Source organism: Myroides odoratimimus, from assembly GCF_001485415.1.
Taxonomy (GTDB): Bacteria; Bacteroidota; Bacteroidia; order Flavobacteriales; family Flavobacteriaceae; genus Flavobacterium; species Flavobacterium odoratimimum.
This window is the reverse complement of the sequence record NZ_BCMQ01000023.1, coordinates 1-56,234: the sequence shown is the minus strand read 5'-3', so window position 1 is coordinate 56,234 and position 56,234 is coordinate 1. Positions and strand designations below refer to the sequence as shown.

70 protein-coding genes and 3 tRNA genes are annotated in these 56,234 nt (G+C 33.9%); 47 read left to right on the top strand and 26 right to left on the bottom strand.

The features are described 5' to 3' along the window. Nucleotides 1-38 precede the first annotated feature (38 nt). Both MODO_RS15615 and MODO_RS15610 read right to left on the bottom strand, forming a co-directional pair. Nucleotides 39-749, bottom strand: a complete 711-nt coding sequence (locus MODO_RS15615; protein ID WP_006259233.1) for a HEAT repeat domain-containing protein — start codon at nt 747-749, stop codon at nt 39-41. Between the two features lie 650 nt (nt 750-1,399). Next, complete coding sequence (locus MODO_RS15610; protein WP_059051338.1) at nt 1,400-2,107, bottom strand: S24 family peptidase; 708 nt, start codon at nt 2,105-2,107, stop codon at nt 1,400-1,402. A gap of 98 nt (nt 2,108-2,205) precedes the next feature. Between MODO_RS15610 and MODO_RS15605 the strand changes: the two genes are divergently transcribed. The 20 genes from MODO_RS15605 to MODO_RS15515 all read left to right on the top strand — a co-directional run bounded on the left by MODO_RS15605 (nt 2,206) and on the right by MODO_RS15515 (nt 12,791). Continuing rightward, nucleotides 2,206-2,415 (top strand): hypothetical protein, encoded by a 210-nt coding sequence (locus tag MODO_RS15605; RefSeq protein WP_144964330.1) that lies wholly within the window; start codon nt 2,206-2,208, stop codon nt 2,413-2,415. Between the two features lie 13 nt (nt 2,416-2,428). After that, on the top strand, nt 2,429-4,420 hold the full coding sequence (locus MODO_RS15600; protein ID WP_059051333.1) for a transposase: 1,992 nt from the start codon (nt 2,429-2,431) through the stop codon (nt 4,418-4,420). Between the two features lie 10 nt (nt 4,421-4,430). After that, nucleotides 4,431-5,285, top strand: a complete 855-nt coding sequence (locus MODO_RS15595; RefSeq protein WP_059051328.1) for an ATP-binding protein — start codon at nt 4,431-4,433, stop codon at nt 5,283-5,285. Beyond that, nucleotides 5,260-5,904, top strand: a complete 645-nt coding sequence (locus tag MODO_RS15590) for a P-loop NTPase family protein (RefSeq protein WP_059051326.1) — start codon at nt 5,260-5,262, stop codon at nt 5,902-5,904. The genes MODO_RS15595 and MODO_RS15590 overlap by 26 nt, the downstream gene beginning before the upstream one ends. A gap of 40 nt (nt 5,905-5,944) precedes the next feature. Next, nucleotides 5,945-6,280, top strand: coding sequence for a hypothetical protein (locus MODO_RS15585; protein ID WP_059051324.1), 336 nt, complete (start codon nt 5,945-5,947; stop codon nt 6,278-6,280). Beyond that, nucleotides 6,280-6,420, top strand: coding sequence for a hypothetical protein (locus tag MODO_RS19285; protein ID WP_155601576.1), 141 nt, complete (start codon nt 6,280-6,282; stop codon nt 6,418-6,420). The genes MODO_RS15585 and MODO_RS19285 overlap by 1 nt, the downstream gene beginning before the upstream one ends. Then, nucleotides 6,413-6,760, top strand: a complete 348-nt coding sequence (locus MODO_RS19640) for a hypothetical protein (protein WP_235811669.1) — start codon at nt 6,413-6,415, stop codon at nt 6,758-6,760. Before MODO_RS19285 ends, MODO_RS19640 begins: the two co-directional genes overlap by 8 nt. 55 nt (nt 6,761-6,815) lie before the next feature. Beyond that, a complete protein-coding gene (locus MODO_RS15575; RefSeq protein ID WP_059051323.1) occupies nt 6,816-7,493 on the top strand; it encodes a DUF3164 family protein in 678 nt (225 codons plus the stop codon). Between the two features lie 235 nt (nt 7,494-7,728). Continuing rightward, nucleotides 7,729-7,980 carry a hypothetical protein gene (locus tag MODO_RS15565; protein ID WP_059051319.1) on the top strand — a complete coding sequence of 84 codons (252 nt, stop codon included), beginning with the start codon at nt 7,729-7,731 and terminating at the stop codon, nt 7,978-7,980. Beyond that, entirely contained in the window at nt 7,952-8,395 is a 444-nt protein-coding gene (locus MODO_RS15560) for a hypothetical protein (RefSeq protein ID WP_059051317.1), read from the top strand. The genes MODO_RS15565 and MODO_RS15560 overlap by 29 nt, the downstream gene beginning before the upstream one ends. Before the next feature lie 60 nt (nt 8,396-8,455). Further along, nucleotides 8,456-8,647, top strand: a complete 192-nt coding sequence (locus MODO_RS19280; RefSeq protein WP_144964327.1) for a hypothetical protein — start codon at nt 8,456-8,458, stop codon at nt 8,645-8,647. A gap of 76 nt (nt 8,648-8,723) precedes the next feature. Beyond that, nucleotides 8,724-8,978, top strand: a complete 255-nt coding sequence (locus tag MODO_RS15555; protein ID WP_059051314.1) for a hypothetical protein — start codon at nt 8,724-8,726, stop codon at nt 8,976-8,978. Next, nucleotides 8,971-9,213, top strand: coding sequence for a hypothetical protein (locus MODO_RS15550; protein WP_059051312.1), 243 nt, complete (start codon nt 8,971-8,973; stop codon nt 9,211-9,213). Before MODO_RS15555 ends, MODO_RS15550 begins: the two co-directional genes overlap by 8 nt. Further along, on the top strand, nt 9,191-9,538 hold the full coding sequence (locus tag MODO_RS15545) for a hypothetical protein (RefSeq protein WP_059051310.1): 348 nt from the start codon (nt 9,191-9,193) through the stop codon (nt 9,536-9,538). The genes MODO_RS15550 and MODO_RS15545 overlap by 23 nt, the downstream gene beginning before the upstream one ends. Further along, a complete protein-coding gene (locus MODO_RS15540) occupies nt 9,532-9,969 on the top strand; it encodes an LvrA C-terminal domain-related protein (RefSeq protein WP_059051307.1) in 438 nt (145 codons plus the stop codon). Before MODO_RS15545 ends, MODO_RS15540 begins: the two co-directional genes overlap by 7 nt. Before the next feature lie 64 nt (nt 9,970-10,033). After that, a complete protein-coding gene (locus tag MODO_RS15535) occupies nt 10,034-10,624 on the top strand; it encodes a hypothetical protein (RefSeq protein WP_059051305.1) in 591 nt (196 codons plus the stop codon). Then, nucleotides 10,621-11,475, top strand: coding sequence for a hypothetical protein (locus MODO_RS15530; RefSeq protein ID WP_059051303.1), 855 nt, complete (start codon nt 10,621-10,623; stop codon nt 11,473-11,475). Before MODO_RS15535 ends, MODO_RS15530 begins: the two co-directional genes overlap by 4 nt. A gap of 61 nt (nt 11,476-11,536) precedes the next feature. Continuing rightward, complete coding sequence (locus MODO_RS15525; protein WP_069190347.1) at nt 11,537-11,779, top strand: hypothetical protein; 243 nt, start codon at nt 11,537-11,539, stop codon at nt 11,777-11,779. 89 nt (nt 11,780-11,868) lie between these two features. After that, entirely contained in the window at nt 11,869-12,228 is a 360-nt protein-coding gene (locus MODO_RS15520) for a hypothetical protein (protein ID WP_059051299.1), read from the top strand. An 11-nt stretch (nt 12,229-12,239) separates the two neighbouring features. Then, complete coding sequence (locus MODO_RS15515) at nt 12,240-12,791, top strand: aldo-keto reductase family protein (RefSeq protein ID WP_059051297.1); 552 nt, start codon at nt 12,240-12,242, stop codon at nt 12,789-12,791. A gap of 187 nt (nt 12,792-12,978) precedes the next feature. Here the strand turns inward: MODO_RS15515 and MODO_RS15510 are convergent, their stop codons facing one another. Then, a complete protein-coding gene (locus MODO_RS15510) occupies nt 12,979-13,413 on the bottom strand; it encodes a hypothetical protein (RefSeq protein WP_059051294.1) in 435 nt (144 codons plus the stop codon). A gap of 23 nt (nt 13,414-13,436) precedes the next feature. After that, complete coding sequence (locus MODO_RS15505; protein WP_059051291.1) at nt 13,437-13,964, bottom strand: phage virion morphogenesis family protein; 528 nt, start codon at nt 13,962-13,964, stop codon at nt 13,437-13,439. Between the two features lie 20 nt (nt 13,965-13,984). Between MODO_RS15505 and MODO_RS15500 the strand changes: the two genes are divergently transcribed. Beyond that, nucleotides 13,985-14,224 (top strand): hypothetical protein, encoded by a 240-nt coding sequence (locus tag MODO_RS15500; RefSeq protein ID WP_059051289.1) that lies wholly within the window; start codon nt 13,985-13,987, stop codon nt 14,222-14,224. On the opposite strand, the gene MODO_RS15495 is transcribed toward MODO_RS15500, so the two are convergent. From MODO_RS15495 to MODO_RS15475, 5 genes are all read right to left on the bottom strand, one after another. Further along, complete coding sequence (locus tag MODO_RS15495) at nt 14,211-15,656, bottom strand: phage head morphogenesis protein (RefSeq protein WP_059051286.1); 1,446 nt, start codon at nt 15,654-15,656, stop codon at nt 14,211-14,213. The genes MODO_RS15500 and MODO_RS15495 overlap by 14 nt on opposite strands. A 155-nt stretch (nt 15,657-15,811) precedes the next feature. After that, complete coding sequence (locus tag MODO_RS15490) at nt 15,812-17,023, bottom strand: phage portal protein family protein (protein ID WP_059051285.1); 1,212 nt, start codon at nt 17,021-17,023, stop codon at nt 15,812-15,814. Nucleotides 17,024-17,060: 37 nt separating this feature from the next. Next, nucleotides 17,061-17,522 (bottom strand): phage protein Gp36 family protein, encoded by a 462-nt coding sequence (locus MODO_RS15485; protein ID WP_059051283.1) that lies wholly within the window; start codon nt 17,520-17,522, stop codon nt 17,061-17,063. Between the two features lie 45 nt (nt 17,523-17,567). After that, on the bottom strand, nt 17,568-19,088 hold the full coding sequence (locus MODO_RS15480; RefSeq protein ID WP_059051281.1) for a hypothetical protein: 1,521 nt from the start codon (nt 19,086-19,088) through the stop codon (nt 17,568-17,570). Beyond that, nucleotides 19,088-19,633: a terminase gpP N-terminus-related DNA-binding protein gene (locus tag MODO_RS15475; RefSeq protein ID WP_059051279.1), complete on the bottom strand. Its 546-nt coding sequence runs from the start codon at nt 19,631-19,633 to the stop codon at nt 19,088-19,090. The genes MODO_RS15480 and MODO_RS15475 overlap by 1 nt, the downstream gene beginning before the upstream one ends. A 145-nt stretch (nt 19,634-19,778) precedes the next feature. On the opposite strand from MODO_RS15475, the gene MODO_RS15470 reads away from it, so the two are divergent. The 21 genes from MODO_RS15470 (at nt 19,779) to MODO_RS15370 (ending at nt 36,061) form a co-directional block, all read left to right on the top strand. Then, nucleotides 19,779-20,720 (top strand): HK97 family phage prohead protease, encoded by a 942-nt coding sequence (locus MODO_RS15470; protein ID WP_059051277.1) that lies wholly within the window; start codon nt 19,779-19,781, stop codon nt 20,718-20,720. A 78-nt stretch (nt 20,721-20,798) separates the two neighbouring features. Then, entirely contained in the window at nt 20,799-21,692 is an 894-nt protein-coding gene (locus MODO_RS15465; RefSeq protein ID WP_059051274.1) for a phage major capsid protein, read from the top strand. A gap of 7 nt (nt 21,693-21,699) precedes the next feature. Beyond that, a complete protein-coding gene (locus tag MODO_RS15460; RefSeq protein WP_059051272.1) occupies nt 21,700-22,050 on the top strand; it encodes a hypothetical protein in 351 nt (116 codons plus the stop codon). A 1-nt stretch (nt 22,051) separates the two neighbouring features. Then, entirely contained in the window at nt 22,052-22,504 is a 453-nt protein-coding gene (locus MODO_RS15455; protein ID WP_059051347.1) for a CHAP domain-containing protein, read from the top strand. Nucleotides 22,505-22,555: 51 nt separating this feature from the next. Continuing rightward, nucleotides 22,556-23,068 carry a hypothetical protein gene (locus tag MODO_RS15450; protein ID WP_059051271.1) on the top strand — a complete coding sequence of 171 codons (513 nt, stop codon included), beginning with the start codon at nt 22,556-22,558 and terminating at the stop codon, nt 23,066-23,068. 40 nt (nt 23,069-23,108) lie between these two features. Then, the gene (locus tag MODO_RS15445; RefSeq protein WP_059051269.1) at nt 23,109-23,558 is read left to right on the top strand and encodes a hypothetical protein; all 450 of its coding nucleotides are present in this window, start codon (nt 23,109-23,111) and stop codon (nt 23,556-23,558) included. Between the two features lie 2 nt (nt 23,559-23,560). Further along, on the top strand, nt 23,561-24,808 hold the full coding sequence (locus MODO_RS15440) for a DUF2586 family protein (RefSeq protein WP_235811668.1): 1,248 nt from the start codon (nt 23,561-23,563) through the stop codon (nt 24,806-24,808). A gap of 64 nt (nt 24,809-24,872) precedes the next feature. Further along, nucleotides 24,873-25,295 carry a hypothetical protein gene (locus tag MODO_RS15435; RefSeq protein ID WP_059051268.1) on the top strand — a complete coding sequence of 141 codons (423 nt, stop codon included), beginning with the start codon at nt 24,873-24,875 and terminating at the stop codon, nt 25,293-25,295. A gap of 118 nt (nt 25,296-25,413) precedes the next feature. Next, complete coding sequence (locus MODO_RS15430; RefSeq protein WP_059051265.1) at nt 25,414-25,728, top strand: hypothetical protein; 315 nt, start codon at nt 25,414-25,416, stop codon at nt 25,726-25,728. A 231-nt stretch (nt 25,729-25,959) separates the two neighbouring features. Then, nucleotides 25,960-27,885, top strand: a complete 1,926-nt coding sequence (locus MODO_RS15425; RefSeq protein ID WP_069190346.1) for a tape measure protein — start codon at nt 25,960-25,962, stop codon at nt 27,883-27,885. Between the two features lie 70 nt (nt 27,886-27,955). After that, on the top strand, nt 27,956-28,621 hold the full coding sequence (locus tag MODO_RS15420) for a DUF6046 domain-containing protein (protein ID WP_059051260.1): 666 nt from the start codon (nt 27,956-27,958) through the stop codon (nt 28,619-28,621). A gap of 1 nt (nt 28,622) precedes the next feature. Beyond that, nucleotides 28,623-29,588: an XkdQ/YqbQ family protein gene (locus MODO_RS15415; RefSeq protein WP_059051343.1), complete on the top strand. Its 966-nt coding sequence runs from the start codon at nt 28,623-28,625 to the stop codon at nt 29,586-29,588. Continuing rightward, nucleotides 29,585-30,079, top strand: coding sequence for a hypothetical protein (locus MODO_RS15410; protein ID WP_059051258.1), 495 nt, complete (start codon nt 29,585-29,587; stop codon nt 30,077-30,079). Before MODO_RS15415 ends, MODO_RS15410 begins: the two co-directional genes overlap by 4 nt. A 20-nt stretch (nt 30,080-30,099) precedes the next feature. Beyond that, complete coding sequence (locus tag MODO_RS15405) at nt 30,100-30,309, top strand: hypothetical protein (RefSeq protein ID WP_059051256.1); 210 nt, start codon at nt 30,100-30,102, stop codon at nt 30,307-30,309. Further along, on the top strand, nt 30,306-30,647 hold the full coding sequence (locus tag MODO_RS15400; RefSeq protein WP_059051254.1) for a hypothetical protein: 342 nt from the start codon (nt 30,306-30,308) through the stop codon (nt 30,645-30,647). The genes MODO_RS15405 and MODO_RS15400 overlap by 4 nt, the downstream gene beginning before the upstream one ends. Beyond that, nucleotides 30,628-30,894, top strand: a complete 267-nt coding sequence (locus MODO_RS15395; RefSeq protein ID WP_059051252.1) for a hypothetical protein — start codon at nt 30,628-30,630, stop codon at nt 30,892-30,894. The genes MODO_RS15400 and MODO_RS15395 overlap by 20 nt, the downstream gene beginning before the upstream one ends. Before the next feature lie 2 nt (nt 30,895-30,896). Next, the gene (locus MODO_RS15390) at nt 30,897-31,787 is read left to right on the top strand and encodes a hypothetical protein (protein WP_059051250.1); all 891 of its coding nucleotides are present in this window, start codon (nt 30,897-30,899) and stop codon (nt 31,785-31,787) included. Next, nucleotides 31,777-32,256, top strand: a complete 480-nt coding sequence (locus MODO_RS15385; protein ID WP_059051248.1) for a hypothetical protein — start codon at nt 31,777-31,779, stop codon at nt 32,254-32,256. Before MODO_RS15390 ends, MODO_RS15385 begins: the two co-directional genes overlap by 11 nt. Further along, nucleotides 32,243-32,974: a hypothetical protein gene (locus MODO_RS15380; protein WP_059051246.1), complete on the top strand. Its 732-nt coding sequence runs from the start codon at nt 32,243-32,245 to the stop codon at nt 32,972-32,974. Before MODO_RS15385 ends, MODO_RS15380 begins: the two co-directional genes overlap by 14 nt. A gap of 3 nt (nt 32,975-32,977) precedes the next feature. Next, entirely contained in the window at nt 32,978-35,176 is a 2,199-nt protein-coding gene (locus MODO_RS15375; protein WP_059051244.1) for an SGNH/GDSL hydrolase family protein, read from the top strand. A 159-nt stretch (nt 35,177-35,335) separates the two neighbouring features. Continuing rightward, nucleotides 35,336-36,061: a Mom family adenine methylcarbamoylation protein gene (locus tag MODO_RS15370; protein WP_059051340.1), complete on the top strand. Its 726-nt coding sequence runs from the start codon at nt 35,336-35,338 to the stop codon at nt 36,059-36,061. A gap of 60 nt (nt 36,062-36,121) precedes the next feature. Here MODO_RS15370 and MODO_RS19275 read toward each other — a convergent pair whose 3' ends face one another. The 3 genes from MODO_RS19275 to MODO_RS15355 form a co-directional block, all read right to left on the bottom strand. Continuing rightward, on the bottom strand, nt 36,122-36,571 hold the full coding sequence (locus MODO_RS19275; RefSeq protein ID WP_059051241.1) for a hypothetical protein: 450 nt from the start codon (nt 36,569-36,571) through the stop codon (nt 36,122-36,124). Nucleotides 36,572-36,640: 69 nt separating this feature from the next. Further along, complete coding sequence (locus tag MODO_RS15360) at nt 36,641-36,895, bottom strand: hypothetical protein (protein WP_235811667.1); 255 nt, start codon at nt 36,893-36,895, stop codon at nt 36,641-36,643. A gap of 908 nt (nt 36,896-37,803) precedes the next feature. Continuing rightward, entirely contained in the window at nt 37,804-38,637 is an 834-nt protein-coding gene (locus MODO_RS15355) for a universal stress protein (RefSeq protein WP_006259235.1), read from the bottom strand. Nucleotides 38,638-38,956: 319 nt separating this feature from the next. Here MODO_RS15355 and mnmE point away from each other — a divergent pair, with 319 nt between their 5' ends. After that, a complete protein-coding gene (mnmE, locus tag MODO_RS15350) occupies nt 38,957-40,348 on the top strand; it encodes a tRNA uridine-5-carboxymethylaminomethyl(34) synthesis GTPase MnmE (protein ID WP_006259236.1) in 1,392 nt (463 codons plus the stop codon). A 62-nt stretch (nt 40,349-40,410) separates the two neighbouring features. On the opposite strand, the gene MODO_RS15345 is transcribed toward mnmE, so the two are convergent. The 8 genes from MODO_RS15345 to MODO_RS15310 form a co-directional block, all read right to left on the bottom strand. After that, nucleotides 40,411-40,887, bottom strand: coding sequence for a GIY-YIG nuclease family protein (locus MODO_RS15345; RefSeq protein ID WP_006259237.1), 477 nt, complete (start codon nt 40,885-40,887; stop codon nt 40,411-40,413). A 435-nt stretch (nt 40,888-41,322) separates the two neighbouring features. After that, nucleotides 41,323-42,381, bottom strand: a complete 1,059-nt coding sequence (locus MODO_RS15340) for an NAD(P)-dependent alcohol dehydrogenase (RefSeq protein WP_006259238.1) — start codon at nt 42,379-42,381, stop codon at nt 41,323-41,325. Nucleotides 42,382-42,410: 29 nt separating this feature from the next. After that, nucleotides 42,411-42,977 (bottom strand): sugar O-acetyltransferase, encoded by a 567-nt coding sequence (locus MODO_RS15335; RefSeq protein WP_006259239.1) that lies wholly within the window; start codon nt 42,975-42,977, stop codon nt 42,411-42,413. A 95-nt stretch (nt 42,978-43,072) separates the two neighbouring features. After that, complete coding sequence (locus MODO_RS15330) at nt 43,073-43,894, bottom strand: helix-turn-helix domain-containing protein (protein WP_006259240.1); 822 nt, start codon at nt 43,892-43,894, stop codon at nt 43,073-43,075. Nucleotides 43,895-44,032: 138 nt separating this feature from the next. Next, on the bottom strand, nt 44,033-44,389 hold the full coding sequence (locus MODO_RS15325; protein WP_006259241.1) for a topoisomerase C-terminal repeat-containing protein: 357 nt from the start codon (nt 44,387-44,389) through the stop codon (nt 44,033-44,035). 143 nt (nt 44,390-44,532) lie between these two features. Beyond that, the gene (locus MODO_RS15320; RefSeq protein ID WP_230486147.1) at nt 44,533-45,660 is read right to left on the bottom strand and encodes an FAD-dependent monooxygenase; all 1,128 of its coding nucleotides are present in this window, start codon (nt 45,658-45,660) and stop codon (nt 44,533-44,535) included. A 128-nt stretch (nt 45,661-45,788) separates the two neighbouring features. After that, on the bottom strand, nt 45,789-47,438 hold the full coding sequence (locus MODO_RS15315; RefSeq protein WP_006259243.1) for a mechanosensitive ion channel family protein: 1,650 nt from the start codon (nt 47,436-47,438) through the stop codon (nt 45,789-45,791). A gap of 178 nt (nt 47,439-47,616) precedes the next feature. Further along, the gene (locus MODO_RS15310) at nt 47,617-47,925 is read right to left on the bottom strand and encodes a DUF4377 domain-containing protein (RefSeq protein ID WP_006259244.1); all 309 of its coding nucleotides are present in this window, start codon (nt 47,923-47,925) and stop codon (nt 47,617-47,619) included. 142 nt (nt 47,926-48,067) lie between these two features. Here MODO_RS15310 and ybiA point away from each other — a divergent pair, with 142 nt between their 5' ends. Then, entirely contained in the window at nt 48,068-48,631 is a 564-nt protein-coding gene (gene ybiA / locus MODO_RS15305; protein WP_006259245.1) for a riboflavin biosynthesis intermediates N-glycosidase, read from the top strand. 35 nt (nt 48,632-48,666) lie between these two features. On the opposite strand, the gene rlmF is transcribed toward ybiA, so the two are convergent. Next, nucleotides 48,667-49,575, bottom strand: coding sequence for a 23S rRNA (adenine(1618)-N(6))-methyltransferase RlmF (rlmF, locus tag MODO_RS15300; protein ID WP_006259246.1), 909 nt, complete (start codon nt 49,573-49,575; stop codon nt 48,667-48,669). Nucleotides 49,576-49,640: 65 nt separating this feature from the next. Beyond that, on the bottom strand, nt 49,641-51,374 hold the full coding sequence (locus MODO_RS15295; protein ID WP_006259247.1) for an SWIM zinc finger family protein: 1,734 nt from the start codon (nt 51,372-51,374) through the stop codon (nt 49,641-49,643). 174 nt (nt 51,375-51,548) lie between these two features. On the opposite strand from MODO_RS15295, the gene MODO_RS15290 reads away from it, so the two are divergent. The 3 genes from MODO_RS15290 to chrA all read left to right on the top strand — a co-directional run bounded on the left by MODO_RS15290 (nt 51,549) and on the right by chrA (nt 55,004). Continuing rightward, the gene (locus tag MODO_RS15290) at nt 51,549-52,907 is read left to right on the top strand and encodes a hydroxymethylglutaryl-CoA synthase family protein (RefSeq protein ID WP_006259248.1); all 1,359 of its coding nucleotides are present in this window, start codon (nt 51,549-51,551) and stop codon (nt 52,905-52,907) included. Nucleotides 52,908-52,996: 89 nt separating this feature from the next. After that, the gene (locus tag MODO_RS15285; protein ID WP_006259249.1) at nt 52,997-53,785 is read left to right on the top strand and encodes an AraC family transcriptional regulator; all 789 of its coding nucleotides are present in this window, start codon (nt 52,997-52,999) and stop codon (nt 53,783-53,785) included. Between the two features lie 79 nt (nt 53,786-53,864). Then, nucleotides 53,865-55,004 (top strand): chromate efflux transporter, encoded by a 1,140-nt coding sequence (gene chrA / locus MODO_RS15280; protein ID WP_006259250.1) that lies wholly within the window; start codon nt 53,865-53,867, stop codon nt 55,002-55,004. On the opposite strand, the gene MODO_RS15275 is transcribed toward chrA, so the two are convergent. The 4 genes from MODO_RS15275 to MODO_RS19260 form a co-directional block, all read right to left on the bottom strand. Further along, a complete protein-coding gene (locus tag MODO_RS15275; protein WP_006259251.1) occupies nt 55,001-55,669 on the bottom strand; it encodes a phosphatidylserine decarboxylase family protein in 669 nt (222 codons plus the stop codon). The genes chrA and MODO_RS15275 overlap by 4 nt on opposite strands. A 294-nt stretch (nt 55,670-55,963) precedes the next feature. After that, nucleotides 55,964-56,034 (bottom strand) — tRNA-Cys (locus MODO_RS19270). 22 nt (nt 56,035-56,056) lie between these two features. Then, nucleotides 56,057-56,127 (bottom strand) — tRNA-Cys (locus MODO_RS19265). 22 nt (nt 56,128-56,149) lie between these two features. Next, nucleotides 56,150-56,220, bottom strand: a tRNA-Cys gene (locus MODO_RS19260). Nucleotides 56,221-56,234 lie beyond the last annotated feature (14 nt).

The following is a 56,234-nucleotide window of genomic DNA, read 5'->3' as shown; positions in this document are numbered from 1 at the left end:
CTCTAAAAATGGACACAACCCTTTAAATATCAATTGCTTTAGTTTTTTGTCGTGTACTTAGTTGTAGAAAGAATATTTACTAACAACTCTTTATTCTCAGTTTCATAATACAACTGTTCTAAAAATGACAAAGCGTCTATACCTCCAATTTTACCAAAGGCAATAACAATTTCATTTTGAATAAGTTGTTCTACATAACTAAACTCCTCTATAAACACAGATATAGCATCTCGATAAGCAAAGTCACCCAATGCTTCTACAATTGCTTTCTTTACCACTGTTGAATTAGTCTGTTTATACAACCTCAACAAATCAGCTGCGCTCTCTACTTGTTTAAAGAAAGCTATTTCATAGATCAAGAAGGCTTGATACTTATCATTCTTCGCTACATTCACCCATCTCATTAACAATGGCAAAGGTTTAGTAGATGCTCTTTTCACTAAAGAAGTATGAATACGAACTTCATCAAAAGCATTAAAATCACGATCAAAGTCATTCTCTAAAAACTTAAAAGAATCATGAGACGAAAACTTCATAAAAATGCTCTTTGCATGCTTTCTAATATGTGTATTCTCTGAGTACAATTTCTGAGCAATAGCAGTACCTGATACATTGTCTCCCAAATGCTCTAGCATTCTAAGAGAATGTACGCTCTTCTTATTTACCTTACTCTTTAAACGGTTCTCCCAATAGTTAGGTAAATCTAGAGCTTTAAGAATCTCGTTATAATTATTAGTGTTGTACTCCATTTCCTTTTTTGATTAGATTCACTAATAAGTCTGTTATACAAGCTTTCTCCCAATTCTTAAGCTCATTATTTTCTAAGCCTAAACTCTGTAGTACTATAGGGCATAGATAGAAATGTACATAGATATACGATATAAAAAAGGTCGTAAAGTTCAATAAAATCAAGGGTTTAGGATAAAAAAGGTCGGGATGGATAAAAAATAGAAAGGTACATTCTCTACCATTTGACTACCATTTATAAGGAAGTGTTTAAACGTTTGAATGGTACTACTACCATTAGGACTAAGTATAAAGGATAAAAAACGCCGTAATAGCTTTAAAATAGGCTATTACGGCATTTTTTTATGGTGTATAATGAGTTATTAAAGAATGTATGAATACCGTTTAAATGGCTTATAAAGGGTATTCATACTAATACTGTTCAAACCCTCTAAAGTGTCGTGTGAAATGCATTAGGTGTGCGTTTAGGTGTGCAAATAATGCTCTAAAAAGTATGAAAGGAACACTCAATTATACATACTTAATACACTTAAAGTGTATAAAAACAGTAAATGAATGGGGTGTAACTACATATATAAAGTAAATAAATGTAATAAAAAACACTGATATACAGTGAATTATATACTACAATCACGAAAACACCCCTCTTATACTAGTTATGAATACGTATATGTGCACGTACTAGCGCCATAGCTGCTATCTTATTTAAAGGAATATCCTTATCACTGTGATGTTGATTAACAGATACAAGCTTTATATAATCATCTCCTTTATCAGACTTTTGTATATACTTAATAGACTTCATTGTACTAGTACTATCAATATATATAGATAGAACATATATTTCTCCAAAGAATATAGTATCTATATCAATCTCTATCTTTTTAAATACAACAATATCCCCAGCTTTAAGTAATGGATACATGGAATCCCCTGAAGCATAAATAGCACCATCACATTGAGGAAGATCTGGAATACTTAAGAAATCAATTAAATATTCTGAATCTAATCCATTTTGAGGAATAAGTCCCATAGTAGCAGTGATGTTATATAAAGGTATTCTCTGCATTGGATGTATAGGATCAGATGTTTTTCGATTAGATGGTGTTGGTTCTGCTATTACATTATTATCCATCATTTGATTTTTTAACATAGCCCCCTTGCCAGTTAAAATCCATTCAGTATTGTATTGGGGATAATTTTCAACCAAACTCATAATCCATTTTGACTGAATATCACTATCTTTTGCTATTGCACGTGATAAGACTCCTTTACTAGCACCTATTTGCTGTTCTAGTTTAGTTATACTAATTCCTTGATTTTCAGCTATTTTTATAAAAGCATCTAAAATATTATACATCTTTGTTGAAAATTATCACCAATTGATTTGGTGTTGTTGAAAATTATCTTCTATATTTGTCCTATACGAAGGGACAAAAACTAAAAACAGGTAAATGTATGGAAAAAAATAAAAAGAGGAATGAATATAATCAAGTAGTTATTATACAGCTTAGTAAGAAGTATAGAATAACAGAGGATTATGTTAGACGCTGTTTAAGTGGTGGTCGTGATAACCTGACAGCTGATGCAATTAAAAAAGACTATAACAAAGCTGTAAAGGCTCTTAATGATGTTCAAAAAATAGTCTTAGATAGTATTATTAATTAATAACACAACGCTTATGTATGAATATCACAATAACATACTGAGTATCCCAGCACAACTTCTGTATGAAGATTGGATGTTAATGGCTTACAACACTTATCAAAGTTATGTTCGAAGAGGTAAGTTGATACGAACCAATGAAGGGAGAGGTAAAGGAAATAGAGCAATGGTGAGTTATTATGATTTACCACCTGATATTAAAAAAGTATGTATAGCTAAGCTGGGTGATCCAAAGGAGACAGTAGTAAGAAATAAGTTAATGGATTACATCGAACCTGATATTAATGCTGCTAAGTTCTTTGCTGAACACCGAAAGCCTGATGGGAAACCTCTCTCTGAAGAGGCGCAAATTGAAAAAACTACAAATGCTCTTATACTTAATGCAATTAAAGTTGTCCTTAGTGATACACGAGTAAGTAATCGAACCTTTGGAAGTAAGAAGACTAAAGTGTGGGAGAATATTAGTGAGGCTGTTAATGACTTGGTGAACGTTAATGTACGAGAAGGAAACAATAAACCTTTTGTGTATTCCTTACCAGGGAATCCAAGGCGGTTACAAGCAAAATATAAGGATTATCTAAAAGATGGGTACTCTACCTTCTTGCATAAAGGAGAAGGACAAAAGAATGCACAGATCATTAAGGATGAAATCGCAGACTATTTATTAGTAATGTATGCACAGCCTAATAAGATTAAGATACCTGAACTGTTAGAACGATATGAAGAGATGGCAATTTTAAAAGGTTGGGCAAGTCTTACAGATAGTGCAGTATATCGTTGGCTGATGGAACCCAAACAAGAGCGAATATGGATGCTTGGGAGACATGGAATTGAAGAATACAATAAGAAGTATAGTCATACTCTTAGTGTTGATAAAGAAGAGCTGTTTCCTAACTATTACTGGAGCATCGATGGTAGTAAACTTGACTGGATACACTTTTGGGAAGAGAGTGGAAACAAAATGGGAAGTAAACTGAAGGTTGATTTAGTAGTTGATGTTTATAGTGAAAAGATTATCGGCTGGAGTTTAGGATTTAGTGAAAATCACATTGAACACTTTAGAGCAGTAAAGATGGCAGTCAATGAGGCACAGTGTAGACCTTACTATTTAACCTACGATAACCAATCAGGACATATAGGAGCACGAATGCAAGGGCTTTATGATGAGTTAGTTGCTAAAACAGGAGGTTTTCACCATGCCCATAAAGCTAAGGTTAGTAAAGGTCCTGTAGAAAACATATTCAGAAGATTTCAAGACGAGGTTGTGAATCGATTTTGGTTTAGTGATGGACAAAGTATTAAGGTGCGAAGAGCAGACAACCGAATGAACCCCGACTTCATCAATGAGAATAGAGCTTTTCTAAAGACCACAGATGAATTAGTAGATGCATTTGGTGCAGTAGTGAATATGTGGAACAACAGAAAGCACCCACATTACAAAGAACTAAGTCGCAATGAAGTTTATCAACAAGAAATGCCACGAAAAGAGCCTTTAAGTATTATGGAGATTGTGGATAAAATGTGGATAGAAGAGGCTAAAAAACCTATTACCTATAAAGCACATGGATTAGGGATACAGTTGGGAGATCATAAGTATATCTATGAAGTGTATGATGCTGATGGAAATATTGACTTAGAGTTTAGACGAACTAATGTAGGTAAGAAGTTTATTGTGCGCTTTGATCCTGATTTTATGGATGGCTATATCCAGTTGTTTGAGAAGGATTATGAAGACAAAATAGTTTTTGTGGCTAATGCAGAACCAAAGAGAAAACATGGATTGCATGGATTTAGAAAAGCAGGTGATAACTATGACAATGACTTTGCTGTTCGAAAATTAGAAAAAGAGCGAGATATGAAGGCTTTAAATGATTTAAGAAATAGAACAGGTATTACACCTGAGACCTTAATTGAAGAGCAAGAATTTATATTAAAAATGGGTGGTGATGTGCCTAAAGCTAGACGTGCATACGCAGAGGCACATGAAAGTTTGTTAAACCAATTATAACTATAGTACAATGGATAGATTACAAAAAGAGAAGATAGTAGAACAGTTGAAAGTCATGTCAGCTAAGAGTTCTCAAAATAAATTAGCTGTTAAGGCTGGAGTAAGTGCAGGAACATTAAGTCAAATGATAAACCTTAAATGGGATTTGATTAAAGATGAAATGTGGAATAAGGTTCGAATGAATTTAGGGATCACCTTTGGATGGCAAACAGCAGAAACAACTAATTATCTGCAATTAAAAAACCTTTTAAACAGTGTTCAAACACGTTCTATTAGTGTGTGTATCAGTCATGATGCTGGAGCAGGAAAGACACATACTTATAAAGAATACACTAAACAGAATCGAAATGTCATATTCGTAGAGTGTAACAACTACTGGACAAAGAAAATATATATGCGTGAGTTAGTACGTGCATGTGGATTAGAGACTGGAGGAACTATTGAAACTTTAATATTTAGATTTATAGATCACATCAAAGGTTTAAACAAACCACTCGTGATTATAGATCAAATAGACAAGTTAAAAGACCCATCACTTGATTTGTTTATGGACTTCTACAACGCATTAGATGGACACTGTGGATTTGTTATATCAGGTGTACCTGCACTGAAGAAAAGAATTGAGCGAGGTTGTGTGTTAGATAAGATAGGTTATAAAGAATTGCGAAGTAGAATAGGTAGGAGTTATTTAAAACTATCTCCTATTACTGTTGAAGATGTAACTGCTATCTGTTATGCAAATGGTATCACAGATGAAGAGCAAGCTTTTGGTATATACAATAACTGTGAAGGTGATTTGAGACGAGTTAAAAGGGATATTGATAAACACTTTATGATTAATGAAGAAAGTCAAGCGTGCATATAACTATGAAGATATATCTCGTAAGAAGTTTGAAAGTATCACAATTCACGAAGACTGGGAAGCACACCTTGGCAGTCCTCAACTTGGTAACTCACAATGGATAGTATATGGAGACTCAGGACACGGAAAGACCTCCTATCTCCTACAACTTGTAAAGATGTTATGTGTATTCTATCGCGTGCATTACAACACTTTAGAAGAGGGAATGAAAAAGTCTTTTAAAATGGCTTTAGAACGATCTAATATCAAATCAGTTAAGAGTCAATTTATATTTAGTCAAGAGACCTTAGAAGAATTGACAGCAAGACTTGATAGACCAAGACAACCAAGAATTGTGATTATAGATAGTGTGCAGTACTTCTTTCGAGGTTGTAAAGTACAAGATTACTTCAACTTCATTAGTAAGTTTCCTAATACCACTTTTATATGGGTATCAGGTATAAAGGGAAATCTTCCTGCTGGTGCAGTAGCTGAAGCTATCTATTATGATTGTGATATCCGAGTCAAGGTTGAAAACTTCGAAGCGGTTATGGAAAAAAATAGATTTGAAGCTTACGGTTCTCATGTTATTTGGGAAGAGGGCTATGAGAGGAATCAGATGAAGTTATTATCAAAAGGGTAAGCACGGATTGCAAATCCGCGCTAGCAAAAACAGATAAGTTATGAGAAAGACAATTATAGAATTATTGGAGGTAACGCCTACTTATTATGATGAAATAGTGTTACACAGCTTTGTGGATTGGTGTATGGGGTTTAATACGACAGCATATTCACTACAGCAGGCATTGATAAGCAAACCTATACAGAGGTACTTTAAAGCTACTTATACTGCTTTAGAAGAACAATTCATTAAAGAGGTACAAGGATATAAAGGATTAGATGCATCTGCTAAGAATGAGTTCTATGCGACTATCACTAATCAGATATTTAGAAGTTATCCAGGGGCTTTAATCCCTAAACATAAAAAGAGTAAACAACCAATACTAAATCAGAACTAATGACAAAACAACAATTGAAAAATAAGATAAGTGAGCTTGATTATTGGCTAACTAATAATGCACAGCATCCTAATTATGGTGTGGTGCTTAGAGATAAAAAGGACTTAGAACAACGCTTAATACAAGAGGAATATGAGTAGTGTTAATCTAAAATATACACCAACTAACAAGCTGGTTATAGACTACGAGCAAAAGCGAACTTGGTTAGCTAGTAATACTGATTCTTCTGATTTTGAACAAGAATATGAGTCTTGGAAAGCAATTGAATGGGAATTGAACAGTAGAAATACAGACAGACATAGTCGATTAGCTGTCCTACATACTTGTTTAGAGCAGACCAATGGGACAGGTTACTTCACTGTAGGGGAACGTATCTGTATCAATCAAGAGCGAGGGTACTTGTTTAGTATTGGTGGTTCTGAGGAATTAAGGGAGTATAAGGTACCTGAGAGTATAGAGAAGAAAATTAAGGGATTGTAAAGTCACGGATTGCAAATCCGCGACAGCGAGAGATTAAACAATTAAAATAAGAGATATGGAGAATACAGCACAAACAATTGATTTAGGACAGTTAACGTCTGCTCAAATTAAAGACTTACAACAACAGATTGAAGCAAAAAGAAAAGAAGATACTGAAAGAGAAAAACGAAATAAAGCAGCTTTAGTTGATTTGACAGAGGATGTTGTGGATAAACACATTGATAACTTCGTAGGACTGCAGGGGGATTTGAATCGATCTATTCTCAATTTATTTGATGATGCGAAAGCTATCATCGATGCACGTGCCGAGGTCTATGGCAATAAGAAGCGAGATCAAGAGAGTCATACTCTTACCAAACGAGATGGAACTGCAAGTATCAAAATGGGTTGGAATATCAAACCTACATTTGATGGGACAGAGTCTGAGGGAATTGCTAAGATTAAAGAGTATATGAGCAGTCTTGCTGGAGATGAGCAGAATGAGAAAATAATGATGGAGTTTTTAAACACCTTCTTGAAAACAGATGCTCAGGGTAACTATAATCCTCAATTAGTTAGAAAGCTAAATGAGAAGCGTGAGGTTGCGAATAGCAAGCTGTTTGACGATGGAATGGATATCATAGAGGCTTCTATTGTTGATATCAGAACATCAATGTTCGCTAAGGGATATAAGTTGGTGGAGGTTGAGCCAGGAGTTGAGAAAAGAATGGAGTTTTATTTTTCACTTAGATAGTTATGATAGATAGTTTAAATGCTTTGCAGAGTTATTTGGATACTCTTGACAGTAAAGGGTTTTATTACACCTTAATTATAACTAACTCACTTTTTTTAAGGGTTGTGGTATTTAATAATAGTAGAATGAAAGAAAAAGACATAGTCTTTTTTATAGATATAGCTTATACAGAGACTGGGATATCTAAAGCACTTGAACAGGTTGAGAATTATGTTGAATCAAGAGTTAACTGGTTATGAGTAAGCAAAAAATAGCAAAGGTTATTACAAGTTGTAATGACTGCGATCATAAAAAGTCATTAATAGAACGAGGAGGAAACACATACTTTGCTCTTGTTTGTGCTTTTTCTGAAAGTCAAGGAGACTCAAGCACGTTAGAGCCTTTTTTACTTAATTATAGTTATGGTGACCCAGACCACTATGAAAACAAAATACCTAATAATTGTCCATTAGAAGATTATGACAGCAACGAAACAACAGAAGTTTAGGATTCGTAAGAATTGTGGCTTTAATGAGGGAATTAAAGAGGAGTTTGTACAATGGGCAACTGAAGACAATAGTAAGACGAGTCTGAATGATTTGAGTTATGAGCAAGCTGAGAGGATATTGAATGCTCAGGAAGGGAACAGGGAACAGAAAACGAGGAACAGGAAAAAGTATATTGATGAATGGGAAGTATTTGATAGTAAGAATAAGCAACATAGTACGATTTTATCCTTGCTTTGGCAATTGAAACTTGTGCATGAGGTTAATGGGCGTGATGTGGCTGATATGACACGGTTTGCATTGTGGTTAAAGAGTAGTCGAAGTCCTGTTCAAAAACCTTTAAAGAAAATGACTAAGATGGAAGTTAGTCGAATAATTGGAGCATTACAGAAAATGACACAGAAAAGATGGGATTGATTATGGAGGTGTTGTTCTTTTTAGGTTGTGTATGTGGAGCTTTAGTTATAGGCTTTATCATTGGGATGTTTTTTACAGGGTGGTTATTGGGTGATGATGAGTGATAGTAAGGTGAACAGTGAACAGTTTACGGTTGACTGTAAGCATCTGAAGAAGCATAGTGAAGTACAGGAAGTATATTGTACTGTAGTTCATTTAGACGTTGTGTGTGACTGTTGTGGTCAAGTGGTTGATAAGGTAATAGATGTCTGAACCAAGATTTTTAGGATTAAAGGATTATAAGATTTTTGTGTAAAGCTTCCCACTTGGATTAGAAGTGGTAAAATAGATGGATAAAACAATTAAGAATACAGCAATAGATTTACGAAGATGTAGTAAACGTGAGAGAGGGATTTTAAAAGTATTGACTGAATCAAAAATAAAGAAGAAAAAGTCAATCAAGTATCCTTATCTATTCAAAGGCGAATTTGCTGTCTATAATCAAATGGATGATAACCATATTAGTAAATATCATCTTGTAGATTTTGAAGAATTTTTAAGTATTCACTTTGGTATAACTTTTAAATATGAGTACCATGACTAAAGTAAAAAGATTATATGTAAGTGTAACTTATGAGGTTGATTTAGAAGATATCGAAATACCTGATGATATCTTAGAAGAGTTAAATGAAGCTGTGGATAATGGCGATGATGTAACAATGCAAAATTATCCTGAATCATTTGAATGGTTAGTATCTAATATCAAGCAAGATGATAGTTTTAGAGATGAGTATGATATTCAAGATTTGTTAGAGTATGGAAGTAAAACTGAATATTAGTACAGATACTCTGTTTGCTTTAGGTAAATGGTTTACTCAGGTAAATCAGATAAAAGGTTCTAAGGGGTTAAGTAAGGTATGGCTGTCTATTGGGTTAGAGTTGTCTGATCGGTTTGAAAAGAAGTGTCGGACACTTGAACGACAGACTTCAATGTTTGACTCTAAAAAGAAGTACAGTATTAAGCTTAAGTATTATGAGGGTTGGGCGTTGTTTGAGTTATTGGGTGTCATTATCCCTTATATACAAGAACACAATCCACTACACTACTCTTTACTGAGTAAACTTAGAGATGAGATTCACCAAAAAATAGAATATGTATGCTGACAATATACAAGGTAAAAGGAATGGATATCGGACTTGAATTTGTGTTTAAATACGATTTGAACGGTATTTTAGTAGCCTTTGAAAAGAATCAACTATTGAATGAAGCACAGGTAAGATGGCTTTATAGTGATCGGTTTCCTGAGACTGAGGATGTTCTTAAACGATTATGGATACAAGACCTTAAGATGCGTAAGAAGTTTAAAGTGGATAAAGCTCCAGCTGATTTAAGTTTTGATGCTCTATGGGGATTATATGGCTATAAAGTAGCTAAACAGGATGCAGAGAAGGCATTTAATAAGTTAAGTGAATTGGATATTCTAAAATGCTTTCAAGGGCTTAAAGGTTATGAGGATTACCTTGCTGTAAAGAAAGTCGGTAAGGCACACCTTAGCCGCTATATTAATGGTAGATATTTTGAAAATGAGTATTAATAAAAAGAGTTAACTGCTTAAGTGGTTAGCTCTTTTTTTTGTTTTTGTATCTTTGAAATAAAAAATGACAGAAAAAGATTTTAGACAATTAAGTAAAAAAGATCAAGATATATTTGTTAAAAAAATTGTCAATAAGATATTAGTTCTTGCACCCACAGACAATCATTTTGCAATTGGATCTTTATTTGAAGATTTCCAAGCAGAATCCGAATATTTAGCTTGTTTAGATGAAACTAAACAAATGCTTATATCTTTAAATTTTATTGAGAAGCATCCTATTTATAATGTAAGGTATAGACTTACTGAAAAAGGGCTGAATGCTAAGAAAGTGGGAGGATTATTTGAGTATGAAAAAAGTGAATTAAAAAAAGAAAAAGAATTACTTAAAGAAAAAAAACGTAAAAAATTGCTTGATTATTTAGGTATTGGAGGTGGTATTATAGGGATAATTGGAGGTATTATAGGTGCAATTGCAGGTATAATTGCTCTATTAAATAATAATTCAAAGGAGATAGAAGAGTTAAATAAAAAGATTAATTCAATAGAAAATACTATTCAATTAAATAATGAACATTATATTGAGCAACAAAAAGAGTATGTTAAGCAAATAGATAGCCTTTATACAGAGATAAAAAAACTAAAACAAAATAAATGAAAAGAATAATTACACTTTTAGTGTTGTTGGTTAGTGTTGTCACTAATGCACAACAGTTCAGAATTAATGAGAAACAAAAGAAAGAGGTTGTTAAGTTAGATAGCTCATCTCTTACTTATATCATGTTAATTGAAGGGGTTTTGAACAGTAATAATAAGTTACTTGATAAGAAGGATACTTCTATTTCTGATCCTTCAATAGGGATGCTTAATAACACCATAAGTAAACTTAAGGATAAGGATAAAAAGAAGTTCGAGAGCCTTGTGTGTGAGTCTTGTTATGAGGATGAATGGAAGCAACAACAGGATACCAAAAAAAGGATATTGGATGCAAAGGAATTAGAGATAAATGATATACCTAACATCGAATATATTAGGTATATACGCAATCTTACTAAAGAAGATACTGAAAAAGTAGTCAGAGAGATTTTATCTACTGTTAGAGGAGACTATGATGTAGTAACTACATCAGGTAAGGATTCTAATTTATTAGAATATTGGATTCTTACAAAAGAACAGATAGCACAAGTGAGAAGTGGTGAAAAAGAAATATTCCTTGATTTTGAAAAAGATTTATGGAAAATTAAATTTGAAAGACGTTTTGAAGGTGAGAACAAAGCTTTAGAAATTAAGGGAAAAGAAACGTATTCTTTTAGTACAGTTACTTTTAATTACTTAGACTTGTTTCCATATTGGAAAAAAAGATTTGTTCTTAATGCTACACCAGAAGAAGTTCTAAAAGATTATAATGCACAAGAGTTTAGAGTGAAAAATAAGTCAATTCATTGGTTGTATAAGTTTAAACCTAATCCAACAAATGAAAAAATATGGACTTTAAATATGTTTTATTAGTAAAAAAGCTACTCAATGAGTAGCTTTTTTTTATGGTACAAAATGTGTTATTTTTGTTACTATGAATAATGTTACTCCACAACAGATCGGAATGCGATTAAATAAGTTAAGAAGGTATAAACTTATCTTAGACTTATATAATCAACATAAGACTGAGGATATCCCCTTGGTTGTGGTTTGGCGTAAGTATATCTATCCAGTTTATCCTATTAGTCGTTCGACGTTGTATGAGATACTGGGGACTGCTGTGGTTAAGGAACTGGCTAAGGTAGAGGCTGAGAAAGGGCAGCTTACACTGTTCTAACGAACAGTGTAATTAAGAATTATAAATTAGGAATTAAGAATGGGTGCCTACGGCATTGGGGTTTAAGTAACTATGAATGATTATAAACTATGAATGATTATAAGTATATTTTAGAATTTAAAGATATTCCATTTTCAAGAAACATCTCATCTGATGATGTAATCAAAATAAAAGATAAGTTGAAAAACTTTTTTTCAGAATGGAAAAGCCTAGAAACAGAACCTATTATATTTGATGAGAATACACTACGATTTAACCTTTTTCAAGCAAATATAGGTAGAATGGATCAATTAGATGGATATACTATTGTTATACCTCAGATAGGAATAACAAATGAAGATGGTAATATTGGTCAATATAGACCATATGAGGGCTTTACAAAAGATGATATGATTAAAGCAATTGAAGAACAACACGATTATTGGAAAAGAAGAGGTGTGAAATATTAACTTAAGATGCAATGGATAAAGATTATTTAGATGTGATTAATAGATTAGATGATATAAAACTATGTGTTATTGGACAAGATCCTTATCCAAAAGACCCTGTAGGAATTCCATTCTGTAAGGAAAGTTTTGAAAATGGTATTTACGTAAAGAGCTTTTCTGCTATAAAAATTCTTGATTCATTAGGCTATACAGAAGATAAGATACAGAAAATAAAACAAAGTAAACATTGGATAAAAGGACAAGAGTTTTTTATTTGGTTAGCAAAAGAACAAGGTATCGTATTTTTAAATTTATCTTATGATGAAGAGAAGTTGAAAAATAAAATACGAATTAAAGAATGGAGTAGTATAGTAAATTCGTATGTTAGTATTAATAAGCCAATTTTATTAAAATCAAAGAATAAAGTATTATTAGGTACTACAAATGAGAAGCTTTTCAAAAAAGAATACAACATAGATATAGATGTAATTTATCATCCAGCAGCTAGGGCTAAAACGAGATCTTTACCTGGTTATAAAAGTGTTTATACAACTGATGCATTAGCTATAAAATATAGTTTGTAAAATATTTAATGAGATTCATCCTGTCGTCAGAATGACAAACTGGGTGGATAAACTAAGAGAGGGACATGGATGTCCCTCTCTTTTTTTTTGGAATGCAGTGATTCTGTATGAGTAATGTTTATGGGAATGTATTGTGTGACACGCAAAATATTGCGTCTCTACACACACAAGATGACATGCTGGGTGATTATACGTTGTGGAGGCCGATGGTGTAGATTATTTCGTATTGTTTGATGCCATCGTCTCTTTGGACTTTTCTTAATTGTTTACGGATAAGCTTGCCGTGTTGTGGGTGTGGTTTAAAGCCTTGTAAGGCTTTGTGTAGTTGTTCTGTCCACTTCGTTACTTCCCAGCTTTGTTCTTGCTGTATTTTGCTTGTACGTGCGCTGTTTGGGGTTAATCTTAGGTGAGCTACTTTGAAGACTATGTTTATTTCGCCTTCTTGTTCAAGTTTGCCTATGTTGCTGAATTGTCCGTTGACAATATCGAAAATACAACAAGGCCATTGCACAGGGCAATCTTTTCCGTAGTAGTCTAATTGTCCCCAGTCTTCGGAGATGTATTTGAATAGACCTTCCTGGTCTATTTTAGTTTGTATGGGTTGGAATATTTCTTGGATCATTTTTATTGGTTTACAGTTTACGGTTAACGGTTTGTGCCGAATTGTTGGTTAAGGTATTGTTCAAGCTCTTCTTTGCTGTCTTCGAATATTTCTTGAATAGCGTTGTTTACTTGTGGGTGGTCTCCTATGAATTGTCTTTTAGGAATCACAAGTTCACTGCCTACTTTTTTTAAAGCAAGTGCTTTCCATCCGATCTGTTCTTGTGTTAATGAGTTGCCTTCTTTCTCAGCTTCTTTACCTCCACTCTTATAAAACATAGCCCAAAAGTATTTCTTCATTTTAGGTGTAATTCTAATTTTGCCCCCACTGTTATGAATGGATGCATAGGGTAATGAACTTGACCAGGTGATACTGTCTTCAGTTGTTTCTGATTGGATAGATTTACGCAGTGCTCCTGTGCGAGCTAATAGAGAACCAATGGAACGTGGTGTTCTTGTTTCTTTCCACTTCTCTGTAAAGAAGGCTTTACGTTCAAAATTTTGGTCAAACTCATCATCTAGTTCAAGGCGTATGTTTTTGATTAGTTTTTGTATAATATTATTATCATTCATTTTATTTGTATATTTGTGTTATGGAAACAATATTTGAACATAATCCAACAAAGTCTGAGTTAAAGCAACTATTAGGCATTACTTCTAAAGAAATTTATTTAGAAGAGTTGGCGTATGCTCCAAAAGGAGAAAACCTTTTGTTTATTGGTCTTCTTTATGAACTTCGACAAGATGAAGTAAAATTCAAGCACTATGTCAATCAAGTGCCTGAACTTTATCAGCAATGGCAATGGGGATTAGACTTTGTTATTTCTCAGTAAAGAACTCTCTAATTTTAGTACTTAAGTCGCCATAATTCTTCATTAGGTGTGGTTCAAAGTATTCTAACGCTTCTTTTTCGGTTAGGTTGCTATCCACAATTCTTTTTCTAAATTCAGTTATCCAACTACTATATCCGTATCCTTTATCTAATATATCTGCTTGATTAGAGGCTGTACCTCCCAATCGCTTCATAAAGTCAGGATATGTGTGTCTTGCTACAAACTGATTAATAGTCTCCATACTCTTCACTTGAAAAGAACTTAACTTTAAAGGCTTTGTTTTTGTCTTCGCGTGTAATATCTCGTGCCATAAACTCTCTAAAGAGTATTCTTGGTTAAATGTTAACTTCTCACCTTTTTTAATAGCTGCAAAGGCTCCTTTTATTTCATCCAATGGATTGAAGTTGCCAAATGAGTGACTACTAATCGAAATAGTAGAACCTCCTTTCCATTCGCCAGTAGCAGGGCTATAAGACATACTATGTTGCATCAAGTAGCTTTTAGACTTAGCTATTTTTACACTTTCTAAACCGTTTCTAAAATCATCACCAAACTGTTCTGCATACTTTGTAATGATATCTTTTACTTCATTGTTTGTAGGAATATCCTTCTTGATCAATGTGTTTAAATCTAAAGCTTCAAAACTTTCTTTTGCTGTAGTCTCTTTAATTGTTTGCTTGATAATGTTAGCATCTTGTACTTTAGAGTATGGATGGTTTGGGGGAAAAACGACTTGTTGCATACCAGGATTAAATCTGAATAGCTCTAAGCTATTAAATCCATCTTTACCATACTTGGTAGTAGCTGTTTTACCTGCTTCAATAGCTGCTACTGAATCGCTTTCTTCATATTTGCCTTTACGCACTTCTATGGTTGTGCAACGACAGTTCCACCCATTGGGTGGGTAATACTCTAACCAAAAAGGATCACTCTTAGGTAGTGTTGTTCTATCAAGTACACGGTGTTCATCCCTTACCTTATCATCTCGCATCGTACGATATTGCAATATTGCGTCATCGTCTAACTCTGACCATTTACCTGCCATAATGGAAGAGTTTACTGCGAAGTTATATTCTGTTTCTAAATATGTTTCATTATAGTCTGTAGTAAGCTTCTTAAAATCTTGTTGAAACTTGCTGAATGGTTTTACTTTTCCTTCTTCATCCAATAGCATTCTTGATGCTTCGAATAGTTGTACATGCGTTTTGAGTGCACTGAATATAAATACATCTTGTTCTAATGCCTGTTGCATTCCCTTTTTGATTACATTGTCTAATACAGGTTGCTTTAAGATCGTAGCAGTTTGTTTGATTACTTGCTTGTATTCTTCTGTTTTGAATAGGTCTTGAACTTTGTAACTTCCTGTACTGTGTAATGTTTTGAATGCAGTTAAAACACTGTTTAAAAGGTCTTCAAATGGGGTGAATTGCAATTCACCCTTACGGGTTTGGTTTATATGTTGGGCGAATTGTGATGGGGTGTTATGATCGAATTGCAATTCGCCCCTACAGCGGTCACAAGTGCATTTATACATATTATGAATGCTATTGTGTAATGCTCCAAAGTATGCCAGCTCTTTAGAGCGATTTAAAAAAAATCATCCTTATTAAAGCCTAAACTAAGGGATTGGTCTTGTTCGAATATATTTGCCTTTTTACCTGTAATGTTTAACCCAAACTTTCTATTCATCCATTCGATATCAAAATCATAGTACTGGAGTGAATCTTTAGTCATTTGCCATAAATCACTGATATCTTCTGTTACTTCGAACTTTAAGAAAATATCTTGAGGTAAGATACCAAGCTTTTGTAAGGCTGGTATGACTGCTGTATTCCAAGCTTCTTCTAATAGTGATAAATCACTATTAATTAACTGTTGTAGCATGTTCTGTGCAGATTCGTCTTTAGAACGCGATCCGTTGACAGTATCTTGACCAATGATAGCACCACTTGATACCATAGATATCTCAGAATTACATAACTGGATTAGACGTTGATATACGTCTCCTGACGTAGATACGCCTTGTCCCCATTGGAACTCTTCAGTAGTGTCTATAATAAACCAAGCAGCAGAACCTACATCACGCATCATTTGCTCTGAACGATTCAACATTGCAGGATCGTGGGTGTTTGTTTTCATAACCCTTGGAGGAATACCAAATATCTCACACAGTTCTGACCAACACGATTGAGCGAATTTCTTCATGAGCACATGAGGGACAGTGTTGTTTAAGATACCTAAGTCCCCTTCATCTCCAAACTCCAGTAAGGTGGTACCATATTCGTCTGCCTTTCTGTAATCTATGTATGTTGTTTGGTCAGTATAGTCAAAGTACACCTTTCCCTGTACTGTATCTACATTCTCACGAGGGATTAGGCTCGTTTTTATGGTATCTCCTTCTTTGATAATTTCCACTAAAGAATGTCCAAACCAAATAGACTCTAAGATGAATTTGCATAAGTCATTTACCCAACGCTTGTTTTGTAGATCATTGGTAATTGTATCGTTTGTATTACCATTTTCGTCTTGGAACATAAATGGTGTACTCAATGCTTTTAGTAGTCTGTTTTTCATTTGTGACATTAGTAATGCATCCAGTAATATGTCTTTATACAATAGCTGTATAGGTGCCATATTACGAGATTCTACATTGCGTGCCATACCTAAAGCTCTTCTCCAGTTCTGTATGTCTTGACGTGTCATGTACTGTGATTTTTCGATGATGCGTGCTGAGACATGTGGATTGATGAATGCCTTTTTTTGTTGTGGTTGATTTTTATATTGTTTTCTTCTTGCCATGATTATTAGTTTACGGTTAACGGTTTACAGTTAACGGTTATTCGTGATGGAATTTAGGACGTGAACCGAATCGGAATGGTTTAGTTCCTGATTGTTCTAATTCGTCTGATATATTTATGATTGGGAGGTTTGATAGTGTTGTTTCTCCCTTACTTAGGTTCGTTAGACTCTTTAATACTCTGTCGTATCGCTCCTTTGCTTGTTCCATTATAATGTCTGCATTACATAGGTCAACGATGTACCATTTGGCTATCGTGATACAGTATTGCACTATCAATGCATTACGGTCTTTACCTGTCGCATTAAATATCTTCTCTACATCATAGAGGAATCTACCATCTTGATTTTCCTTCTTGTTGATATTAGCTGATAGGAAACTTCTACATTCTTGTATAGCTGCATCAATAGCTTGCTCTACAATGGTGTCATCGTCTTCTGTAATTTGGGCTACTTGGTAGCCGTATATGGTGTTTTTAAGGTCTTGTTTTTCTATGAACATAATTTGTATTTTAGTAAGGTCACGGATTGCAAATCCGCGACAGCTTTAGTATTTGTTGTTTACTCGTTTGCCATATACATACTGATTAGAGTATGAATGTATGGCAGGCTGAATCATACCCACAGCTCCTTCTATCATATCGGGTCCGTCCATCATTTTGGCTTTTTCACTAACTCCTAACATCTGCTGTTCTAAGCGTTCCATGTGTGGGTTTTTCTTCTCAGAACTATTAAATATTAGTTGGCCATTACGATGTAATGGTTCAAGTCTTCCCTCGATACGAAAGAACTTTTCTGCCTTCTTACGCTCATCAGGTGTGAGTGGTAAGGTATTGTTGCGTTCTTTTTCTTTTGCTCGAATTAGTGGTATTAATACTTGTTCGTAGAAGGGGTCTTGTAAGGAGTTATTTTCAATATACAATCGCTTAACATCGACCTTTTTCCCCTCCAAATAGTCATATGCACTGAATAACGCATCAACAAACTTAGAGTTACGCATGGTGTCTAACCAACAGGTATATACATAGTATTTCTGAGCCTTGTAACCAACGATTACAATTCCTTTAGTAGATGCGTTCCCTTTATCTTTATTAGATGTTGCGGGGTCTGCATAGGCTACTACACGTTCACAATGTTGTAAAGGAGGGCATTTATCCCAGTATATCTCTTTGAAAATTTCTCCTTCTGATACAGGGTTATTGAAGTACTCTTTTTGAGCACTGTTATAACTGATCTGTTTCAGTACCCTATCAATGTCTTCTTCTGTATTTTTGGTAGGCCATGTTGACTTTCCTTCCTTATCTCTAATATTTACTATTTCGTGATTATCTGCTTTCTTAGCCATTTCTGTAATACAACAGAATTTGGCAATGATGTTACCACAAGCAATAATCATCAAGGGATTAGATATAGAACGTGTAGGAATAAGTGCCTGTTCTATCCAGTTCACTTTATTACGGATACGTTCTGGATTACGGCATTCTTCATCCGTATCTATATCATCAATCAGAATTAGATCAGGACGTTTAGCGTCTTTACGTGTTCCCCTTGGTGATTGTCCTGCACCTAAAGCACGAAAGGCAATACCTTGTTTTGTTATAAATTCGGCTGCTTCCCACTGTCCAATAGAAGCCTGTTCTCCATAGTCATTAATTATACGCTGGTTAGATTCCAAAATGATTCTATACGGAGCTAATAATCGCACTGCATTATCAAATGAGTTCGATACTAAGATGATGTTTGACTTCTTACCTGTTAATCCAAGTTTTAAAGTTTCCATCATCGTGCGTGCAGACTTAGCCAGTTCACGTGACCATGAACGTACTAAATACAGTTCCATATTCTTCATTACCTGTTTGGTCGATTTCTTATGAAAAGGTGCAGGTTCTGAAGTATAGAAGTTTGGAAAGTAGTATTTAAACCAAGCTTCATCATCTTTCTCTAATCGTTCAATACGCTTTATTTTCTCTAATGGGTCTTCCTGTAAGTCAATTTGAGTTGAAGAACGAATATTGTTTCGGAACTCTTGCCAATCTGCTAAATGTTGTTTATTTGATTTCTTTGCCATTACTTCATTCTTTCAAGGATAAATACATCGATATAGTTTGTCAATTTCTTAGCAAAATCAAAGTCAACCCCTTGAATAAAGAGAATGATTTGTTTACTCACTTCGATTACTTCAGCAATAGATGTCTCAGTTTCTAACTTATTAATTGAGGCTGTTAACTTCGAAATGATATCAGCTTCCTTACTTGTAGGTGTATTTGATATTTTAACAGGAAAGTCACTTGGATTGTAATCAGGCCATTGAATAGATTCATTTCCATTTTCGTCTTTTAGTTTTACTGGCTTTAATAAAACAGCAGGTATATCATACACTGTTGGTCTTGTTTCTATTTCAATATTTAATCGCTCTAATTGACTGTATAAAGTATTGATTTGCGTTTCTTTTGTTACTAATAAGGAACGTTTAAGGTTCTCCCACTTCCCATCTGTTACCCATTTGCCAATAGTCTTTTCAGTACGTTTTAAACGCTGTGCAATTTCCTTACGAGTGATACCCTCCAGGAATAGTTGTTTAGCAAAATCCTTTTCATTTTCTGTATTGCGCATAGTATCTATTTTGATGCAAAAGTGGCTTGTAACACCTTATATATATAATAAGTGTCCGATTTCCGAACGCATTTGTACGAGGAGTGCAAGGTTAGTTGAGTAGGTGTTTTTAATGTTGAAAATTTGCCACATCAATAACGAGGAAATGAGTAAGATAAAACGATTTGTAGCAAATGATCAACGTGTAAAAAATAGTTATGGCTTTTATGTACTGACTTCAGGAATTTCTTTAGTTCGATTTGAACCAAATCCTGTAATGCTTGATGGACATCAATTGGACAATAAGAGTGTTATTGGTAAATGGACAAATATTGGTATAGAAGGTGACTTATTGTTAATGCTACCTGAGTTTGATCAAGAAGATACTAATGCAATAGCTATTGGTGGAAAGGTTGAACGTGGTTATATCAAAGGTTGCTCAATGGGTATTATTTGGAATCCTGATGATTTGGAATGGATTGGAGATAAACTGATATTGACTAAATGTGAGTTATACGAAGTATCTATTGTAGCAGTACCAAGCAATATGAATGCCATCCATTTATATAATAGTAAGCTTGAACTGCAAAGTGATGAACTGGTTAAAACACAATTATCCCTTATTCCGAATGAATTAAACTTAGAAAATAATATGAGTAAAGTAAAATTAAGTGTAGCATCTCTAACTGTGTTAGGGATGACAGATGCTCCTACAGATGGAGTTGACTTAGCTGTAGTAGAAGCGAAATTACAAGGGTTGTCTAATCAAGTAGCTACTTTATCAGCAGAAAATAAAGGTTATAAAGAAGCACATGAAGCAAATGCCTTAGCTGAGAAGACAGCTTATTTAGATAAAGCTGTGAGTGATGGTAAAATTACCATCGAGCAGAAACCAACCTTTGAGCAATTAGAGTTATCTGTTGCGAAAAGCATTATCGAAGTATTGCCTTCTAAACAGTCTCTATCTCATCAAATCAGTAATGCTGGTGCAGGTAAGAGTGAAGTGAAAACCTTAGACGATTTTCAAAAGTTGGAGTTAACTGCTCAGTTGGCATTTAAGAAAGAACAACCTGAGGCGTATAATAAATTGTTTACAGTTAACGGTTAACAGTTTACAGGGGAATAAACATCACGGATTGCAAATCCGCGATAGCAAGTAAAATAAGAACAAAATACATATAAAAATATGGCAAAAAATTTTCCAGAAGTATGGGAATCAAGAGTAAGGGAGAAACTTACCAGTGAGAATGTAGCACCGTGGTTAGATGGTATTCCTGAATTAGAAGCAGAAGAGGCATTTTTAGGAGAAGGGACTGCAACTGAACAGAACTTAATTCATATCCCAATTGAAACATTTAGTCCTGATGTACTTATTAATAATAGTACTTATCCAATCGAAGTACAAGAGTATGAAGATGGAACTAAGTCTATCGCATTAGACAAGTATCAGACAAAAGCAACAAGTATCAGTGATGATGCTGCAATGGGGGCATCTTACAGAAAAATTGATACTGCAACAAGAGGGCATGTCAAAAAAATTAATAGTACAAAGTACAAAAAAGCAGCACATGCTATTTCACCAGCTGAAAATAGTAATGATACTCCTGTTATTGTTTTAAAAGACGATTACACAGCAGAAGATATCTACAATGCAATTATTGATCTTAAAGATAAATTTGATAATGCTGAAATTCCTGAAGAGGAAAGACGTTTAGTTTTAGCAACAAAACATTACAATGTAATGCTTAAAGACAAACAGCGTTTTGCTAATCTATTCGTAGATCATAATACTGGTAAAGTAAATCAACTTATTGGAGGATTTCATGTATTTACTTATGTCTCAAATCCATATTATGCTACAACAGGTAAGAAAGTGCCTTATGGTTCTGTACCTGATGCTGATGCAAAAGTGGCTTCTTTTGCATTTTATACTGATAACATTGGTAAGAAAACAGGTAAAACAAAACAATACTTTGAACCTGCTTCAGGAAGTACTACTACTCAAGCAAATTTAATAAACTATAGACATTACTTTATTGCAATGCCTATTCAAAATAAATTCATAGGAGCAATTATCTAAGTAGTGTATGAATGAGACATTAATAGCGGCGGTTGTTGGTTTGGTGTCTTCTGTAGCAACTTGGTGGGCAACTCGAAAAAAGAATAATACAGAGGTTCAGGCTTCTGAATTAGAAAATGTAGAGAAGTCACTAAAGTACTATCGAGAGTATGTAGAAGATTTGGGTAGCAAATTAAAAGAGGCTACTAATGAACTATACAAGACATCGAACTTACACCGAGAAGCTATTGATGAGCTAAATACAGCACGGCTTGAAATAAAGAACCTTGAGGAACGTCTTGAGTTGCTCGCTAAGCAAAACAAGGAGTTGATTGCAGAACTTAGAAAGTACAAACAATTAAATGGTAAACGAGAATAATATGCATAAGCAATTAATACTACAGGCACAAAGTCAGATGAACGTTCAGGAATGGCCACAGAAAAACAATAAAGGTCCAGGAGTAAAAAAGTACTTGAACAGTGTAGGTCTCGGAGAAGGATATGCGTGGTGTATGGCTTTCGTTTACTGGTGTGTACAGGAAGTATGCAATGACTATAAAATATCTAACCCACTACTCAAGACGGGAGGTGTGCTCAAACAGTGGAACTCACGCTCTAATCTGCGCGTGAGCACTCCACAAGCAGGGGATGTATTTATTATGGACTTTGGGAAAGGTCAAGGGCATACGGGGATTGTAATAGAAGTTCAAGGAGATAGTATCATTAGTATTGAAGGTAATACGAATGATGAAGCGAGTCGAGAGGGGTATATTGTTGCACAGAAAAAAAGGAAAATAAGTTCAATTAAGGGGTTTTTAAGACCGTTTAAATAGTATTTAAAGGGAACTGGAAACAGATAACAGGGAACAAGAAAAAAAGAAATTATGCAGAATTTAAAGAGATATCTATCCATTGTGTTTATGGTGTTGGCAATTATGCTGTCTGTGAGTTGCGGAAGCAATAAGCAGGCAGTTAGCCTACAGCCTACCGTTACCGAGAGTGTAACGACAACTGTGGAAGAAGTAAAAAGAGATACTACACTGGTAGTAGAAGCTGATAGAAGCAGTTATGTGGCTGAACTTGCCATACAGGGCAATAAAATAGTTGTGAAAGATGCGAATATTAAACGCAGTAAAAACAAGGTGTTGCAACCGCCTAAAGTTCAGTTAGTCAATAACAAATTGACAGTAGATTGTACGTTAGAGGCGCAATCGCTATTTTTTGAGTGGCGGGATAAGTACATCAAAGAAAACAAGGTTAAAGAAATTAAAATACCTGTGCCTGTACCCTTAGAATTGTCTTGGTGGCAAAGTTTGCAGATATGGATGGGGCGAGTCTTTATGTTTTTGATTGGTATCGGTGGTGTTGGGTATTTCGTGAGGAAAAAAGTTAATTAAGTCACGGATTACAAATCCGCGACAACTAAAAATGTAAAGTATGTCTAAGAAATTATATCAAACAAGTGATGGTATTAAGTTCTATCACGAACAGGATGCCAAGAATCACGCACTGTCTTTAGAAGATAGAAAGGTGAATCAAGTTGATGGTGAACAGAAAAAGGTAGACTCAAAGTCAGGAGACTTTGCGCAGCAGGAGAACAGGGAGCCAAAAACAAACAATAAGAGTGCTGCTGAATTGATTGCTGAAATTAAGCAGGTGGAAACTTTAGAACAGTTAAATGCTTATGAAGTACATAAACAGGTTACTGTTAAAGCTGCTGTTGAGAAAAGAAGATCAGAGTTGACTGCTAATATTGAAGTTGATTTAGGAGAGGGAACAGGAAACGGGGAAGAAAATCACGGATTGCAAATCCGCGATAACGGAAACGTGGAACCGAAAACAGGGAACGAGGAACAAGAGGACGTAAAGGAAGATAAAGGTGAATAGTTATGTTTCCATTTATACTGCCAGTACGCAAGTTAGAATTTAAAAGAAGTAAGATGTTACCAGGAATAAAAATAGAATTTCAGAACGGAAACTTAGGTCAAGTGGTTAGTATGCCTGATGGATGTTTTGGATTGTTAGCAAGTGCTGTAGCTGTAACAGGTAAGTTTGAACTTAATAAGCCTTATCAAATTAAGTCTATGAAGGATGTTGGTGCGATGGGTATTCTACCTGACACTAATAACTATAGACTGCATAAAACTCTTAGAGAGTTCTATGCTGAAGCTGGAGAAGGTACTGAACTGTGGTTGATGGGTGTTGATAAAAAGGTAAAGCTGTCTGATTACTTTGCTGAGCAAAATGGTGAGGCATTGGCTGAAACATTACTGAATGCTGCACAGGGAAAAATAAGAGGATTATTCACTGCTTATGATCCTGATGCTACTGTGACTATTACGGTGGAGAAAGGAATAGATAAGGATGTCGTATTAGCGATGTCGCTTGCACAACAGTTGGGTAATAAATATACTGAACGTCGCTATGCTCCTTTCTTTATCCTATTAGAAGGTTATGCCTTTAATGGAGATAAAGTAGCATTAGATACCCTATTAGAAAAGTCCTATAACCGAGTAGGTATTCTAATCGGAGATACTGAAAAAGGTAGTAAAGGTGCTGCAAGTGGTGTAGTGATGGGAAGGTTAGCTAAGGTGCAAGTACACGTCAATATGGGACGTGTACGTGATGGAGCTTTGAAACCTTTAGAAATGTATATCGGTAATACAACAGTTGATCAGTATGATGTAGAGGCCTTGTATGACAAAGGGTATTTGTCATTTCGCTTTCACCAGGGCAAGTCGGGTTACTTCTTAATAGATGATCCATTAGCGACAAGTGAAACGGATGATTATAGATATATCTCTCGTAGACGTGTAATCGATAAGGCTTACAGAATTGTGTATATAGCAATGCTTGATTTCTTACTTGATAACAGCAATACGATGCCTAACGGAGCGATTAATCCAATCGATGCTAAGATGATAGAGAACGCAGTAGAATCTGCTATCTATACGAGTATGACAGCTGAAGGAGAATTGAGCGTGTCTGAAGAGGGAGATCGAGGTGTAATCTGTCAAGTAGATTTAGAACACAATCTTGTGAGTACAGGTAAACTAAAAATGGTAGTTCAGGTGAAGCCATTTGGATATAATAGGTTTATCGATGTGCAGTTGGGGTTTGTGCCTGTTAATGGGTAACAGGGAATGGGGAACTGGTAACAGGAAACTGTAAAAAGGAGTAATAACAAAAAAAGATACAAATATGCCAGTAATAGTAAGTGGCCGACAATATGAATGGGGTGATATCACGCTTATCTTGGGTAATAGAGATATGGTAGGTATCACAGGCATTAAGTACGGTGAAAAGGCAGAAAGGGAGGCGAGCTTTGCGAAAGGGAGATATGCGCACTCTATTCAGACTGGTAATATCTCTGTAGAAGGAGAAGTAACACTATTGCAAAGTGAGGTAATCGCGTTACAAAAGTCAGGAAAACGAGGGAGTATCCTGTCTCTTAACTTGGATGCAATCGTCAATTATGGCGATCCATCAGAAGGCGATATGATGCGTACTGATCGTATTATAGGACTACGATTCACAGAGGATATTAAGGACTGGAAGCAAGGAGATAAACGTGCAGAAATCACGTTGCCATTTATCGCACTTAAGGTGGAGAATGGGGTTTAATTCAATTACGAATTAACACACGGATTGCAAATCCGCGTGAGCAATCTACGCGAGCAAATAGAATTATGAATTAAAAGCCTTCTTGGATAAGGAGGCTTTTTTTAAACACAAAAAGACAATGGGTAAAGTATTTATAGGAGATGTGACTCCTGAACAAATAGAACAGTTTAAAGCACAACATAAAGTAGTGCATAAATTAAAAGGTGAATCAGGTGTTTATGCAATCGTGCGTAGACCAACCATGAAGGAAATTGAGTATGGGCAGGCTATGCTGGCACAAAACAAGTTTATCAGTTACAACAAGCATCTGTTTGATTCGTGTCTGTTAGCACTTAGTGAAGATATCAGAGATGATGAGTATAAGGTTAATGCATTCGCTTCACAGATGATGTTAGTAGTGGAGACTGAACGTGTAGAGGTGGAAAAGCTTTAGGAGAAGGTTCGTTTAATCGTGATTTTAGTTCTTCTCCTGGAGAAAGTAAATCACGTAAACTAACTCAAGAAGAATACTATCAAGAGTTAGATGAATGGATCATAAATATCCGTAAAATATATACTATGCTCAGGTACTATCTAAAGATAGAACCTTATGATATGGAGTACTGGGAAATAGGATATCGGTATGCAGAACTGGAGTGGATAAGAAAAGAAGAAAACAAGGCAAATGGCTAATCTATTAGAATATGTAATAAATATACGGGATCGGGCAACTGCTACTATGCAACGCCTCGGAGGTGCTGCTGTAGAGACTACTAATCGATTAGGTACTGTACAACATGAATCTGTATTAGTAGCCAGTGCTCTTCGAGAACTTGGTGCTCCAGCAGATAAGCTGAAAGAGCAACTCGATAAATTAAAACAAGAACGTGGTCTTATCCATCAACGAGATGTAGCTCATATACGACAGTTTAATACAGAGATACAGAACTTAGAGCGACAAATACAAAGTCTTGAAAGTACAACTTCACAAAGTAAATTAAGTAGCTGGGCTAAAGATGCTTTTAGTCAAATCCCCTTTGCTGGGTTGCTTACTAATCCACTTGTAGTAGCAGGTACTATAGCAGGTGCATCAATTAAAAAAGGTATAGAGCAAGACTTACAGAATACTAGTTTTGAGGTGTTACTTGGGAGTAAAGAAGCTGCTCAAAATATGGTAGCTAATTTAACTAAGTATGGTATGGAAACTCCGTATGATAAGATGTCATTAGGAGAAAATGCTAAACAACTATTAGGGTTTCAAATCGAAGGGCAAAAGGTAATGCCTATTCTACGAGCTATAGGGGACTTGGCAATGGGTGATAAGAATAAGATGGATTCATTAACCCTTGCTTTTGCTCAAATGAGTAGTACAGGGAAATTAAACGGACAAGATTTGAACCAAATGATTAATGCTGGTTTTAATCCATTGAGTGAAATGGCATTGAAAACAGGTAAGAGTATTGGTCAGCTTAAAGATGAAATGGCAAAGGGTTCTATAAGTGCTCAGATGGTAGAAGATGCCTTTATGAGTGCTACAGCTGAAGGGGGTAAATTCTATCAAATGGCCGAAAAACAAGGTCAAACCCTTGGAGGTAAATGGGCTCAGTTTGTGGATAATGCTTCTGAAAAGTTGCTTATTTTTTATCAAGTAATAGGTCCTGTAGCAGAAAAACTAATTGAATTAGGAGGAGCTGTATTAGATTTGACATTTAACGGTTTAGGTTGGTTAGTTAACCAAATACAAGAGGGAAATCCATACTTACTTTTTTTTGCGATAGCAATAGGTAGTATAACCCTTGCTTTGATGATTATGAAAGGAACTATGTTAGCCACCACAGCGATACAGAAAGGAATGACATTAGCTACAAATCTAGGTTCGGCTGCATGGTGGAAATTAAACTTTGCTATGTTATCAAACCCGATAACCTGGATAATAGCAGGAGTAATTGCTTTAATCGCACTAATAGGTTGGCTTATTTATAAAGTAGATGGTTGGGGATTAGCGTGGAGTAATACTGTTAATGCTGCTAAGAGTCTATGGAGTGGTTACATAAATTTAATCAAGTTTACATGGGGAACTATATATGATATGCTAATGCGAAATATTGAAAATATCATGGTTGCTTGGTATAAATTGAAGTCTTTATGGAATGAAGATGAAGCCAATGCACAGATAGCAATTATAGAGCAACGCAGTGAGGAAAGAAAGGCTGCTTTAAAACAAACAGCTCAAGAAGCAAAGCAAGATTTTGCTAATGCTTGGGATTCTACCAAAAAGGCAGCAGGATCATTAAAATGGAATGATAAAAGCCTGTCAGATATGATGGGTGATATGAAAAAGAGCCTTGGTATTAGTAGTCCTGATGGAGTACCTGGTGCATCCACAATCAATAGTAGTATAGGTGGTGGAAAAGGCGATAAAGATAAATCTAATACAGCAGTAGCTACTGGAGGGACTAAGCACAACTATATAACGATAAATCTGAATGATCTAATAGGTGTACTTAATATTAACCGTGAAGGCTTTAAAGAGAGTGTGGATGAAATGCAAGAACAAAGTACAGATGCATTCTTAAGATTACTAGGAAGTGCTGTGAGTGCTGGAAATTAGGTAATAGTGATGAGAACCACCCCGCCCTAAAGGGCACCCCTCCAATGGAGGGGAATAAAAAGGAAGAAATATGAATGATATGGTAGTAGCGAGCTTACTTGGCTCAAAGATAATTCAACAGGTACCTCGAATAGCAAAGGTGCAAAACTTCTTAGGTAAACATGTATTACCAGTTCTACCCTATCCACAGTTTCCTAAGCCTGTAAGGGTAAAGGATGAAAAAGGAAATGTAGAAGGTGAACAATGGAAAGCGAATATACCTGTCAGTGATGAGGAGCAGTTCTTTCCTCTTTCTTTAAGTGTAGATGGTAGTGAATGGTTTACATTACCTTATGAACCTATGATTAATATAAGTGGTAAGAACAATATCGTTAAGCGATCTGTGATGAAGTACCATCAAGATTTTAGTGATGGAATATTTGGAACAGTGAAAGAACGTTGGAGTATGGATGACTATAATATCACTATCACTGGTATCTTCTTTGGTGCAAACGAACAAGGAGTATATGAAGATACATTTCCTATTAGCGATTTTAATAAGCTTAGAGACTATCTGTTAAGCGGTAAAGAAATAGCTGTTACTTGTCCAATTTTTGAATTGTTAGGTATTAACTATATCGCAATAGAAAGTTTTAATTTTCCATTTACTAAAGGAGAAAATGTCCAAGCTTACGAAATAAAGGCATTAAGTGATATGCCTATTGATGCATTAATATTAGAAGATCCAAATGCTTAAAATGAACTTTAAAATTGGCTTTATTACTGCAAACGGTAAAAAGTTCAGATGTGATGTAGTACACTCAGTAGAGATAGAAAAGAATGTAGAAAATCTCGCTGATACATGCCTTATCACTTTGCCAGGATCACGATTTAATGCCCCTTTATTCTTGCCTTCTGAAATAAAAAGAGGTACTGAAGTAAAAGTCTTTTTAGGGTATAATGATGAGTTAAAGGAAGAATTTAGAGGTTATGTAAAAGAAGTACTAAGTAATAATGGTGCTATTACTGTAGAGTGTGAAGATGCATTGTTTCTTTTTAGGAAATCAGTTAAGAATGAACAATTCGCAAGTATAGAATTGAAAGAGATAGCTGAGAAACTATGTAGTCAAGTTGATAGTAGCTATAAGGTAATATGTGATTATGGGATAGTCTATGAGAAGTTTACAATCAATGATGCTACAGCATATGATGTGCTAAAGAAGCTTCAGGAAGATACTTCTGCAAATGTTTGGTTTGATACAATAAATAAAACATTACATATTCATCAGGCTTATGTAGAAAAAGGTGGTGAAGTTAAGTATTCAATGCACCGAAATATCGAAAGTAGTAGTCTCGAATATAGAAGTGCTCAAGACAAGAAAGTAGAAGTCATTATAGAAACTACAGATAAAAATGGAAAGGTACAACAAGTTACCTCAGGTACTACTGGAGGAGATAAAATAACTAAAAAAATAGGAAATATAAGCCCTAGTCACGCTAAAGAAATAGCGGATTCGGAACTTAAGTTACACCTATTCGATGGTTATAAAGGAAGTTTTACATCTTGGTTAATTCCATATATAGAGCCTACTTATACAGCTGAAATTATAGATCAAGAATATCCTGAGAAAACAGGTAAATACTATGTGGTATCAGTAAAAACAAGTTTTAGTCCATCAGGAGGAGTACGAACAATAGAAACAGGAATAAAACTAAGTGTATGAGTAAGATTACTGAACTAAGAAGGTTAATAAGGGCTATCGTAGGCGATATGTGGAACTTGCCCCTCTTGGGCGAGGTTACAGCTGTAGAAGGAGAAACCTGTTCTGTAAAGCTTGCTTCAGGACTTGAGGTAAGTGATGTAAGGCTTAAGGCTACTGTAACAGGTGTAGATAAAAAGGTATTGATGACCCCCAGTATCGGTAGTGATGTGATCATGATGTCGAGTACTGGTACATTGGATAATCTATTCGTAATCTCAATGGATGCGTTAGATAAGGTAGAAATCATCAGTGCTAATGTAAATATCACTGTGGATGATAAGGTCTCTGTAGAAGTATCAGGGGTTAAACTTAGTGAAACAATGGCTAATCTATGTGATGCGATTAAGACATTGACAGTAAGTACAGGAGTAGGTCCGAGTGGTACGCCCTTACCTCCTACACAACAAAAGATACAGAAGCTGGAGGAGGATTTTAAAACACTGTTTAAATAGTGTTCAAACATTGATTAAATATGGCTTTAGATAAAGGTGAGTTAAAAAAAAATATTAAGTCGATATTGACTGATATGATGGAGAGAGAGAAAAATTCTTTTGATGAATTTGCAGAACGGTTAGCAACAGCTATCGATAGTTATACTAAGAAGGCTGAGATAGATTATCAAGGAGGACTTGCGAATAATGGTGGTCCTGTAACAGGAACCTTTAAAGGGCAATTGAAATGAGAAATATAGGTATTCAAATACAAGGTGAACAAGATGCTGAAGGGTTTATGGATTTAAACATAGATGTACAACGCAATGCAGAGGGCAAAATAACTCAGGGAATTGTGGTAGGTGATATACTTGAGCAGAACAAGGCTCTTATCCTTATCACACATCCAGGGGAATGGAAAACGAATCCTGTTCTCGGTGTTGGGTTACACAATATGCTTTTAGATCATAACTATTTAGCCTTTAGGCATCGCATAAGAGAGCATTTCTCTATGGATGGACTGAATGTAAGAACCTTGGATTTGTATCCTAATAAACCGTTTAGAATAGATGCAGACTATAAAAATTAAGAATAATCAGTGCTTTATAGATGTGGTATTAGAGGCTACAGGTAGTCTAAGCAATACTTTACTTATGGCCATAGAGAATAACACTTCTATTACTGATGAAAAGGCTATTGGTAGTGAGTATAAGGTGGTGGGACAGGTCAATAAGCTGATAGTGGATAAACTGCGTGTTAATCCTCCTGCAACTGGACTGATAGACTATAAGAGTGTGTTTAATTATCGATTGCCACATACATTCCCAATGTTTTAGATATGAGAAGTAGAGATGAAATAAAGAGTCAAATGACTAACGAGTTTATGAGTAATGAGGAAATCATTACTAAGTATAAACTTGATCAGAATAAGACGTTTGAACAGCAGTTTTCTAAAGTTAGTTTGGAGTATCTATTGTTTGATTTTGTTGCTTTTGGGATATGGTTCTTGGAGGGGCTATTTGACTTGTTTAAGAAGGATATCGATGATGTGATAGCTAAGTCAAGGGTGCATACGCATAAGTGGTATAGAGAAAAGGCTCTTGCATTTATGTATGGGTATTCACTTAATGAAAGTGATGTTTATGATACTGAGGGACTATCTGAAGAGCAGATAAAGAAGGCTAAGATAGTGGCGAATGCGGCGGCACAGAAGATAACAGTAAGTGGACGTGGTGTTCTAAGAATTAAAGTAGTTAAGAAGGAAGGTGTAAATATGATACCTCTAATACCTGTAGAACTGCAAGCATTCACTGCTTATATGAATCTCGTAGCGGATGCAGGTACATACGTACAGCCTACTTCAGATAAAGGAGATGACTTAAAACTAAAGATGGATGTGTATTATGATCCATTGGTATTGGATACTGAAGGTAAACGTCTTGATGGTACTCAAGCTACTCCTGTTCCAAATGCAATAGAGAATTACTTGCGTTCAATCGAATTTAATGGAGAGTTTATTAAGTCGGAACTTGAGGATGTTGTTAAACGTATAGATGGGGTGTTGTATATAAATATCAAAGATGCCTGGACAAAGTATGCTTCTTATAGTTATGAAACTACAAATATAGACAATGCAGGTGTGGTGGATGAAATACGCAGACCTGATTCTGGATATTTGATCCTGGACAAAACAACTTCATCATTTAACTATCGAGCATATGAACAATAACGTATATCGCATAGATTGGGATAAATTGGTTAAGTTGTTCTTACCTATTAGCCTTAGACAGCCACTGTTGATATGGTTGTTTTGGAGTTGCGTCAATCCTGTTAAGTCTATTCATTCATTGTTTTTGAACTTTAGAAAAGACAGACTTAAAAGGGTTAGTTATAACAGTCAGGTAGTCTATCTACAAAAGATGCTGAATGATGAGTTTGATCCTTTCTTAAAGCGGATTAAGGTTCAGAATAATAGTATAGATGATAGGCGGTTATTATACTTTCAACAGCGACAGAAGCCACTATACTTAGGTAAGAGTTTTATGTTTACTGAAAAGTGGATACGAAACTATGACTTCCTGGTATTAATACCTGAAGATGTAAAGCTGGATAAAACACAGCTTATCACAATGAAAAACTTAATCGAATACTATAAGTTGTATTCGAAAAATTACGAAATAAGATATGAGTCAAGATAAACATTTGATTATTGAAAAGGATGGATATCCTCTACAAATAGAGAGTATACAAACCTTAAATGATGGAATCCAACAGTCTTTAACCAATATAGCTGCTGTCTGTGGTAGTAATACTATTCTAAAAGGGTGCGTGGATGAAGTAAAAGAGGGTGTTACTTATGTGAGTGATGGTATCATGTGTATAGATGGTCGCATATTCCAATTTAAAGGTGGTAAGAAGACTGGTGGGGTAACTATCATCACTGATAAGGTAGATGATATATATGATACGGGTGACGGAAGTGCTAAACAGATGCTTCCTGTACGTGGGTTTACTTATGTGACTAATACTCCACAAGGTTCTACTAATATCGCTTGGAATAGTTTTGTTAGGGTGGCTGATTTGAAGGATTTGAGTGCATTGGTACCTAAGGTGAATGATATGTATCAACATCAAATTTTAGCTAAAGGTTATGAAACACACTCTTTTGCGGATGTTGTTGAAGGAACAGTACCTGGTCATATAAGGATAGACTTTGATAAGGAATTGAATACTGATGATTATATACTTCTAATTAGTGTAGAGTCATTATTAGATACGTATGCTTCTAATGCAAAGCACATAATTATAGTAAGCAGCTTTGATCATAAAACCACAGGATTTAGAGTAAAAGCATCAAGAAAAGAAGTTGGAGAAAGAACACAATTTAAAGTTCATTGGATAGTATTTAAAAAATAAGAAATGATACAGCCATTAAAGATAAATAAGAAAGTAGACAATGATGCTAAGTTAGCTCAGATTATAAAAGAGAATATTCCTGCGTATGAGTATATGTCAGCTGATGAAGTTAACTCTATGGTGGGTAAAATCAACGAAATGGTGCCAGCTATTAATGTTAGTAATGGAGGGTTCCAGGGGACACTATCTGTAAATGAAAAACGTGTTGATAGTGGGTTTTATATACCTACTGAGAGTGGTATTTTCATTAATGCTGATAACATACAGGTGGATTTATCTCAAGGGATTAACTTTGTTACTTATGATGGGGATAAGTGGGAAGTGGCTGTGGTTCCTATTGTTGCTGATGGACAGATTGAGGAGGGGAATATGGGGTTTGTTAGTGGTGGGGAGGTTTATAGTAAAGGTTTTCTAAATGAAGAAGATCAGGATTTTTCTTCTTTAGGAAGAAATAAATTTGATTACAAAAAAGTAAAAAAAGGGTTCTACTTAGCAGATGATAAAATAATAAGAAGAGAGAATGCTATCATTAGCCATATCATTGATTTGTCTGATAATCCAACTAAAACTATAGCAGTTTCAGGTTTAGCATTGAAAAGTAGATGGTCTTTTCATTATCAGTTTTTAAATAAAAATGATGAAGTAATTGAGTTTGGGTATATTTCCGAATCATTAACTAAACTAACAATACCATATAATTCTAAAGAAATAGTAGGTTACAGAATGACTGTTTTTTCTGATAAAGCAGAAGAAAATGAGAGCTTAAATACTATAATGATAGAGTTTGGTTCAGTATTTCATGAGTTTGAAGAATATCAAAGAGTAGTTAAAACATTATTTAGAACTCCTATAGAGTCTACTTATGCAACAAAATGTAAAGATGTAGCTGAAAAAAATACCGATATAATTAATCTACTCTATTTAGAAAACAGTAAAAAAACTATAAAATTTTTAGATAAAGAAAAAACATTTGAACAAAACTTTAATACTGTATATCATACAGATTCACTTCTTGGTTTTATCAGATCAGGGTTCTTTGGCAAAATAAATTCACTAAGTTGTTATTTGTGTGTTGGAGATAATACAGAAGAAGAATTTGAAATGAAAATAGGTTATACACATGAGTTCAAAAATGGAATTAAAGAGGAAGAAGTAGTTATACTAACATCAAAAAAGTTGTATAAGAAAGATTATAAGAAAAATACATTCGATCTATTAACATTTAACTTTAATGAAGTTACAATACCATTTAATAAGAACCTTATTGTATTCTTTACAACACCAATTAAATTACCTCTATTTAATTTAACTAATAGTGATTTTGATGAAAATGATTACAAATTACTCTATAAGACAAAAGGATCTTCTCAATTTGGTTATGGGTATGCTTATTCCACAGGAATAGAAGTATCGTATTCTTCAAGTTTATTCTTTAGTAAAAAGGTAGTTTTTATTGCTGATAGTATTACTGCACATACTAATAGTTGGGCGTATCAAGCAGCAAGAAAATTGAAATTTGACTTAGTTAATTTGTCTATAAGTGGTGCTAGATATCAAGATTTTACTAATACAACATTTGATTTTAGCTCACAATTAGATTCAAATAGCCCTAATAATACAGTGTTTAATCAAGTTTGTCGTTTAGCACAAAAGATTACTCCTAAAGGTGAGCAAATTAAATGGGCACACCCTATAACTAAAAATGAATTTAATGTACCAATAGATATCGCTGTTGGTAGTGGAGAGCTTGAAAGAGTTGATTTAATAGTACTAGCTGCTGGAACAAATGATTCTAAGTATAATACTGAAAACGCTTATTTAGAATATGTAAAGTATGATTATCCAAACTATGATAGAAAAGTACATATGGTTACTGGACTAATGTGGGCAATTGAATCTATTAAATGTATTGCACCTAACGTACAAATAATTATTTCAACACCTATTCAATCTAATCCTACAGGAAGTAGACGATTTGAAATTACTAAACAAAAAAGAGATCGCATTGTAGAAGTTGCAAATTATTATGGAATAACTGTTATAGATTCTTTTTTTGAAAGCGGTATTTCTGAAAAATTTGAGACTAATGATGGTGAGAATGGAAAGTACTTGTATGATGGACTTCATCCAAATGACCAAGGTAAAAAGTTAATGGGTAATTTTTTAGTAAAAAAAATAAGGACAGAAATAAATATAGAATAGAAATAGAGGTTAAAAGAGTCCTCCAACCAAATAATAATTTTCTCACGATTATAATTTAGCAGCAAAGCCACAGCGTTGGAGGACATAAGTCTTCTATGCTGTGGCTTTGCTGTTTTGTTAAGTAATCGTGAGAAATGCAAATATAGAGTAAAAGAAAGAATGATAAAAATAAATAGTAAGAATTTGGGAACCCTTGTTATTAAAGAGGTTTCTAAAGATGTAGCGAGAGAATTGATTATAAATAATCACTATTCTGGTAAGTGGAATAATGCGGGGTTTGGGTTATATAATTTTGGATATTATAGACCTGATTCTGAAGAATGTTTAGGAGTGGCTGTATATGGATATACAATGCATCCAAAATCTAAACTATTTGATCATCCTAACCCTAATGCAATTATGTTAGAATTGAATAGAATGTGGATTAGTGATGAATTAGGGAAGAATGCTGAGAGTTTACTTATAAGTAAGTCTCTTAAAATGCTCTCAAAAATGAATCCTAACGTTGTAGCTGTACAATCTTTTGCAGATGGACGTTTGGGGTGTGGTACGATTTATAAAGCCTCTAACTTTAAGTATTATGGTAGTCATAAGACTATTTTTGCTAAGAATAAACGTACAGGAGAAATTAACCATAAGATGAATATTACTAGAATGGATAGTAAGAGTATTTATCTACGTAACAATGTATCTTTATTATTGGGTGAATTGGAGTTCTTCAAAGTAGATACTTATCGTTACATCTATCCCCTGTGTAAACACTTTAAACCTCGTTTTAAGCAACAGGTTTATCCAGCTTATAAGAAAGGTATTGAATCACATAACCACATAGTCAATAAGGAACTGGTTAAGGAGCGTCTTAAAGGGTTTATTGATGAGTTGTAGTAGAAGTGAGTTAGATGAATAAACCCCGTTTAAATAGTGTTTAAACGGGGTTTAAATCTGTTAAATAATTATTTCAGATAATATGTTTTTAAATTCTTTAGCTAGGGTTTCACTTTGTATAAAATTATGTATATTATTAATTTCATTAATAGTTTGATCTTTTAAATATCCATTTATAGCTATAGTAGCACTTAAACTACGAGAAGCAATTAAAATAGCATGGTCTATTATAAAAACCACTAAATTATCTTGTTTAGAATCGACAACCACAGTAAGTACTATATTTCTAGCTGAATTATATGATTTTTGTAATCTACATTGATACTTGTTTAGTACTAAATCTACAGATTTATTTTTTGTAAGAGAAATAATCGCCTTTTCTAATTTTATATATTCCGATTTAGGAACAGTCAGAGTGAATTCTTTATTACTTATTGTGAAAGACTCTTCATTGGCCCCTAGAATCATAATGGAAGGAAAGCCCCAATTGTTTATTACTTTTAATTGCATTGTTTTTAATTGCAATTTACTGAAAAATGTACATTTTAATTTAAAAATTTGTACATTTTAATTTTGTGATTATAGTACTTGATTAGATGAAATGTTTTCTTTAGTTTGTAATAAAGCATAAAGAGGTTCTTCATATTTTTCTTTAACTTTAGAGTATCGCTGCTTCTCTACTTTATTTCTATAAGCAACAGCGCCAATTCTCAATAAAGAATAAATATAAACTCCCCCAAGTAGCATAGTTAAAAAAACAGTTAGCCTTACTACTGGGGAAAAGCTCTCAAAATGTGAGCTTAAATAGTAAAAGTAATACAAGAGTGTATCCATAGCTATAATATTTTTATTTCTACAAAGTTTTACCTTTATATTGAATTACAACTACCCAATACTTTTATGTTTGACGCAATAAACTACTCAAAAACTAACTCTTTTACGTAAAACATAAACACCATAAACACTTAAAAACAAACTAGTTAAGCAATTATAAAGCTATATACTGATAAATATCAATTTAAATAATAACTAGTCTTTCGTATATTGCTTTATGAAACATCTAAACTGTACGTTTAAAAAATGAAACGCCCTACTCAAAAGGCTAAATCAGTTTTCTAATACTTAATGATAACTACAATTAAACGGGTCCTAATTTTATAGTTTAGACACTTATATACAATAGATACACTGCATTCCAATACAGTAGAAGTCCTTCTCCATATTTTATAAAAAAGAATGTTTCATTTTCTCATACTCTTGTAAACATTATTCATTCTACTATAATTATTATGTTTTCTTTATCTATGTCTCCTACCCGTTATGGTGAGTAGTAATCTTCCTTTAAGATTGACTTAAAAAGACAAAAACTAGACTTTAATAGTCTTCTATAATTAAAAATTCTGCATAAGTTACTAACTAACAAATACTAACAGAGATGTTTATTTTATCCGTTAGTAATCGTTAAAACTATCATTAACCATACTCTATGTGTTTTTAACTATTTTAATTGGTTTTTAGGAGTTAGTTTTAATAAGAACTACACTTATACATGTTTTAGGCTAAAACATCCCGTACGAACCTACTATAGGGTAAAAAAAGCTCACTATCTTTTATGAGGCCATTTAACTATTAAATGATGATCACTCTTGAAATCAAAAAACACGTTATACAGTACTAGATTAACTACAACAAAAAAAGGTGCCCTAAAAGGACACCTCTATATACTTAATAAAGAAAAATTCTTATTCTTCGTGGAAAGCTAACACAGGAACATAGTTGTGGTAACTTAATTTCTTAGTCATACTACTTGTAAATAGTTTTTCGAAGAAACCTCTATTTCTTTTTACTGAAACTAAAAGGTCAATATTCTCTTCGTCTAAGAAATCAAATACTGCTTTTTCTACATCACTGCTTTCTACAATATAGAATTTCACATTGTCATTCTTAAAGTTCTCTTTCCAACTATTAATTACAGCAGGATCTGCTTTATCTTTTGCAGTTGCAACGTGAATACATTTTACAGTTGCATTAAACCCTTTAGCCATTTGAACAATAGTCTCTAAAGTAGTTTTATCTTGTGAACTGAACAACGTTGTAAATGCAATAGAATTAATTCCATCAAAAATAGCATCATGAGGAATACTCAATACTGGAATACCTAAAGAACCTATTGCATTAGCAGTATTAGAACCTAAGATTTTCTTATCTAATCCTGAGTTACCATTTGTACCCATTACTACTAAATCAATCTCTTCTTCTTTAACTCTTTTCTTCAAGATAGTGTTCAAAAAGCCTTCTTCTAAAATGAAGTGCATTGGAACGTGGTCTAAGTTATGTTGTTTTGCTATATCTCTAATTTGAGGTACTTGATCTTTGAAATTTTCAAAATTGCTCAACTCAATAGATTTATATACATCCTGTACCATTACAGGATTAGCTGTTGCAGAAATCACAGGCATCTCATAAGCATGTAGTACAAAAAGAGTTGCATTTTGGTTTTCTGCCATTCTTAACGCATATACTAGAGCATTGTTAGCTGTTTCTGAAAAATCTGTAGGGAATAGTATTTTTTTCATGGTATCCAATTGTTTTATTTGTATAAAGATATGAATAATCTTTATGTTTTTATAGTATTTTAAAGGCTAAAAGTTGTAAAATATGCGATAGAGAGCTTAAATAGCATGTAAAGACTTACTTTTATACCTATTAGGTATAAACAGACAAATTAGGACACTACTCTACCTTTAATTAGCCTTATAGTAATAAATATTTCTACTTAAATACCATGTGCCTAACCACACTAGTAGTAGCAATACAAAGAACTTTTCTTCCCCATCATAGACATCATTAGATTAAATGAATTAATAGTATCTTTGCCTCATATTTAGAAAAGATATGATATTACAAGATACTATTGTCGCTTTAGCTACTCCTTCAGGAGCAGGTGCTGTAGCTATAATAAGAGTTTCGGGTAAAGATGCAATTACACTAGTCAATGGCATTTTTAAATCGATCAAGAATAAAGATTTAACGACACAAAAAACACATACTTTACACTTAGGTCATATTGTAGATGGAGAGCGTGTATTGGATCAGGTATTAGTGTCTGTTTTTAAAGGACCTAATTCATACACAGGAGAGAATACAATTGAAATTTCTTGTCATGGTTCAACCTTTATTCAACAACAGATCATCCAATTATGTCTGCGTAAAGGTGCTAAAATGGCGCAAGCAGGAGAATTCACTATGCGTGCCTTCTTAAATGGAAAGCTAGACCTATCTCAAGCAGAAGCGGTAGCTGACTTAATTGCCTCTGACAATGAAGCAAGTCATCAAATCGCTATGCAACAAATGCGTGGTGGTTTCTCAAGTGAGATTGCTAAGCTTCGTGAGCAACTATTAAACTTTGCTTCTCTTATTGAATTAGAGTTAGACTTCTCAGAAGAAGATGTTGAGTTTGCTGATCGTACACAGTTTAGAGAACTAATCGACCGAATAGAGTTTGTACTTAAACGTCTTATTGACTCTTTCGCTGTTGGTAATGTAATTAAGAATGGTATTCCTGTAGCTATCGTTGGAGAGCCAAACGTAGGAAAATCTACTCTACTGAATGCTTTATTAAATGAAGAACGTGCTATTGTATCAGACATCGCTGGTACAACACGTGATACAATCGAAGATGAATTAGTAATAGATGGTATTGGATTTAGATTCATAGATACTGCTGGTATCCGCGAAACAAAAGATGTAGTAGAAAGTATCGGTATCCAAAAGACATTCGAGAAAATCGAAGCGGCTCAAGTTGTTATCTACCTAATAGATGGAGCTAAGCTAAATAGTAGTTCTCTTGATCAGATTAAAGTTGAGTTAGAGAAACTAAAAAACAAATACCCTCTAAAACCACTTCTTGTAGTATGTAACAAGAGAGATTTGTTATCAGAGGAACAGATTGGTTTATACCAAGCAAATATCGACAACCTTATGCTGATGTCTGCAAAAGAAAATATGGGCGTAGAAGAACTAAAAGAGGCTCTATTAGGCTTCGTTAATACTGGTGCTCTACGCAATAATGAGACAATCGTAACGAATACTCGTCACTACGACTCCCTATTAAAAGCTCTAGAAGAAATCGAAAAGGTTAAGTGGGGACTTCAGACTAACTTATCTGCTGACTTAATGGCCATAGATATCCGCCAAGCATTATACTTCTTCGGTGAAATAACTGGACAAGTTACGAATGATGAATTATTAGGGAATATTTTTGCGAACTTTTGTATCGGTAAATAGAATAATCCCTTATAAATAAAGACTTTTAAAGAGCGTTGTGGTGAAGTACTACAACGCTTTTTCTATATAGAACAACTAATAAGTACACCTTCTAATTCATAATTAATGTATGCTACAGGACATAAATCTCTAGCATAAATAGGAGACGTTAAAAATAAATAAACTTTACACACATCTATATTACTGAGTTTATACCATTCACCTAAAACCTTACACTCTTTATAGTTTTGATGTAAAAATCTTTCGAGATAAATTATTTCTTTTCCATAATAATCAATTAAATCTGCCTCAACGGCAAATATATAATGTAATTCTAATGGACAACCAGTCTGTAATTCTCTTTTTCGCTTTTCTAAATCGTTAGTAATACCAATCTTATAAAATGAAGAATCTTTCGCTTTTAATAAATATAAAAAGCGTGGAACAATACCATATAATATATTTTTCTCTAAAGTTAAAGTAGCATCACTCTCGTTCACTACAGAATCTAAAAGATTCGCGATTTCTTGGTGATTCTGCTCTGTAAAATTAATCCTCATCTTAATTTTCTAAAAAGTAATAAGCTAATAATCATTATAACATACACAAATATAGGGAATAAACTATCATGTCTTTCTTTTCACTAGTAACGTATGTTTTACTTAGCTAAAAAAAGTGTATTTTAAGTACTTTTGATATCTAAGCTAATCTCTTATTCAAATGAAAACATATCTCATTAGATCAAATTATTGAAGAACAAATAGGCTCTATAGGTACGCAAAAGCGTGATTTATTTGAATCCAAGATTCAATTTGAATTAATTGGTTCAAAAATTAAAGCTTCCTTCAGATTCCAACTCACGATGGACACCCTTGCTGTCGGTTAACATTTCCTGCTGTAATGGCGTGTTCGGGACTTACACCCTAGAGTTATCGCCCATGCTGGGCACACATATAAAAAAGGGAAACTTTATAAGTCTCCCTTTTTACATTATCTTAATTGTTTTTAAGTGATGCCATATCAATTACAAAACGATACTTTACGTCTCCTTTTAATAAACGGTCATAAGCCTTATTGATATCCTGTATTTGAATTAATTCAATATCAGATGTAATATTGTGCTTACCACAGAAATCAAGCATTTCTTGTGTTTCTTTAATACCTCCAATTAGTGATCCTGAGAAACTAATTCTATTTAAAATCAAACTAAAAGCAGATACAGGAAGTGGATGCTCAGGAGCTCCCACAAGAGTTAAAGCACCATCTCTCTTAATTAGTGATAAATATGCATTTATATCATGTTGAGCAGAAACACAGTCTAAAATAAAGTCTAAGGTTCTAGCATTGTTTTTCATTTGATTCTGATCTGTAGATAAAACAACATCATCAGCACCTAAGCGCTTTGCATCTTCTACTTTTGATTGAGAAGTTGTAATAACAACTACATAAGCTCCCATTGCCTTAGCTATCTTAACAGCCATATGTCCTAATCCTCCGATGCCAACAATCCCTACTTTTTTACCAGGACCTACATTGGCGTGTCTTAAAGGTGAAAAAGTTGTAATACCTGCACATAATAATGGTGCTGTTGCTGCTAAATCTAAATTATTAGGAACACTTAATACAAAGTCTTCATCCACTACAACACTCTCTGAATATCCTCCAAAAGTTTGCATATTTAAGTGTTTGTCATGACTATTATAGGTTTGAATATTATCATGTTCACAGTACTGTTCAAGGCCTTCTTTACAGCTATCACACTCGCGACAACTATCTACCATACATCCCACTCCAACTAAATCTCCTACTTTATATTTAGTAACTTCACTACCTACTTTTACTACCTTTCCTACAATCTCATGCCCAGGTACATTCGGATATTGTGTACCTCCCCACTCATTTCTAGCTGTGTGAAGATCCGAGTGACATACGCCACAATATAAAATATCAATCTCCACATCTTTTACCGTCACTTCTCTACGACTTATATTCATTTGTTTTAAATCCGCCTCAGGGGCTTGTGTTCCAAATGCTTTTACATTTTTTGTATTCATTTTTTCAAAATTTTTTAATTAATATAGTTTTAAAAGGTTTTTATAATTTTTGCAGGTATTCCCCCTACAATAGTATTGTCTGCAACATCTTTAGAAACCACTGCTCCTGCAGCTACAATAGCATTCTCGCCAATTGTTACCCCTGGTAGTATCGTTGCATTTGCTCCAATCCATGCTCCTTTTTTAATATGAATTGGCGATGGTACTAGTGAACTTCTATCCTTAGGATTAACTGGATGCCCCTCAGATAACAAACTAACCTTAGGCGCAATAAGAACATTATCCTCTATTGTTATTCCTCCCAAATCAAGGAAAACACAGTCAAAGTTGATAAAAACATTCTTTCCTAATTTTGTGTTCTTTCCATAATTAATATAAAAGGGAGTAAATATCTCTACTGTATCTTCTATTGGGAGATTTGTAATCTCACTTAGCAGTTTTCTTTTTTCAATGGGATCAAGACAGTTATTCAACTTGAGTACTAAATCTTTAGTGATATAACATTCCTCTGTTATTTTATTCCATTGAAGATCATCTGACTTGATAGTTTCTCCACTACGTAATCTTTTAAAAACATCATTATTATTCTCTAACATATACTTGATTTATTTTTGGTAAAATTAAAGCTGATAAAGAATAATAGTTTTACTACAAAGCTCATTTTACATTACTCTCAAGCTCATTTTTTAATTTATACTTCAGTTGGAGAAACTCCATATTGCTTTTTAAAAGCTGTAGAAAAATGAGACGAGTTTTTAAAACCTACTTCTAAATAAATATCTTGAACTTTACCTCTTTCTTCTTTTAATTTTAAATAAGCTGTTTCTAATCGTTTTTGAATAATCCATTTTTGAGGTGTAAGATTACTTATCTTTTTAAAGTCTCTTTTAAAAGTAGCTAAACTTCGACCTGTATAAGAAGCAATCTCTTCTATACTTAATTCATCCATATAGTGGTCTTTTAGAAACTCTAAAATATCAATTTTCCAAGGCTGAGTAAAATCAAATAACAAAGGATAAAATATCTCTGAGTTATTCAGTAAAGCATAAATCCCCTCTAGTAACTTTAAGTGCACCACATGTTCAGAAGGCTTTACTTTCTCATTGAAATAAGGGGTTAGTGATTCAAACAAACTTGTTATATCTACTTTTTGTTCAATAAGAAATACGTTCTTGTCTGATATAGTAATATCTTTAGGAAGATCACTCTTTTTTAATTTACTATAAAACTCCCTAAGTACATTTCGGTTGAAGGTTAGCGAAATCCCTTTATAGTTCTCTTTTCCTTTACTATTTTTATACATCGTTAACTGATGATTGCGTCTTATAAAAACACACTCTCCCGCATGAACTCTTATTTTCTTATTTCTATCTTCTATAATTTGCTCTCCTGAATATACATAAACAAGTACATGCTCTGGTGTGGCATGAATACACTTCTCATTGTTATCTGTATAACAAGAAAGAAATATACCTGAATAACTAATGGTTTGTAAAGCGTTACTTACTTTCATTTTTCTTTATTTTACTATTTATAAAGATACACAACATCCAATGAACTATTTTGTTGTAAAGCTCATTTATACTTTCTCAAAAGCTCATTTAATAATAAAAGCCACCTATTTGTTGAGGTAGCTTCTATTATTTTAATCCTATTTATTCTTATTAGTACTAAATTCAAACCCTGTTGTATAGTCTTCTTTTAAAATAAGGTAAGCATCATACTTCTTACCTGCTTTACTAATTAGTCCTTTTTGCAGTTTGGTTTCCCCTTGTTCAAGTAAATCAGCAATATCCTCAACTAAGAGTTTAACTCCACACACCTCTTTAAACAAGATCCAATTACAATCCGTATTTAAACATTTGACCACCTTCTCTCTTAGTTGAAGTGTATGTTGTTTACACTTTAGACAAGATAAATGATCTATTTCATTGCTTGATTTAATCGATAGAAGCTCATTTGTTATCTCTGAAGTATAATCTTCTATCTGCCTATGAAAATCTTCCATATCAGTTTTGTTCTCTTCAATGTCTTTAAAAGCTGATTTCCATTTAGCCGTTAATAAAACGTCCGAAATAAGTTTGTCTTTGACTATTTACAATTGTATCGGCAAGTAAAAAAACTAAAAGCGTTATACATCCTATAACGCTTTTATACCTCTTGCAATTCAAACATCATGCTGATCTGTTTATCTTTTAAGAAAGAAGGAGCAAATCGAAAAGCCATATTTCGAACAGAAGTAATTAATGGATTACTAAACTGGGATACTTGTCCCATACGCCAACTATCACGAACAATCTGAGATACTTTCTCACGGCGAATAGAAGTAAATTTATGAAAGGCTTCAACTAAAGAATGTTTCTCTAATAGTTTGCTGATAATATATACATCCTCTATGGCTTGACAAGCACCTTGTCCAAGATTTGGTGTAGTAGCATGAGCAGCATCTCCTATAATGCACACTTTATCCTTAGACCACTCCTGGATAAGAGGCAAATCATATATCTTATTTAAAAAGATATCAGCCTCAGCAGTCTGCATAATCATATCCTTAACTAACGGACTACAATCTTTAATAAGAACAGAAAGGTCTTGATTTTTAAGATATTTATCCTCGTTGACTAGAAAATACCAATACACCTGCTTTCCTTCAAGTTTGACAAAACCAAAGCGTTCTCCCCTTCCCCATCCTTCTAATGCAATATGGTCATAATCTGTAGATAAATCTATATCTAATACACCACGCCAACATACCTGCTTAGCATCTCTCAAAGGATAATCACCAAATATCTTTTGTCTCACTTGAGAGCGAATACCGTCAGCACCTACTACATATTCATGAGTTACAGTACTTCCATCTGTAAAACAAAGTGTATAAAGTCCTTCTGTATCCAAACTAACATCCTCTAAGCGCTTATTTAATACAATATGCTCCATTCCCACCTCTTCTAACAAAACATGGTGCAAATCGCTTCTATGTATTGCAATATTAACCAACTGATATTTCTGTTCAAAAGCAATCAAATCTGATTGTGTCAATATATTCAAATTCATATCCGTTAATCTCACTTTAGAGATACGCGTACCTCTTTGAGTTAATTGATCAGATACGCCTAAGTGTCGATAAACCTGCATGGCATTATTAGCGATAGCAATCCCCGCTCCTACAGGTTTAATTTTCTCTGTAGACTCGTAGATAACAAAGGGAATATTAGCCTTTTTAAAAGCTATTCCCATAGTCAGCCCAGCTATACCTGCTCCTATTATTGCTACTTTCATATCTTCCATAGTTGCTTATACTTTATCTAACGAATATACAAAAACACTACCTAATCCCCTCTAAACACACTTATAAAAAACAAAAGCACCGAAATAATTATCTCAGTGCTTTTATATATCATCTACATTTAATTTTTTTTCTCTGGTTGTTCCTTCACATACTTTGGTGGAACTGTAGAGTCTTCTCCATCTACCACTCTATTTACACTATAATGTGGAGCGACCATCTCAATATTATTTTCTGCAAAAACATCTTGTGCATGTTGACGCAAATCAGAATATACCTTTGCTGATAACTTCGCTTCTTTGATATACACATTCAATTGATAGTCAACATAAAAATCCCTAAACTGATCTTGTAAGATAAATGGTTTTTGACGTTTTAATACATGTTCTGTTCTATTTGCCACCTCGTATAGCATTTCATGAACCTTTTGCCATGGTACGTGATAACCAGCCCCTATTGTCAAATAAAGAATCAACCCATGCTCTTTAGCTGACTGCGTATAATTAACCGTTTGAGCGGACATAATATTAGAGTTCGGAATTGTGATTACCTCATTTTTAGGTGTCTTAATTCTCGTCACTAACGCTGTCTTTTCTAGCACATCTCCTGTAAATTCACCTAACTTAATTCTATCTCCTAATTTAAAAGGTCTCATATAGGTAATTACTAAACCTGCTACCAAGTTTCCTATAACAGAAGTAGACCCTAGAGATAACATAATACCTGCAAATACAGATACCCCTTGGAATATCTGAGAGTCAGAATTCGGCAGATAAGGAAATATCAGAATAAACATAAAAATAAACAACAGTCCACTAATCAGATTATAAGTCGGAAAAGCCCAATCAGGATAGAACCCTTTAATCGTAATTTTATTAGTAGCTATCTTTTCTGCTAAAGATCTAACGAACTTCTGCACATACTTAAATATTGCAACAATAACGATAATAGTAAACAGCTTGGGCATATAAGCCTTAATACTTTTTCCTACTGATTTTAAAGGAGTCAATACATATTCTAACAATTGATCAGAAATATGTTTTGTATAAGGAAATAATTTAAATATAGCTAACAACCCAATATATAAGAATATCAACACCACAATTAGCTTAATAACTTTCGCTATTGATATAGTTGTCAGCATAGCTCTTTGATCATCTATGATACCAAATATCCCTTTTATTTTCTTTCCTCTCTGTCTCCAGATAGCCACTTTACAGCGTCTATAAACATATCGTATCCCTTTGAGGATAAAATACTCTACAATGATAATAGCTATTGTCCCTGCTACTTGTATTAAGATTTGTTGCCAACTCGTATTGTGTTGTTGTAATTCTACAGCAGAGATAATCTGCTTTTTATAGTACTGTGCAGCTTCTAATTTACTTTTGCTTTCTTGTGCGGCTTGTATACTATCCACACTCATCAGTATCTCATTTTGATACATCAGATTAAGATAGTTTCCAGTATCAGCTAATTTGATAGAATCTCCTTCGAATAAATAATCCTCAGCTAACATAGCGATCTTTCCTTCTATTGATTTAGCACGTTGCTTAGAAGTAAAAGAACCTATATTACCATAAACATTAAATAAAGTATCATTAAAGTTAATCACTGGTGTTTTCTCCATCACTACGACAACAGTGCGAACAGTCTCAACTGGTTCAGGAATTTTAGAAGAGGGCTTCTTATTTTTAGCCCAAGTAGACCCACCCATAATAAGGGCTGTCAATAGTATAAACAAACGAATGTTCATCATATAAAATCGCATAAAAACAATCTATAAAAGTTGAAGTAAATTTAACTTTTAAAATAACAAAAACTATACCGTACCTAAAATATTGTTTTCTTTATTTTAATAGCGGAAAGAGTACTCCTAACAAAAAAGTTAACTGAACAAAAAAAGGATGCTCTGCGGCATCCTTACTAGTATGTCTATATACACTTATTTATTCTTTTTTCTCTTTAGAAATTAATTTGACTAACACATATTCAAAATTACTATCCATTAACTCTTTATTGTGAGTTCTTGTAATATCTAATACGTACGTATATCCTTCTTCATATTTAAATCCTTCTATAGATGGTGTATAATCTAAGATCTCACCAGACATGGTATATAATATTAAATGTTCCACATCTTGTCCTTTAAAAGGCTCTATGGGTTTCATCAGGGTATAAGACTCTACTTTTACACGCTTATTTTCTCTTGTGATAGACGAATTATCATCACTACTACAAGCTACTAAAAAGCTCATCAATAAAGTTCAAATCGCAAAATACTGTACTATTTTCTTTAATTTCATTTTTTAATAATTAGTTGATTGGGTTTCGGCTAAAATAAACAATTTAATAAAGAATAGGATTCTTTATTTTTACACAGCATAATTCAGAATAACAATGAAGTTCGAACAACAGTATAGTCTAGACAAACATATAAAAGAGTACCAAAGTGGAAAGAAATCAAAGTACATCTTCTTTTGGGGGCATCAAAAAAGCAAAAGTGGAGAGATTACAGCAGCGTGCTTTAGCCAATGGTGGCCTAGTCGATTTGAGGTCAATGGACAGTCTTATGCTTCTACAGAACATTGGATGATGGCACAAAAAGCTTTGTTATTCAATGATCAAGAAATCTATAAACGCATTATGAATGCCAAAAGTCCTATGGAGATGAAAGCCCTAGGAAGAGAAGTACGCGGATTTAGAGAAGATATATGGATAGCTAATCGTTATCGTATCGTGGTAGAAGGTAACTATCATAAGTTTACTCAAAACAAAGAACTTCAAACCTTTCTAATCAATACTAAAAAAAGAGTACTAGTAGAAGCTAGTCCAGTAGATACGATATGGGGAGTAGGATTAGCAGCAGATAATGAAAAAATAAATATTCCTGTCAAATGGAATGGATTGAACTTACTCGGTTTTGCCTTAATGGAAGTAAGAGAGATGATAATGAATAAATAAAATAACAAAGGATGCTGATACAGCATCCTTTGTTATTAATACCTCCACGCCAAAATGCGGCTTATCTTATTCCCTTGTTCCATATTTATAATACGAACCTCTTTAGTTTCACTTCGTTTTAATAGTGATTGCAGAGGTTTAAGGTTATCTTTATTAGACACTAAAGTGGTGAACCATACTGCCTGTCTTTTAAAATGCTTACTCTCATAAATGTAATTAGTGATAAAGGCAAGTTCTCCACCATCACACCACAACTCATTGTTCTGCCCACTGAAGTTCTGTACTGGTTTACCCACCACTTCTTTACCTAGGTTTCTCAACTTCTGTGTTGTCTTCGCCAACACCTCAGCTCTTGACTTAAAGAAAGGAGGGTTACAAATCACCACATCGAAGTATTCCTTCTCTCCTATTATATTCTTTAATATATTTCGCTTAGTAGGTTGCTGACGGATACTGATATGACTCTTTAGATGAGGGTTGTGCTCTACGATATGACTAGCTGTCTTTACAGACACTACATCTACTTCAGACCCCACAAATTCCCATCCATACTCAGCCACACCTATAATAGGATATATCACATTAGCTCCTATTCCAAGATCTAATATCTTTACTCCCTTTCCTGTAGGTACTTTTCCATTGTTCCCCTCTGCCAGTAGATCTGCTATATAGTGGATATAATCAGCTCTCCCAGGGATAGGTGGACATAGATTCGTCTTAGGCATTTCCCAATACGTCATCTTATAGTCCTTCATCAGTATGGCTTTATTCAATAAAACCACTGCTTCAGGTTTTGCAAAGTCAATTGTATCTACCCCTGACGGGTTCTTGATAATAAAAGTTGCCAACTCAGGCACCACTTGTTTTAACTTATCAAAGTCATATAAATCCTGATGTTTATTACGTGGGTGTAGTTTCTTCTGCGTTTTCTTTGCTTCTTTCATTATCTTTATATTTCATGCAAAATTAGGGTATTTAAGTGGGTTCTACTACATAAAATCTCAATACTCTAAACTTTATTAAACTCATCTAGCATAGCAGGTCTCTTAGGATACTTCTTCTTCATCTCATCTACTATAGAATCAATAATTCCTACAGCTTGCGGAAACTCTTTTTTAAGAGAAATTAATAGATTACCAATATTCTTATAATCTGAACGATTATTAGCTCTATCTGCTTCTAAAACAATGAGAGGTCTTAAAACATCAAATATTACATCAACAGTATACTCTTTTTTAATGTATTTTAGATAAGGCAATACTAAATCTAATCTACTTACTTTTTTTAACAAGTCAAATAACCTATCTACATACCCCTCTAAAGAATATAGAACACCTACTGAATTAACTAAACCATCATATGGATTACTATTAAACATACTGTGTTGTTTCACTTTACTCTTAGCTTCACTGATTAAACTGTCTATTTTTTCTTCGATGATTACTGTCCATTCTTCTTTTGTAAATGTTGCTTTTAACTTACTATAATAGGTTTTATTGATTTGCCAACCAAAAAAGACTTGTTTATTGTAGAAATAACGCATACGTTCAACATCTTTTTCTGATTCTGCAATCTCTAATAAGATAAGTTCCCATTGGTTAACAGTTCCGGGATGTTTTAATTCTTCTGCTATTTTTATTCCTTCAATAAGTAATATTTTTGCTTTCTCATACTCTCCATGCATCATCTCTCGTTGAACTAAGTTTCTTCTAACTTCTGGAATAGATATATTATCCAACATCTCTTGATTCAACTGTTCTTCTCTTCCTATTTTTCCTAAAAAGGATAATCTAACGTTAGTAAAATGTCTTATTCTATATTCCTCAGAATTACTTTCTTTTATCTTTTTATCTAAAAATGTGAGGTAAAATTCTTCCTTAAATATCTTCAAACACAATAATTCGAAAGAACCTAATAACTCATAACCAAAATCTCCGTAATCAAAATAAACCTCTTTTGCTAATTCTTCTTCAAAGAATGAAATTAAAGACTCTTTAAACTCAATAGTTATATCTGCTTCTATGATACTATCCAATATTTCAATAGCTTTAAAGATTAAATCACTAAAATATCCATTACTATCATCAGAAAAGGTAATCACATCAATAGCTTCTTCTATAAATATTTGTATTATACTACACGCATCTCTATAATTTCTTTCAGCTATAAGTTCATTTACTCTACCTAAGTATATTTCTAATTCTTTACTTAATTTTTTTGTTTCTGTATAACTGACAAAACCTCGTGAAGTATGCTGTTTAATTATTTTTCTAAAAACCTCTTTATACTTCTCTTTTATATCGACTGTATCATCCCTATCTACAAAATAAGCTTCTAAAGACACTTTTAGTCTTGCGTCTTTTTTTGCACTTATAAAAATAAACTCTCTTAAATCTTCTATGCTTAATTGTTCGACTAAATCTTTAAAACTCATCCTTTTTACCTTCTTTGTTTTCTTTGGTACAACCTCTATTGTCATATCATCTCTCAATTGATACAATACAGCAACAACATGTTTACAGACAGCTCCATCATAAGGACAGTCACAATTATAATCTTTGATACTCTGTGATTTATCTAATTCTATAACAACAGTATAATCATCATTCCCCTCTACTTCACCCTCGTAGATATAATCACCTAGTTTAGTAATATCCCTCACCATCCCTTGCTCATAATACTCAAATCCGCGCTTCAAGATAATATTGCTAACATTTGTTTCAAAATTGAATAAATTGTTCATCTCTTCTAAATTAACTATATCGTAAAAATACTATAATCTTTTATAAACATAAAAACTATGTATTAATAACATTAAACCAATAACATAGCATTATTACATAAATTTTATTCAATTTAGTTAGTTATTTCTAACAAATGACTTTAATTTTACCCTTCATTTAAATTAGTAAAGATTATGAAAGTCGGAATAGATAGTATTGCATACTTTATCCCTAAAATTCACTTACCTATAGAAACATTAGCTATCGAGCGAAATATCGAACCTCTAAAATTAACTAAGGGACTTGGATTACAAAAGATGGCGTTATTAGATACTTACCAAGATGTAATCACAATGGCTGCTAATGCTGCGTATAGCTTACTCCAAGACAATACTACTATTGCTCCTCAAGACATTGCTAAAATATACGTAGGTACAGAGAGCGGATTAGACAACTCTAAACCTATTGCTTCTTATACCTTAGGATTATTAGAGCAAATCTATGGACAAGGTATTTTTAGAAATTGTGATGCTGTAGATCATACTTTCGCTTGTATAGGGGCAGTAGATGCTATGCAGAATGCTATTGACTTCATAAAAGCTAACCCTACCAAGAAAGCTATTGTTATCGCAACAGACTACGCTAAGTATGACCTAGCTTCTACAGGAGAATACACACAAGGTGCAGGTGCTATTGCTTTATTAATTAGTGCTAATCCTCGTATGTTAGCTTTCACAGGACAGACTGGAGTAGCTACAGAAAGTGTATTTGACTTCTTTAAACCTCATCGTTCGATAGAGAAAAAAAGCATCACAGGAAACTCTATTAATGAGGCATGGCATGGTATAGAAGAAGCAGAAATCTCTATACACAAAGACCAACCTGTATTCGAAGGACAATACTCTAACGAATGTTATATCAATAGAATCACAGAAGCATACACTCACTTCAAAGAGTTAAACAATAAAAAAGACTTGAAAGTATACCAAGATTGGAAGGCTGTCTTGATGCATTTACCTTATTGCTTCCAAGGACGTAGAACTTTCCATGAAATAGTATTACAAGAGAACCCTGAACTAGTAGACAGAACAGCTGCTGATGCAAAAGACCAGATCAAAGCATTTGCTAAGTCAGAAGCGTATATGGAATTGGTTAATACTAAGATTGCCCCATCAGAGATAGCTTCTGGTGAAGTAGGTAATATCTATACAGGGTCTATATTCTTAGGTTTGCTATCTACTCTGTCTCATTTTAACAATACAAAAGAAAGTTTAGTAGATACTACACTAGGATTTATTGCTTATGGTTCAGGATCTAAATCTAAAGTATTCGAAGCCGAAGTACAAAGTACATGGCAAGAAGGTATGCCTAAAGTATCTATCTTCGAAACTTTAAAACAGTCAACAGCAATAGACTTCAGTACTTATATCGCCCTTCATAAGAAAGAGCAAAAAACACCAATACAGCCTGCTAATAATGAATTTGTAATAGACTATATCGAGTCGGCAATACCTCATCTAATAGGAGCACGCTACTATAAGTTTGTAAAATAAGAATAAAAGAAATTCACTATACTCACCTCTTTCTAACCAATAGAAAGAGGTTTTTTTCATTATACTTGTATTACCTAAGTAAACACAAAATGAGTATTCCAATCAACAATAAAATAGAAGAACAAAAATTAATCAAAATAGCCATATTTAAAAAAGAAATCAGAACGACAAAACCGCATAAACACCAAGGTTATTTTGAACTCATATATCTAAAGAATACAACAGGATACCACTGTATAGATGAACAACAATACCAGCTTAGTACACACAACCTATTTATCATAAAAAAGGAGCAAGTTCACTATTGGAACATAACTTCAGAACCTTTTGGATATGTAATTTTAATTAAACGAGACTTCTTTTTACAGAATATAGACAGCACTTTAAAACAATTCTTTTTTGACATTACCCAACTGACTCAAATAGACTTACCTGAAGATACTAATATTGATCTCCTCTTTGCGTTACTACTTACAGAAGAAGATCAAACTGCTCAAGAGGCTTTACTCAAGGCTTTATTTATCAAAATACGCAATTCTACGATAACAGAACAACTCCCTCTTAAATCAGGTATATACAGTGCTTATCTACACTTATTAAACATAGATCACACACCGATCAACAAAGTAAATCACTATGCTAAACTCCTCCATACCACCCCTCAAAATCTAAATGCCAGTTGCCAAAAAAACATTGGACTATCAGCTGCTGCAGTACTAGCACAACACATCATTGCAGAAGCAAAGAGACTATTGATCTACACAGATTTCTCTATCAATGAAATTAGTTTACAACTCAATTTTACAGATGCATCACACTTTACTAAATATTTTAAAAAACATACTACTTATACACCAAATAACTTTAGGAAACTTTAATCTCATACCATTCTATTTTCAAATATACCAGATAAACTCCTATTAAATTATCCACCTTTGCTCTTATAGCGTGTACATTATGGAAAACAATACTATTGGATTAAAGGAATTGGCAAAAGTATTTTTTAAACTGGGTTGCTTAGGCTTTGGTGGACCCGCTGCACATATTGCAATGATGCAACGAGAAATAGTTGAAAAGAGAAAATGGCTAAATCCACAGGAATTTCTAGAATTAATTAGTATCACTCATCTAATCCCTGGACCTAATAGTACAGAGCTTGCCATCCATATTGGTTACACCACCAGAGGCTGGAAAGGACTGTTTATCGCTGGTATATGCTTCATATTTCCTGCAGTAGTACTGACTTGCATACTAGCCTATTTTTATAAACAATATGGACAACTTCCTGAAGTAGAAACCTATTTATATGGATTAAAGCCCTCCATCACTATTATCATCCTTCTACTTGTATTTAAATTAACGACTCAATTTATCACTAAACCCAAATCGATAATACTCACTTGTGGAGTGTTTGTACTTTCTTTAGCTGGGTATAGCGAAATGACCTTACTATTACTTACTTTAGCCTTATCTCTATTATACTATACATACTGCCGAGTAAGTAGAAACCACCTTCCTTCTTTTATCCCCTTATTAGCAATCCCTTACACGGGATATCACGCTGATGTGAATATAAAACTCTTTTGGATCTTTTTAAAGATAGGTAGTGTATTATACGGAAGTGGTTACGTCTTATTTTCGTTTATTGAAACAGAACTAGTTCATAAAGGTTTATTGACAAGAACTCAACTCATAGATGCTATTACAGCAGGTCAGATAACACCTGGCCCTGTCTTTTCTTCAGTAACCTTCGTTGGTTATCAAATAGGAGGTTGGTCAGGTGCTGTTTTTTCTACTATTGCAGTATTTATCCCTTCATTCCTCTTGATTTTGTTAATTACTCCTATCGTGCATTACCTAAAGAGATCTAATCTTTTTCAGCTAATACTAAAAGCAGTGAACATCACCTCTATTGCTCTTATTGCTTCTGTCTGTATTAGTCTAACTTCAGAGAGTATTAGGGATAAAAACGACTTTATAATCGCTCTCACTATATTATCTATCAGTCTTTTTTTCAAAAAGATAAACACTGGCATACTTTTACTCATAGGATTAATTCTAGGAAAGCTACTCCTATTCCTTGCTCCCTACTTCTAGCACGACTCCCACTCTGCTATAGTTGTAATACCACTCTGAGCGATATCTCCTAACTTTACTTTAATCTTAGCATCTAAAGGTAATAGTAGATCAACTCTAGAACCGAACTTAATAAATCCCATTTCCTCACTTTGTTTAGCAATCTTACCTATCGTAAGATAATTGACAATACGATTGGCTAAGGCACCTGCTATCTGTTTAGCCAAGACCTCTCTTCCACTTTTATGCTTATACACCACAGTATGACGTTCATTAGCTGTTGAAGACTTCGGATGCCAAGCCACTAGGTGTTTTCCCTTGTGATACATACTATATAACACCTCCCCTTCTATTGGATTTCTATTGACATGAACATTCAAGACACTCATAAAAATAGAAACTTGAATACGCTTATCTTTAAAATACTCATCTGCTTCTACTTCTTCTATTACAACCACTTTTCCATCACAAGGAGCTAAGACCAAGTTGTCGTCTTGTATCAACACTCTTGACGGGATTCTAAAGAAAGAAATAACCAATGCTATAAGAATCAATGTGACTATAAAAATAGCTAATTGTAACAACCAAAAACGAGGACTAATCAATTCATAAGACAATATATTAACCATGATAAAAGTACATACTCCTATCAGGATAGATCCTTTTCCTTCTTTGTGTATTCTCATAAGTATATTGATTTTTAAAATTGATATTATTGTTTTTAATAGATAAAGTACTATATATATTTATCTAAAAAGAGTACTTGACTACCCAACAGTGTAGTCAAGTACATAACTTCACTTGCGATTAGTAATAATAAAGTTGTAAAGAAAAAATCATCTTGATTATGCTAGTAAACTGTTTTTAAGTAAATACATCTTCATTCCACAAGTAAAATTCAATAATTAGAGAACTAGTATTGTACTAGTAACAACATAACTAATTCACTAATTGACAAAACAAGTTCTATTACTGAGTTGAGGTTCTGACTGGATTCGAACCAATCTAATGACTATTGCGTAGTCATGCCTATCCTCTCGGCCACAGAACCTTTTGTTTACCCTCTTATATTGAGGTTCTGACTGGATTCGAACCAATCTAATGACCATTGCGTAGTCATGCCTATCCTCTCGGCCACAGAACCTTTTGTTTACCCTCTTATATTGAGGTTCCGACTGGATTCGAACCAATCTAATGACTATTGCGTAGTCATGCCTATCCTCTCGGCCACAGAACCTTTTGTTTACCCTC

Bases quoted from the DNA above. Each gene is read 5' to 3' on its own strand.
- MODO_RS15610 (WP_059051338.1), bottom strand. From the start codon at position 2,107: ATGTATAATATTTTAGATGCTTTTATAAAAATAGCTGAAAATCAAGGA.
- MODO_RS15360 (WP_235811667.1), bottom strand. From the start codon at position 36,895: ATGGATACACTCTTGTATTACTTTTACTATTTAAGCTCACATTTTGAG.
- MODO_RS15390 (WP_059051250.1), top strand. From the start codon at position 30,897: ATGAGAAGTAGAGATGAAATAAAGAGTCAAATGACTAACGAGTTTATG.
- MODO_RS15500 (WP_059051289.1), top strand. From the start codon at position 13,985: ATGGAAACAATATTTGAACATAATCCAACAAAGTCTGAGTTAAAGCAA.
- MODO_RS15340 (WP_006259238.1), bottom strand. From the start codon at position 42,381: ATGAATACAAAAAATGTAAAAGCATTTGGAACACAAGCCCCTGAGGCG.
- MODO_RS15555 (WP_059051314.1), top strand. From the start codon at position 8,724: ATGGATAAAACAATTAAGAATACAGCAATAGATTTACGAAGATGTAGT.
- MODO_RS15545 (WP_059051310.1), top strand. From the start codon at position 9,191: ATGGAAGTAAAACTGAATATTAGTACAGATACTCTGTTTGCTTTAGGT.
- MODO_RS15585 (WP_059051324.1), top strand. From the start codon at position 5,945: ATGAGAAAGACAATTATAGAATTATTGGAGGTAACGCCTACTTATTAT.
- MODO_RS15515 (WP_059051297.1), top strand. From the start codon at position 12,240: ATGGATAAAGATTATTTAGATGTGATTAATAGATTAGATGATATAAAA.
- MODO_RS15550 (WP_059051312.1), top strand. From the start codon at position 8,971: ATGACTAAAGTAAAAAGATTATATGTAAGTGTAACTTATGAGGTTGAT.
- MODO_RS15565 (WP_059051319.1), top strand. From the start codon at position 7,729: ATGAGTAAGCAAAAAATAGCAAAGGTTATTACAAGTTGTAATGACTGC.
- MODO_RS15455 (WP_059051347.1), top strand. From the start codon at position 22,052: ATGCATAAGCAATTAATACTACAGGCACAAAGTCAGATGAACGTTCAG.
- MODO_RS15295 (WP_006259247.1), bottom strand. From the start codon at position 51,374: ATGAACAATTTATTCAATTTTGAAACAAATGTTAGCAATATTATCTTG.
- MODO_RS15370 (WP_059051340.1), top strand. From the start codon at position 35,336: ATGATAAAAATAAATAGTAAGAATTTGGGAACCCTTGTTATTAAAGAG.
- MODO_RS15335 (WP_006259239.1), bottom strand. From the start codon at position 42,977: ATGTTAGAGAATAATAATGATGTTTTTAAAAGATTACGTAGTGGAGAA.
- MODO_RS19640 (WP_235811669.1), top strand. From the start codon at position 6,413: ATGAGTAGTGTTAATCTAAAATATACACCAACTAACAAGCTGGTTATA.
- MODO_RS15510 (WP_059051294.1), bottom strand. From the start codon at position 13,413: ATGATCCAAGAAATATTCCAACCCATACAAACTAAAATAGACCAGGAA.
- MODO_RS15590 (WP_059051326.1), top strand. From the start codon at position 5,260: ATGAAGAAAGTCAAGCGTGCATATAACTATGAAGATATATCTCGTAAG.
- MODO_RS15480 (WP_059051281.1), bottom strand. From the start codon at position 19,088: ATGGCAAAGAAATCAAATAAACAACATTTAGCAGATTGGCAAGAGTTC.
- MODO_RS15560 (WP_059051317.1), top strand. From the start codon at position 7,952: ATGACAGCAACGAAACAACAGAAGTTTAGGATTCGTAAGAATTGTGGC.
- rlmF (WP_006259246.1), bottom strand. From the start codon at position 49,575: ATGAAAGAAGCAAAGAAAACGCAGAAGAAACTACACCCACGTAATAAA.
- MODO_RS15470 (WP_059051277.1), top strand. From the start codon at position 19,779: ATGAGTAAGATAAAACGATTTGTAGCAAATGATCAACGTGTAAAAAAT.
- MODO_RS15575 (WP_059051323.1), top strand. From the start codon at position 6,816: ATGGAGAATACAGCACAAACAATTGATTTAGGACAGTTAACGTCTGCT.
- MODO_RS15450 (WP_059051271.1), top strand. From the start codon at position 22,556: ATGCAGAATTTAAAGAGATATCTATCCATTGTGTTTATGGTGTTGGCA.
- MODO_RS15475 (WP_059051279.1), bottom strand. From the start codon at position 19,633: ATGCGCAATACAGAAAATGAAAAGGATTTTGCTAAACAACTATTCCTG.
- MODO_RS15320 (WP_230486147.1), bottom strand. From the start codon at position 45,660: ATGAAAGTAGCAATAATAGGAGCAGGTATAGCTGGGCTGACTATGGGA.
- MODO_RS15410 (WP_059051258.1), top strand. From the start codon at position 29,585: ATGAGTAAGATTACTGAACTAAGAAGGTTAATAAGGGCTATCGTAGGC.
- MODO_RS15445 (WP_059051269.1), top strand. From the start codon at position 23,109: ATGTCTAAGAAATTATATCAAACAAGTGATGGTATTAAGTTCTATCAC.
- MODO_RS15285 (WP_006259249.1), top strand. From the start codon at position 52,997: ATGAGTATTCCAATCAACAATAAAATAGAAGAACAAAAATTAATCAAA.
- MODO_RS15440 (WP_235811668.1), top strand. From the start codon at position 23,561: ATGTTTCCATTTATACTGCCAGTACGCAAGTTAGAATTTAAAAGAAGT.
- MODO_RS15540 (WP_059051307.1), top strand. From the start codon at position 9,532: ATGCTGACAATATACAAGGTAAAAGGAATGGATATCGGACTTGAATTT.
- MODO_RS15520 (WP_059051299.1), top strand. From the start codon at position 11,869: ATGAATGATTATAAGTATATTTTAGAATTTAAAGATATTCCATTTTCA.
- MODO_RS15345 (WP_006259237.1), bottom strand. From the start codon at position 40,887: ATGAGGATTAATTTTACAGAGCAGAATCACCAAGAAATCGCGAATCTT.
- MODO_RS19275 (WP_059051241.1), bottom strand. From the start codon at position 36,571: ATGCAATTAAAAGTAATAAACAATTGGGGCTTTCCTTCCATTATGATT.
- MODO_RS15425 (WP_069190346.1), top strand. From the start codon at position 25,960: ATGGCTAATCTATTAGAATATGTAATAAATATACGGGATCGGGCAACT.
- MODO_RS15615 (WP_006259233.1), bottom strand. From the start codon at position 749: ATGGAGTACAACACTAATAATTATAACGAGATTCTTAAAGCTCTAGAT.
- MODO_RS15430 (WP_059051265.1), top strand. From the start codon at position 25,414: ATGGGTAAAGTATTTATAGGAGATGTGACTCCTGAACAAATAGAACAG.
- MODO_RS15460 (WP_059051272.1), top strand. From the start codon at position 21,700: ATGAATGAGACATTAATAGCGGCGGTTGTTGGTTTGGTGTCTTCTGTA.
- MODO_RS15525 (WP_069190347.1), top strand. From the start codon at position 11,537: ATGAATAATGTTACTCCACAACAGATCGGAATGCGATTAAATAAGTTA.
- MODO_RS15605 (WP_144964330.1), top strand. From the start codon at position 2,206: ATGGAAAAAAATAAAAAGAGGAATGAATATAATCAAGTAGTTATTATA.
- MODO_RS15485 (WP_059051283.1), bottom strand. From the start codon at position 17,522: ATGTTCATAGAAAAACAAGACCTTAAAAACACCATATACGGCTACCAA.
- MODO_RS15405 (WP_059051256.1), top strand. From the start codon at position 30,100: ATGGCTTTAGATAAAGGTGAGTTAAAAAAAAATATTAAGTCGATATTG.
- MODO_RS15490 (WP_059051285.1), bottom strand. From the start codon at position 17,023: ATGGCAAGAAGAAAACAATATAAAAATCAACCACAACAAAAAAAGGCA.
- MODO_RS15395 (WP_059051252.1), top strand. From the start codon at position 30,628: ATGCAGACTATAAAAATTAAGAATAATCAGTGCTTTATAGATGTGGTA.
- MODO_RS15400 (WP_059051254.1), top strand. From the start codon at position 30,306: ATGAGAAATATAGGTATTCAAATACAAGGTGAACAAGATGCTGAAGGG.
- chrA (WP_006259250.1), top strand. From the start codon at position 53,865: ATGGAAAACAATACTATTGGATTAAAGGAATTGGCAAAAGTATTTTTT.
- MODO_RS15275 (WP_006259251.1), bottom strand. From the start codon at position 55,669: ATGAGAATACACAAAGAAGGAAAAGGATCTATCCTGATAGGAGTATGT.
- MODO_RS19285 (WP_155601576.1), top strand. From the start codon at position 6,280: ATGACAAAACAACAATTGAAAAATAAGATAAGTGAGCTTGATTATTGG.
- MODO_RS15420 (WP_059051260.1), top strand. From the start codon at position 27,956: ATGAATGATATGGTAGTAGCGAGCTTACTTGGCTCAAAGATAATTCAA.
- mnmE (WP_006259236.1), top strand. From the start codon at position 38,957: ATGATATTACAAGATACTATTGTCGCTTTAGCTACTCCTTCAGGAGCA.
- MODO_RS15310 (WP_006259244.1), bottom strand. From the start codon at position 47,925: ATGAGCTTTTTAGTAGCTTGTAGTAGTGATGATAATTCGTCTATCACA.
- MODO_RS15505 (WP_059051291.1), bottom strand. From the start codon at position 13,964: ATGAATGATAATAATATTATACAAAAACTAATCAAAAACATACGCCTT.
- MODO_RS15535 (WP_059051305.1), top strand. From the start codon at position 10,034: ATGACAGAAAAAGATTTTAGACAATTAAGTAAAAAAGATCAAGATATA.
- MODO_RS15375 (WP_059051244.1), top strand. From the start codon at position 32,978: ATGATACAGCCATTAAAGATAAATAAGAAAGTAGACAATGATGCTAAG.
- MODO_RS15415 (WP_059051343.1), top strand. From the start codon at position 28,623: ATGAACTTTAAAATTGGCTTTATTACTGCAAACGGTAAAAAGTTCAGA.
- MODO_RS15355 (WP_006259235.1), bottom strand. From the start codon at position 38,637: ATGAAAAAAATACTATTCCCTACAGATTTTTCAGAAACAGCTAACAAT.
- MODO_RS15385 (WP_059051248.1), top strand. From the start codon at position 31,777: ATGAACAATAACGTATATCGCATAGATTGGGATAAATTGGTTAAGTTG.
- MODO_RS15465 (WP_059051274.1), top strand. From the start codon at position 20,799: ATGGCAAAAAATTTTCCAGAAGTATGGGAATCAAGAGTAAGGGAGAAA.
- ybiA (WP_006259245.1), top strand. From the start codon at position 48,068: ATGAAGTTCGAACAACAGTATAGTCTAGACAAACATATAAAAGAGTAC.
- MODO_RS15380 (WP_059051246.1), top strand. From the start codon at position 32,243: ATGAGTCAAGATAAACATTTGATTATTGAAAAGGATGGATATCCTCTA.
- MODO_RS15595 (WP_059051328.1), top strand. From the start codon at position 4,431: ATGGATAGATTACAAAAAGAGAAGATAGTAGAACAGTTGAAAGTCATG.
- MODO_RS15435 (WP_059051268.1), top strand. From the start codon at position 24,873: ATGCCAGTAATAGTAAGTGGCCGACAATATGAATGGGGTGATATCACG.
- MODO_RS15290 (WP_006259248.1), top strand. From the start codon at position 51,549: ATGAAAGTCGGAATAGATAGTATTGCATACTTTATCCCTAAAATTCAC.
- MODO_RS15325 (WP_006259241.1), bottom strand. From the start codon at position 44,389: ATGGAAGATTTTCATAGGCAGATAGAAGATTATACTTCAGAGATAACA.
- MODO_RS15330 (WP_006259240.1), bottom strand. From the start codon at position 43,894: ATGAAAGTAAGTAACGCTTTACAAACCATTAGTTATTCAGGTATATTT.
- MODO_RS15600 (WP_059051333.1), top strand. From the start codon at position 2,429: ATGTATGAATATCACAATAACATACTGAGTATCCCAGCACAACTTCTG.
- MODO_RS15530 (WP_059051303.1), top strand. From the start codon at position 10,621: ATGAAAAGAATAATTACACTTTTAGTGTTGTTGGTTAGTGTTGTCACT.
- MODO_RS15315 (WP_006259243.1), bottom strand. From the start codon at position 47,438: ATGCGATTTTATATGATGAACATTCGTTTGTTTATACTATTGACAGCC.